The 57,671-nt window shown below is 72.6% G+C and carries 50 protein-coding genes (2 of these 50 cut by a window edge); 20 read left to right on the top strand and 30 right to left on the bottom strand.

Annotated features, from left to right (window positions below):
* A protein-coding gene (locus LV78_RS11405) for a S1 family peptidase (protein ID WP_253844891.1) crosses the window boundary here: on the bottom strand, positions 1–25 show its 5' portion. It extends 788 nt beyond the left edge of the window; only the first 25 of its 813 coding nucleotides appear in the window; it begins with the start codon at positions 23–25; the stop codon falls past the left edge of the window.
* Positions 26–196: 171 nt separating this feature from the next.
* Here LV78_RS11405 and LV78_RS11400 point away from each other — a divergent pair, with 171 nt between their 5' ends.
* On the top strand, positions 197–571 hold the full coding sequence (locus LV78_RS11400; protein WP_253844890.1) for an FKBP-type peptidyl-prolyl cis-trans isomerase: 375 nt from the start codon (positions 197–199) through the stop codon (positions 569–571).
* 67 nt (positions 572–638) lie between these two features.
* Here the strand turns inward: LV78_RS11400 and LV78_RS11395 are convergent, their stop codons facing one another.
* The gene (locus LV78_RS11395) at positions 639–1,022 is read right to left on the bottom strand and encodes a hypothetical protein (RefSeq protein ID WP_253844889.1); all 384 of its coding nucleotides are present in this window, start codon (positions 1,020–1,022) and stop codon (positions 639–641) included.
* Positions 1,023–1,388: 366 nt separating this feature from the next.
* On the opposite strand from LV78_RS11395, the gene LV78_RS11390 reads away from it, so the two are divergent.
* Together LV78_RS11390 and LV78_RS11385 are read left to right on the top strand one after the other, a co-directional pair.
* A complete protein-coding gene (locus LV78_RS11390) occupies positions 1,389–1,946 on the top strand; it encodes a YbaB/EbfC family nucleoid-associated protein (RefSeq protein WP_253844959.1) in 558 nt (185 codons plus the stop codon).
* 107 nt (positions 1,947–2,053) lie between these two features.
* The gene (locus tag LV78_RS11385) at positions 2,054–3,175 is read left to right on the top strand and encodes a hypothetical protein (protein WP_253844888.1); all 1,122 of its coding nucleotides are present in this window, start codon (positions 2,054–2,056) and stop codon (positions 3,173–3,175) included.
* Between the two features lie 96 nt (positions 3,176–3,271).
* Here LV78_RS11385 and LV78_RS11380 read toward each other — a convergent pair whose 3' ends face one another.
* Positions 3,272–4,465: a glycosyltransferase 87 family protein gene (locus LV78_RS11380; RefSeq protein ID WP_253844887.1), complete on the bottom strand. Its 1,194-nt coding sequence runs from the start codon at positions 4,463–4,465 to the stop codon at positions 3,272–3,274.
* Between the two features lie 192 nt (positions 4,466–4,657).
* Here LV78_RS11380 and LV78_RS11375 point away from each other — a divergent pair, with 192 nt between their 5' ends.
* Positions 4,658–5,242, top strand: coding sequence for a DNA-binding protein (locus LV78_RS11375; RefSeq protein ID WP_253844885.1), 585 nt, complete (start codon positions 4,658–4,660; stop codon positions 5,240–5,242).
* Positions 5,243–6,303: 1,061 nt separating this feature from the next.
* Positions 6,304–6,960, top strand: coding sequence for an RES family NAD+ phosphorylase (locus LV78_RS11370; protein WP_015804211.1), 657 nt, complete (start codon positions 6,304–6,306; stop codon positions 6,958–6,960).
* A gap of 302 nt (positions 6,961–7,262) precedes the next feature.
* Here LV78_RS11370 and LV78_RS11365 read toward each other — a convergent pair whose 3' ends face one another.
* From LV78_RS11365 to LV78_RS11345, 5 genes are all read right to left on the bottom strand, one after another.
* Positions 7,263–7,850: a GNAT family N-acetyltransferase gene (locus LV78_RS11365; protein ID WP_253844883.1), complete on the bottom strand. Its 588-nt coding sequence runs from the start codon at positions 7,848–7,850 to the stop codon at positions 7,263–7,265.
* 33 nt (positions 7,851–7,883) lie between these two features.
* Entirely contained in the window at positions 7,884–8,501 is a 618-nt protein-coding gene (locus tag LV78_RS11360) for a nucleotidyl cyclase domain-containing protein (RefSeq protein WP_253844881.1), read from the bottom strand.
* Positions 8,498–9,178, bottom strand: a complete 681-nt coding sequence (locus LV78_RS11355) for a Crp/Fnr family transcriptional regulator (protein WP_253844880.1) — start codon at positions 9,176–9,178, stop codon at positions 8,498–8,500. Before LV78_RS11355 ends, LV78_RS11360 begins: the two co-directional genes overlap by 4 nt.
* Positions 9,179–9,448: 270 nt before the next feature.
* Complete coding sequence (locus tag LV78_RS11350) at positions 9,449–11,353, bottom strand: S9 family peptidase (RefSeq protein ID WP_253844878.1); 1,905 nt, start codon at positions 11,351–11,353, stop codon at positions 9,449–9,451.
* 64 nt (positions 11,354–11,417) lie between these two features.
* On the bottom strand, positions 11,418–12,410 hold the full coding sequence (locus LV78_RS11345; RefSeq protein ID WP_253844876.1) for a TerC family protein: 993 nt from the start codon (positions 12,408–12,410) through the stop codon (positions 11,418–11,420).
* A gap of 382 nt (positions 12,411–12,792) precedes the next feature.
* Here LV78_RS11345 and LV78_RS11340 point away from each other — a divergent pair, with 382 nt between their 5' ends.
* Both LV78_RS11340 and LV78_RS11335 read left to right on the top strand, forming a co-directional pair.
* A complete protein-coding gene (locus LV78_RS11340) occupies positions 12,793–15,687 on the top strand; it encodes an alpha/beta fold hydrolase (protein ID WP_253844874.1) in 2,895 nt (964 codons plus the stop codon).
* Complete coding sequence (locus LV78_RS11335; RefSeq protein WP_253844872.1) at positions 15,684–16,655, top strand: ABC transporter permease; 972 nt, start codon at positions 15,684–15,686, stop codon at positions 16,653–16,655. Before LV78_RS11340 ends, LV78_RS11335 begins: the two co-directional genes overlap by 4 nt.
* A 65-nt stretch (positions 16,656–16,720) precedes the next feature.
* Here LV78_RS11335 and uvrB read toward each other — a convergent pair whose 3' ends face one another.
* Positions 16,721–18,892: an excinuclease ABC subunit UvrB gene (uvrB, locus tag LV78_RS11330; protein WP_308208702.1), complete on the bottom strand. Its 2,172-nt coding sequence runs from the start codon at positions 18,890–18,892 to the stop codon at positions 16,721–16,723.
* Positions 18,893–18,963: 71 nt separating this feature from the next.
* Entirely contained in the window at positions 18,964–20,283 is a 1,320-nt protein-coding gene (locus LV78_RS11325; protein WP_253844869.1) for a DUF5685 family protein, read from the bottom strand.
* 106 nt (positions 20,284–20,389) lie between these two features.
* On the opposite strand from LV78_RS11325, the gene LV78_RS11320 reads away from it, so the two are divergent.
* Positions 20,390–20,935, top strand: a complete 546-nt coding sequence (locus LV78_RS11320; RefSeq protein ID WP_253844867.1) for a ribonuclease FAU-1 family protein — start codon at positions 20,390–20,392, stop codon at positions 20,933–20,935.
* Between the two features lie 147 nt (positions 20,936–21,082).
* Positions 21,083–21,604: a ribonuclease FAU-1 family protein gene (locus LV78_RS11315; protein ID WP_253844865.1), complete on the top strand. Its 522-nt coding sequence runs from the start codon at positions 21,083–21,085 to the stop codon at positions 21,602–21,604.
* Here the strand turns inward: LV78_RS11315 and coaE are convergent.
* The 3 genes from coaE to rpsA form a co-directional block, all read right to left on the bottom strand.
* Positions 21,574–22,758, bottom strand: a complete 1,185-nt coding sequence (coaE, locus tag LV78_RS11310; RefSeq protein WP_253844863.1) for a dephospho-CoA kinase — start codon at positions 22,756–22,758, stop codon at positions 21,574–21,576. The two genes, LV78_RS11315 and coaE, sit on opposite strands and share 31 nt — an antisense overlap.
* Before the next feature lie 40 nt (positions 22,759–22,798).
* Entirely contained in the window at positions 22,799–23,419 is a 621-nt protein-coding gene (locus LV78_RS11305; protein WP_253844861.1) for a hypothetical protein, read from the bottom strand.
* 294 nt (positions 23,420–23,713) lie between these two features.
* A complete protein-coding gene (gene rpsA / locus LV78_RS11300; protein ID WP_253844859.1) occupies positions 23,714–25,201 on the bottom strand; it encodes a 30S ribosomal protein S1 in 1,488 nt (495 codons plus the stop codon).
* A gap of 191 nt (positions 25,202–25,392) precedes the next feature.
* Between rpsA and LV78_RS11295 the strand changes: the two genes are divergently transcribed.
* The 5 genes from LV78_RS11295 to LV78_RS11275 all read left to right on the top strand — a co-directional run bounded on the left by LV78_RS11295 (position 25,393) and on the right by LV78_RS11275 (position 30,964).
* Entirely contained in the window at positions 25,393–26,223 is an 831-nt protein-coding gene (locus tag LV78_RS11295) for a class I SAM-dependent methyltransferase (RefSeq protein WP_253844857.1), read from the top strand.
* Between the two features lie 10 nt (positions 26,224–26,233).
* Positions 26,234–27,160, top strand: a complete 927-nt coding sequence (locus LV78_RS11290) for a GNAT family N-acetyltransferase (RefSeq protein WP_253844855.1) — start codon at positions 26,234–26,236, stop codon at positions 27,158–27,160.
* Between the two features lie 680 nt (positions 27,161–27,840).
* The gene (locus LV78_RS11285) at positions 27,841–28,476 is read left to right on the top strand and encodes a hypothetical protein (protein ID WP_253844853.1); all 636 of its coding nucleotides are present in this window, start codon (positions 27,841–27,843) and stop codon (positions 28,474–28,476) included.
* Positions 28,473–30,368 carry a YhgE/Pip family protein gene (locus LV78_RS11280; RefSeq protein ID WP_253844851.1) on the top strand — a complete coding sequence of 632 codons (1,896 nt, stop codon included), beginning with the start codon at positions 28,473–28,475 and terminating at the stop codon, positions 30,366–30,368. Before LV78_RS11285 ends, LV78_RS11280 begins: the two co-directional genes overlap by 4 nt.
* A complete protein-coding gene (locus LV78_RS11275; RefSeq protein ID WP_253844850.1) occupies positions 30,365–30,964 on the top strand; it encodes a TetR/AcrR family transcriptional regulator in 600 nt (199 codons plus the stop codon). The genes LV78_RS11280 and LV78_RS11275 overlap by 4 nt, the downstream gene beginning before the upstream one ends.
* A gap of 45 nt (positions 30,965–31,009) precedes the next feature.
* Here the strand turns inward: LV78_RS11275 and LV78_RS11270 are convergent, their stop codons facing one another.
* From LV78_RS11270 to polA, 5 genes are all read right to left on the bottom strand, one after another.
* Complete coding sequence (locus LV78_RS11270; RefSeq protein WP_253844956.1) at positions 31,010–31,639, bottom strand: Rossmann-fold NAD(P)-binding domain-containing protein; 630 nt, start codon at positions 31,637–31,639, stop codon at positions 31,010–31,012.
* Positions 31,639–32,220: an AAA family ATPase gene (locus LV78_RS11265; RefSeq protein ID WP_253844848.1), complete on the bottom strand. Its 582-nt coding sequence runs from the start codon at positions 32,218–32,220 to the stop codon at positions 31,639–31,641. The genes LV78_RS11270 and LV78_RS11265 overlap by 1 nt, the downstream gene beginning before the upstream one ends.
* Positions 32,221–32,646: 426 nt before the next feature.
* Positions 32,647–33,900 carry a Gfo/Idh/MocA family oxidoreductase gene (locus LV78_RS11260; RefSeq protein ID WP_253844846.1) on the bottom strand — a complete coding sequence of 418 codons (1,254 nt, stop codon included), beginning with the start codon at positions 33,898–33,900 and terminating at the stop codon, positions 32,647–32,649.
* Between the two features lie 877 nt (positions 33,901–34,777).
* Positions 34,778–34,975, bottom strand: a complete 198-nt coding sequence (locus tag LV78_RS11255) for a hypothetical protein (protein ID WP_253844844.1) — start codon at positions 34,973–34,975, stop codon at positions 34,778–34,780.
* A gap of 116 nt (positions 34,976–35,091) precedes the next feature.
* Positions 35,092–37,758, bottom strand: a complete 2,667-nt coding sequence (gene polA, locus LV78_RS11250; protein WP_308208701.1) for a DNA polymerase I — start codon at positions 37,756–37,758, stop codon at positions 35,092–35,094.
* 56 nt (positions 37,759–37,814) lie between these two features.
* Here polA and LV78_RS11245 point away from each other — a divergent pair, with 56 nt between their 5' ends.
* Both LV78_RS11245 and LV78_RS11240 read left to right on the top strand, forming a co-directional pair.
* Entirely contained in the window at positions 37,815–38,225 is a 411-nt protein-coding gene (locus LV78_RS11245) for a PaaI family thioesterase (protein WP_253844842.1), read from the top strand.
* 4 nt (positions 38,226–38,229) lie between these two features.
* Entirely contained in the window at positions 38,230–38,751 is a 522-nt protein-coding gene (locus tag LV78_RS11240) for a DUF4352 domain-containing protein (RefSeq protein WP_253844840.1), read from the top strand.
* Positions 38,752–38,825: 74 nt separating this feature from the next.
* On the opposite strand, the gene LV78_RS11235 is transcribed toward LV78_RS11240, so the two are convergent.
* The 7 genes from LV78_RS11235 to LV78_RS11205 all read right to left on the bottom strand — a co-directional run bounded on the left by LV78_RS11235 (position 38,826) and on the right by LV78_RS11205 (position 46,277).
* Positions 38,826–39,530 carry an ABC transporter ATP-binding protein gene (locus tag LV78_RS11235; RefSeq protein ID WP_015804238.1) on the bottom strand — a complete coding sequence of 235 codons (705 nt, stop codon included), beginning with the start codon at positions 39,528–39,530 and terminating at the stop codon, positions 38,826–38,828.
* On the bottom strand, positions 39,520–40,260 hold the full coding sequence (locus tag LV78_RS11230; RefSeq protein WP_096498030.1) for an ABC transporter ATP-binding protein: 741 nt from the start codon (positions 40,258–40,260) through the stop codon (positions 39,520–39,522). The genes LV78_RS11235 and LV78_RS11230 overlap by 11 nt, the downstream gene beginning before the upstream one ends.
* Positions 40,261–40,292: 32 nt before the next feature.
* Positions 40,293–41,450, bottom strand: a complete 1,158-nt coding sequence (locus LV78_RS11225) for a branched-chain amino acid ABC transporter permease (RefSeq protein WP_015804240.1) — start codon at positions 41,448–41,450, stop codon at positions 40,293–40,295.
* Positions 41,447–42,409, bottom strand: a complete 963-nt coding sequence (locus tag LV78_RS11220; protein ID WP_253844838.1) for a branched-chain amino acid ABC transporter permease — start codon at positions 42,407–42,409, stop codon at positions 41,447–41,449. Before LV78_RS11220 ends, LV78_RS11225 begins: the two co-directional genes overlap by 4 nt.
* Before the next feature lie 125 nt (positions 42,410–42,534).
* Positions 42,535–43,713: a branched-chain amino acid ABC transporter substrate-binding protein gene (locus LV78_RS11215; RefSeq protein ID WP_253844836.1), complete on the bottom strand. Its 1,179-nt coding sequence runs from the start codon at positions 43,711–43,713 to the stop codon at positions 42,535–42,537.
* A gap of 313 nt (positions 43,714–44,026) precedes the next feature.
* Positions 44,027–44,629, bottom strand: a complete 603-nt coding sequence (locus tag LV78_RS11210; RefSeq protein ID WP_015804243.1) for an ANTAR domain-containing response regulator — start codon at positions 44,627–44,629, stop codon at positions 44,027–44,029.
* 676 nt (positions 44,630–45,305) lie between these two features.
* Positions 45,306–46,277, bottom strand: coding sequence for a hypothetical protein (locus tag LV78_RS11205; protein WP_253844834.1), 972 nt, complete (start codon positions 46,275–46,277; stop codon positions 45,306–45,308).
* A gap of 396 nt (positions 46,278–46,673) precedes the next feature.
* Here LV78_RS11205 and LV78_RS11200 point away from each other — a divergent pair, with 396 nt between their 5' ends.
* Positions 46,674–47,189, top strand: a complete 516-nt coding sequence (locus LV78_RS11200) for a DinB family protein (RefSeq protein WP_253844832.1) — start codon at positions 46,674–46,676, stop codon at positions 47,187–47,189.
* Positions 47,190–47,933: 744 nt separating this feature from the next.
* Here LV78_RS11200 and LV78_RS11195 read toward each other — a convergent pair.
* On the bottom strand, positions 47,934–49,217 hold the full coding sequence (locus tag LV78_RS11195; RefSeq protein WP_253844830.1) for a PI-PLC domain-containing protein: 1,284 nt from the start codon (positions 49,215–49,217) through the stop codon (positions 47,934–47,936).
* Positions 49,218–49,312: 95 nt separating this feature from the next.
* Here LV78_RS11195 and LV78_RS11190 point away from each other — a divergent pair, with 95 nt between their 5' ends.
* Positions 49,313–49,786, top strand: coding sequence for a CoA-binding protein (locus LV78_RS11190; RefSeq protein ID WP_253844829.1), 474 nt, complete (start codon positions 49,313–49,315; stop codon positions 49,784–49,786).
* Here LV78_RS11190 and LV78_RS11185 read toward each other — a convergent pair.
* Positions 49,764–50,144 (bottom strand): RidA family protein, encoded by a 381-nt coding sequence (locus LV78_RS11185; RefSeq protein ID WP_253844827.1) that lies wholly within the window; start codon positions 50,142–50,144, stop codon positions 49,764–49,766. The two genes, LV78_RS11190 and LV78_RS11185, sit on opposite strands and share 23 nt — an antisense overlap.
* 47 nt (positions 50,145–50,191) lie before the next feature.
* Here LV78_RS11185 and LV78_RS11180 point away from each other — a divergent pair, with 47 nt between their 5' ends.
* Both LV78_RS11180 and LV78_RS11175 read left to right on the top strand, forming a co-directional pair.
* A complete protein-coding gene (locus tag LV78_RS11180) occupies positions 50,192–50,986 on the top strand; it encodes an alpha/beta fold hydrolase (protein WP_253844825.1) in 795 nt (264 codons plus the stop codon).
* 806 nt (positions 50,987–51,792) lie between these two features.
* Positions 51,793–54,201: an NACHT domain-containing protein gene (locus LV78_RS11175; protein ID WP_253844823.1), complete on the top strand. Its 2,409-nt coding sequence runs from the start codon at positions 51,793–51,795 to the stop codon at positions 54,199–54,201.
* A 35-nt stretch (positions 54,202–54,236) separates the two neighbouring features.
* On the opposite strand, the gene LV78_RS11170 is transcribed toward LV78_RS11175, so the two are convergent.
* The 3 genes from LV78_RS11170 to LV78_RS11160 all read right to left on the bottom strand — a co-directional run.
* Positions 54,237–55,067 carry a pentapeptide repeat-containing protein gene (locus tag LV78_RS11170; RefSeq protein WP_253844821.1) on the bottom strand — a complete coding sequence of 277 codons (831 nt, stop codon included), beginning with the start codon at positions 55,065–55,067 and terminating at the stop codon, positions 54,237–54,239.
* A 383-nt stretch (positions 55,068–55,450) separates the two neighbouring features.
* Positions 55,451–57,271, bottom strand: a complete 1,821-nt coding sequence (gene recQ, locus LV78_RS11165) for a DNA helicase RecQ (protein WP_253844819.1) — start codon at positions 57,269–57,271, stop codon at positions 55,451–55,453.
* Between the two features lie 9 nt (positions 57,272–57,280).
* Positions 57,281–57,671, bottom strand: partial view of a phosphorothioated DNA-binding restriction endonuclease family protein gene (locus tag LV78_RS11160; RefSeq protein WP_253844817.1) — the 3' end only. 962 nt of this gene lie beyond the right edge of the window; 391 of the gene's 1,353 nt are visible here — the last part of the coding sequence; its start codon lies off the right edge, out of view; the stop codon is at positions 57,281–57,283.

Genomic DNA, 57,671 nt, shown 5'->3' with positions numbered 1-57,671 from the left:
AGCTCCGGGTTTCCGCCACGGTCATCTCCTTCAGGTGTGTGCTCTCCCCTCGGTGGGGTAGCACCAGGGCGCCGGGAGCCACACTGGTGGCACGAGGTGCAGTGGTTGTGGTCCGTTCGGCTCAGTTCACTCGAACGTGATTGACTCGCCCAAGCACTGCCCGAACAGCGAGCAGTTCGTCCTGAGGAGATTCCGCATGTCCCCCAACAAGCCCGTGGTCGAGCCGTACGAGGGTGCCGCGCCCGCGGACCTGGTGATCGAGGACATCACCGTCGGCGACGGTCCGGAGGCCCAGGCGGGCCAGCTGGTCCAGGTTCACTACGTCGGTGTCGCGCACTCCACCGGTGAGCAGTTCGACGCGTCCTGGGACCGCGGCGAGGCGTTCGTGTTCCCGCTGGGCGGCGGGCGCGTCATCGCGGGCTGGGACCGGGGCGTCGTGGGCATGAAGGTCGGCGGGCGTCGCAAGCTCGTCATCCCCGCGCACCTCGGCTACGGCGACCGCGGCGCGGGCGGTGCCATCAAGGGCGGCGAGACGCTGATCTTCGTGGTGGACCTGCTCGGCGTGCGCTGACCCCTGCGGCAGCAGAGCGGGAACCGGTTCCGGGAGGACGACGGCGCCGGACCGGTTCCCGCCGCAGCTAACCGAGCGAACCCGAGCCGAGCAAACCCGAGCCGAACGAGCACGAGAAGATCGAACAGGCCGGGCAGACCCGGCAGACCCGGCAGACCCGGAGCCTGACCAACCCGAGTAGCGCGAACAGCCCGGCCGACCCGAGCAAAGCGAACAGCCCGACCGACCCGAATAGCTCGGGCAGACCGAGCAGACCGAGCAGACCTGGCAGCGCGGGCAGACCTGGCAGCGCGGGCAGACCTGGCAGAGCGGGCAGGCCGAGCAGAGTGATCAGCCCGGCCAGTCCGAGCAGAGCAACCGGCCTGGTGGACCTGAATAGCGCGGACAGATCCAGCAGCCCGGCCAGCCTGAGCAGAGCAGCCAGCTCCAGTAGCCCGAGCAGCCCGACCAAGCTGGACAGGCGAGCAGCCCGAGCAGACCGAGCAGGGCGACCAGCCCGAGTAGCCCGGTGGCGCGAGAGCAAGCCGCGTGAGCCGGGCTGTGTGACGTCCGGCAGTGCCGTCTCCAGTTCCCAGGCCGTGCGGGGTCAGGTCACGCTGATTCCGCGGGCACCACCGCGCGTTCTCCCGGTCGGTCGTCACGCGCTCCGGGTGCGGGAACCCGAAGAGCCCGGCATCCGTGAGCGCGGGGTTCGCTCAGCGCGGAACCCCGAGCGCGAGGTCGGGCGTTCGGAGCGTGCACGAGCTCCGGAGGCCGATCCGGCACCGGGGAGCACTTCGGTGCGGCATGATGGCGTTGATCGAAGGGAGACGTGATCGTGCCCGAAGACATCGGCGGTTCCGAGCGCATGGTGGCCGACTGGGAGACCGGTCTCAAGCAGAAGGCCCAGCGCTACGAGGCGATGGCCGAGCGGGTGCAGGGCATGTCCGTGACCGAGACGTCCCGTGACGGGCACGTCCGGCTCACCATCGGTTCCAACGGCATCCTCACCGACCTGCAGATCGCCGAGCCCGCGCGTGAGCGGCGGATGGCCGAGGTGTCCGCGGAGATCATGCGGACGTTGCAGAAGGCCCAGTCGCGCATTCCGGAACTGCTCCAGCAGGCCATGGCGGAGACGATCGGCACTCAGGACCAGACGGCGAACACGCTGTTCCAGGAAGCCAAGAAGAACTTCCCGGCACCGCCCGCCGAGGAGCGCCCGCAGGCGCCGGTGCACCGGGAGATGAGCTTCGGCATCGAGGACGAGCGGGCCGCGCCGCCCACTCCGCCGCGACACGCCCAGCAGCCGCCCGTTCCGCCGCAGCCGCCGCAGCGCAGGCCGAGGCGGGACACCGAGGAGGACGACGACTTCGGGGGTCAGAGCTTCCTGCGGTGACCCGCCGAACTCCACCCCGTCAGGTCAAGTCCGCCGTCGTCCGTCACATCGGGCGATAGGATCTGCCGACCGTTGCGCCGGGGGGATCTTGAAGGGGTGTTCGTCGCATGACCGAGCCAGTCACACCGCTGGACGAGCAGGAGCAGCAGCAGCTCGTCCGGCAGATCGGGCGCGCGATGCTGCCCGCCCTGCCTCCGGACTGGCAGCGGGTGCGCACCGAGTACCGCGCTGCGGGCAGGCACATCGAGGTGGACATGGCGTTCACCGGTCCGGACGGGCAGCAGCGCCCGGTCCGGCCGCCGATCGACGTGGTGCAGCTGTTCGGCAGGCTGCGCGCGGGCATGTACGAGCAGGACCGGGGCACCTGGTTGAGCGCGGTCTACGAGATCGAGGCGCCGAGCGCGTTCGCCGTGGACTTCGACGCCGCCGAGGAGCCCCGCTGGCGCAACGCGCCGCCGATGATCGGGTTCCAGGACGAGCTGCGGACGTTCCCGCGCGCCGAGGAGCTGATCCCGGACTGGCTGCGGCAGCGCGCCGGTCTGCCGCCCAGGCAGGTGGAGCAGGCCCAGCCCGAGCAGGGGCAGGGCGTGCCGCAGGGGCAGGGCGGACCGCAGCAGGGCGGGGCACCACAAGGTGGGCCGCAGCAGGGTGGGCCGCAGACCCCGCCGCAGGGGTTTCCGCAGCAGGGGCCCGCGACGCCGGGGCAGGGCTTCCCCGGACCGCAGGGGCAGCCCGGTTTCGCGCCGGGGCAGCAGTTCGCCGGGCCGGGGCCGCAGGGACACGGGCAGCCCGGTCAGCCGTTCCCCGGACAGCAGGCGGCCGGCCAGCCCGGCGGGTTCGGTCAGCCGGGTGGTCAGCCGCAGGCGGACCTGCGCACGGCGCGCGTGTACGACGGTCGCGACCAGACCGGTCGCCCGGTGGTGCGCAGGCAGCCGGTGGACCCGCAGCTGCGCGAGCGGCTGCTGGCGTACCTGGAGTCGGCGCCCGTGGTGCTGTCCGCCCGTGACACGGACGTGGACGAGTTCGCGCCGTCCGACCGGGACGTTCCGCTGAACTTCCGCACCGACGGCACCTGGGTGTGGGCGGGCGCGGTGTCGCACTACCTGCGCAAGCACGGTGTTCCGCCGGAGCCCGCGCTGGTGTCGCACATCATCGGCCGGGGGTTCCAGCTGGCCGCGGTCGACGAGCGGACCCAGGACCGGGCCGTCGCGATGATCACCGGCCAGTGACGGCCGCCCGCTAGTCCTCGAACGGCGCGAGAACGAGAACAGCCGCCCACCGGTTCGCCGGTGGGCGGCTGTCGTCGTTCAGGGGAGCGGACCGGCTCAGCGGTCGGTGGCGGCCGGTTCGACGTCCGGAGCCAACTCCTCCACCGGAGCGGGCTTGCGGACCGCCAGGTACACCAGCGCCGCCACCGCGACCAGCACGTAGGAGTTGCCGACGAGCTGCTGCCACGCGTTCCAGCCGACCTCGACGCCCTTGTCGTGCGGCAGCAGCCACAGCGGGGCCCACACGAACAGGTCGGCGACCAGCACCAGCGTCACCCAACCGGCGACGGAGCGCTGGCCCACCAGCAGGACCAGACCGGGCACCACCCACACCCAGTGGTGCGTCCAGGACACCGGGGACGCCAGCAGCGCCGCGATCGACACGGCCAGCAGCGCGGACACGTCCTCGCGCGCGCGGCGCACCGCGATCCAGGCCAGCGCCGCGACGCCCAGCGACAGCAGCAGCCACGTCACGGACTCGGCGGTCCCGGTCAGGCCGAGGCGGTTGACCAGGCCGCGCAGCGACTGGTTGCCCGCGTAGCCGAGCTCGCCGATGCGCGCGGGGTCGAACAGGGTGTGGAACCAGTACTCCTTGGTGTCCTCGAACGCGACGACCGCGCCGACGAGTCCGAACCCGACGAACGACCCGATGGCGGTGAGGACCGGCTTCCACTTGCCGCGCGCCAGGAAGAACAGCACGAACACGGCGGGCGTCAGCTTGATCGCGGCGGCGAAGCCGATCAGCAGGCCCCTGGGCCAGCGGGTGCGCGGCAGCAGGCAGTCCAGCGCGGCCAGACCCATGATGACCAGGTTGATCTGGCCGAAGTCGAAGGTGGCCCACACCGGTTCCAGCACCAGCGCGCCGATGGAGACGATGACGCCGACCAGGAGCGCGCGGCGCGCGTCCCCGTAGACGTGCCAGGCGGAGACGACGCACACCGCCAGCAGCAGCACCAGGCCGAGCGTCGTCCACACCAGAACCGCGGCGGGCCACGGCACCAGCGCGAAGAGGCTGAAGATCGCGGCGGCCAGCGGCGGGTAGGTGAAGGGGAACGGCGGGCCGTCCAGGGGTTTGGGGAAGTCGTCCGCGTACAGGCGGAGGTCGCGCAGCCAGGCCTCGCCACCCGTGCGGTAGACCCGCAGGTCGAGCAGACCCTCGCTGGAGCGCTGGTGGACGAAGTAGAGCAGCGCGATCGCCGCCACCACCCACACGCCCAGCAGTCGCTTGTCCGGTCGTTCCACCACTGCCACGACACTTCCCCCTGACTGGTTTCCGCGAGGCATCGTAGTCAACGGGCGGATGAGGGACAGGTCACGACAGCAGGTAGCTCACCGCTACTGGACGTGCACCGAAAGTTGCTGTGCGTGCACGGTGAGTAGATGGGGGCGACCGTTCGAGCGACAGCGGCGCACAGAAGCGCACGCGCGGGATACTCTGTGCTCATGAGTCCAGCGCTGGAGACGGTCTTGGCGAAAGCCGGCCTTCACGTCACCCCCGACGCGTTCCTCGACCTCGTCGCGGACGCCGCGAAGCGGTTGGCGCCGCCCCACCCGGAGCCGGCGAGCTACCTGACGCCGGACGTGCGGGACGCGCTGCTGGACGTCGGCCTGGACCTGAGCCCGCACTCGCCGGACGACGACAAGCCGAGGGCGCGCAGCATCGTGGCGCACGCGGTGCTGCGCGACTCGGCGATCACCGTGTCCGACGCGGCGACCCAGCTGGGCGTGGACACGAGCCGCATCCGGCACCGCCTCGGCCTGGGCAGACTGGTCGGCTGGAAGGACCGGGGCAGCTGGCGGCTGCCCGCCTGGCAGTTCGCGGGCAACGGGGTGCTGCCGGGGTTGGAGGCGGTGCTCGCGTCGGTGCCGGAGGACCAGCCCGCGCTGGTGATCGCCGGGTTCATGACCACCGACCAGGAGGACCTCCTGGTCGAGGGCAGGCCGGCCAGCCCGCGCGACTGGCTCTTGGCGGGCGGGGAACCGGGCAAGGTCACCGCCCTGGCCGCCCAGCTCGGAACGCCGGTCTGACTTGGGCGGATCGGGACGAGTAGGAGCGCGAACGAGAAGGTGAGCGGGCTGGCAGGAGAGCGGACGGGAACGGCAGGAGGGATGAGGAGCAGCAGGGCTGGGCGGGAACGGATAGACCGAACGGATAGACCGGGCTGAGCAGGAGCACGCCGGGCAGGAGCAGGCGGGACAGGAACAGGCCGGGCAGAAGAGGGGCAGCCGACGCTCAGCGACAAGCCTGACCAGCGGCCCGACGAGCCGAACCAGCGGCCTGACCGGCAGCCTGACCAGCGGCGAACTGGCCGGATGGCAGGACGACCACCGGTAAGGCGGGCGGATAGACAGCCAAGCGGCGGGATGGTGTCGAGCTGGACGGTGTCGGGCGGGATGGGGTCGGGCTGGACGGCCCGACGGTGGGACGGGCACCGGCGGTACGAGCGGGCGGTGCTCGGAACGGTCGCTGACACGCCGGGTGTTCCGAACGCTCGGCAGCCCGAACCCCGGAACCCCAGTCATGCGGGCACTCGCTCGCCCGACTCCCGATCACCTGGCAGCCTGGCGGGCGGAAGTGCCGACCACCCGAGCCCACCACCAGCCGATCCGCCGACCAACCACTCCGTCGACCAGCCGATCCGCCGCCCCACTGCTCCGTCAACCCCGACCAGTCAGCCGTCCGAGCGCTCCGGATTCCGAGCACCGGTACCGATGCGCACCCGGCCGATCAGCCGACCGCCGAACCGCCCTGTCGCCCGAACAGCCAGCCGCACGATCACCCTGTTGTCCGAACACCTGGCCGACCGATCACGCGGACGACCGATCGCCCGACGGGGCACCCCCTGGGAACCTGGTCCTGAGGGAGCCGACCAGCGTCGGTCGGTCCGGTTGACGGGTGGTCGCGGGTGGTTCCGCAGCGGGTCCGACGGGGTTCACCCGGTGGGCCGAGCGGTGTTGGACCGATCACCCGGACACCCGATCGCCCGGCCGACCGACGACCTGGCAGCCTGGTCGCCCTGGAACCCGCCCACGACCGACATCCACCACCGACCGGCACGGTCCCCCGTCCCCCGAACACCTGGACCCGAATGTCTCGGCTTCCCCAGCCGCCCGCCCCCGCCGTGCTGCAGGCCAACCTGCGGCGCACCGAGGACGTCGTGGCGGTGCACCAGGCCACCCGGCTGGTGCGGATCTTCACCGCGAAGGGCCTGCACCCGCAGCGGTGGAACAGCTTCCGCTACACCGGCCCCCTGCCGCACGCGCGCTTCGACACCCAGCCGCCGGGACCCGGCGGTGAGCTGACGCACGACCAGGACCAGGGCGTGCTGTACTTCGGGCTCACCGTCCGGACCTGCGTCGCCGAGGTGTTCCAGGCGACGTCGGTGGTGGACCGGCGCACCCGCAGCCCGTTCCTGGTGGTGCTGCGCCCCAAGCGGACCCTGCGGCTGCTCGACCTGACCGGCCTGTGGCCGACCAGGGTCGGGGCGTCGCAGGAGATCAGCTCCGGACCAAAGGTGATCACCCAGGCCTGGGCGCGCACCATCCGCGCGGCGTACCCCGAGCTGGACGGCCTGTGGTACCGGTCGTCCATGGACGGCGGCAACGAGGCCGTGTGCCTGTGGGACCCACCGGGCGGCTCGGGACTGCCCGCATCGCCGGACGTCCTGCTGCCCCTGGAGCACCCCGGCCTCGACCTGCCGCTCGCCAGGGTCTGCGAGGAGCTGAACTACACCCTGCTGAACTGACCGCGGGCGAGCAGAGCTGACCAGGTCCACGAAAAGCGGACAGCGGCCCAAGTCCATGGACAGCGGACAGTCGTCTCGATCCCCGACCAGCAGGGCACGACCTGCCCCGGCACGACCAGGCTCTGGCACGACCAGGCTCTGGCGCGACCGGCTCTGACGCGACCGGCGCCGACCCGTCACCAGCACCGCCCTCGACCTGGGCGGTGCAACCCCGTTGGTCATGAAACTACCGGGTCGGAACGTGCCGGGGCACGCCCTCGTCGGCTACTCGACAGCGTGAAAATCCAGGTCGGAGACCCCGGTCACCGCCGCACCCCGTTGCCCCGCGCGGTCGGCGCCTGCCGCTCGCCCTTCGGCCTGCGCCGGGGCAGGAAGCGGGCGTACCGCACCTCGGGCAGCAGCTGCTCCGCCAGCTCGTACCGCTCCGAGGCCCCGTCGTGGCGCCACCCGTGCGACTCGTAGAACTCCCGCGACGGCGCGTTGTCCTCGAACACCCACAGCACCGCGTACCGGAACCCCTGGTCGGCCAGGTGCGCGACAGCCGCCTCGTGCACCGCGTGCCCGGCCCCAGTCCCCAGGAACCCAGGGTCGGCGTACATCGCGACCAGCTCGCCGGTCCTCAGGTCGGGGTGGGCGTCGCGCTCCTCGCGGACGGCGTCCACCGCGCTGTAGGCCCCGATCCGCCCGCTCGGCTCGACGGCGACGAACACCCGGCTCGGGTCGGGCAGCGCGAGCACCCTGACCCAGCCGGGGAGCCTGCTCTCGGGCAGCATCCGGTCGAGCACGGGGTCGGCGACGATCCCCCGGTAGGCACGCTGCCAGGACTCCACGTTGATCCTGGCGATCTCCGGCGCGTCGTCGGGCGACCCGGCCCGCACGGTCCACTGCATCCGCGCAGACTGCCCGACCGGTGGCGCGCGGCGCTAGGGATTGGGCGAAGCGCTGGGTCCGGCGGTGCAGACGTACCCCGCGTACCGGGTCTTCTTGGCCGTCACCCAGGTCCGCCGGAAGCGCCCTGGGTCCAGCTGGTGGAACCGGGTGCTGACGACGTCCCGGAACAGCCCGTCCGACACCACCAGCACGAGGTCCCCGTCGGCGGCGGCGAGGGCGCGGCGCACCACGGGGGCGTCGAGCAGACGGCACGTGCGGATCGGCGTCTCCCCCACCAGCCCGTACCGGCCGCCGGCGAGCGGTCCGCAGTGCATGGCCAGCCGCACCCGCAGCGGGGTGCCCGCGGCGCGCAGGGCGGCCAGCCCGTCGCGCAGCCGCTCGGTGAACCGGGCGACGACCCAGGCGGTGTCGGTGTCGGCGGGCAGCACGGCCAGCTCGCCGTCGCCGCGCACCTGCCGGTACCAGTCGGAGCGGTCGAGCCCGGACCGCCGGGCGGCGTGCTCCATGACCTCGTCCAGCAGCGACTGCGCCCGCCCCTGCTCGTACCCGGAGAGCTTGCTGTAGCCCTCGACGTCGACCGCGAGCACCAGCCGGTAGACGAGGCCGCCGAGCGAGAACGGCCGTTCGAGCGCCACGTCCACGACGGTCACGGCTTCTCCCCCGCCCCGCGACCGCGCGCGTTCCCCTCCGCGACCCGCGCGAGCCCGGCCCGGTCGAGCACCGTGAGGGACCGGTAGCCGAGCGTGATCAGCCCCCGGTCGCGCAGGACGCGCAGCTCCTTGCGGGTGGTGTCCTCCTCGGCCCCGACCAGGTCCGCGAGGTCCCCCTGGCTGAGCCCGAGGTCGAGCTCGACCTGGTTGCCCCGCCCGGCGAGGAAGGTGTCGGCCAGCTCGCCGAGGAGCCGGGCGAGCCGCACCAGCGTCGGGTACCCGGTGAAGTCGAGCCTGCGCCGGTCCGCCCACTTCAACGTCTGGATGATCATGCGGGTGAGGGCGAAGTGCGCGTCCGGCACGGCCCGCAGGTAGTCGCGGAACGCGGCGGCGCTGATCACCCGGCCGTGCCCCTGGACGCAGGAGGTGACCGTGGCGGACCGGCACGAGCCGTCCATCGCCGCGATCTCGCCGACCAGGTCGCCGCCGACCTTGATGCTGAACAGCGTCTCCCGCCCGTTCTCCTGCAGCCCGGTCGCCTTCACCAGCCCCCGGCACAGCAGCAGCACGTGGTCGGTCGCGTCGCCTTCGCGCATCAGCACCTCGCGGCGCTTGAACGATCGTTCGGTCCCCAGTTCGAGCAGTCCCGCCCGCGCGCGGGGCGGCAACATGCTCATGAAAGTCCCCGCGGGCCAGTCCCCTGGGCGGGGCGTCGGATTCGCCACGGTCCACCTCCTCCAGCTGCACGCACAGTCTGGGTCCGGAAGCGCCGGGGGAATTAGTGATTTCCCCGGAATGCGCCCAACGCACCGGCGGGCGGGGGTCGAACGGCCCGACGCCGAACGTGGCGCGCGGGAAGGGGCCGGTCCCGCGCGTGACCGGAAGGGTCGCACGCCGGACCGGCCCCGTGACCGGTGTTCTGCGGACTGGATCAGCCCAGGGCCGGATCAGCCCAGGTGGCGGGACCACCAGTCGAGGGCCGCCGCGAAGCGCTGCTGGCGGTGGCGGGGCTTGCCGGAGCGGGTGAGCTCGTGGCCCTCGCCGGGGAACAGCAGCATCTCGGCGGGGGCGCCGTTGCGCCGGAGCGCGACGTACATGCGCTGGGCCTGCTCGACCGGGCAGCGCCAGTCGTGCTCGGAGTGCACCACCAGGAACGGGATGCTGATCTGGTCCGCGTAGGTCAGCGGGCTCATCCGGCGCTGGGCCTCGGGGTCCGCGCCGCAGTAGGCGTCGGCGAAGTACCAGCCGATGTCCGAGGAGCCGGTGAACGAGTCCCAGGCGTTGACGGCGCGCTCGCTCCACGCCGCGCGGAAGCGGTGGCCGTGGTGGGCGGCCAGCCACGAGGTCATGAAGCCGCCGTAGGAGCCGCCCATGACGCCGACGCGCTCGGCGTCCAGGTCGGGGCGGGCGAGGGCCGCGTCGAGGGTCGACAGGACGTCGTCGACGTCGACGGTGCCGAACGCGCCGATGACCGACCGGCCGTGCGCCTGGCCGTACCCGGCGGAGCCGCGCGGGTTGGGCAGCACGACCGCGTAACCAGCGGCGGCGTACACCCTGGCCTCGTCGAAGAAGCCCCAGCCGTAGTACATGAACGGACCGCCGTGCACGGTCAGCACCACCGGGTGCGGGCCGTCGCCCTCGGGCAGCACGACCCAGCCGTGCACCGGGTAGCCGTCGGACGCGGCGCCGGTGATCTCCTCGACGCGCGCCTTCGGCAGGTCGGGGGCGAAGTCGGCGAGCAGGCCGCCGCCGACGCGCACGACGCGGGCCGGGCTCTCGGTGTCGGAGATCGCGGCCACGACCACGTCGCCGTCCGCCGCGAACGCCCTGACCTCGGCCTTCTCCCCGGCGAGCAGCTCGGTGCCCGCGAGGTCGACGCCGTCCGCGTCGAGCGGGACGCGGCGCAGCTCGACGGCGCCCCGGTTGCGGACCGCGACGAGCACGCCGTCGCCGGTCACCACGGGCGCGCCCGCGGCCTTCTCGCAGTCGACGGTCTCGACGTCGGTGAGCCTGCGCAGCTCGCCGCCGCGCGCCAGCCACAGGCCGAGGTTGCGGGCGACCGCGCTGCCGCCCTCGTTGTCCAGGCCGTAGAACAGGACGCCGCCGTCGGCCAGCGGCACCGGGTCGCCCGCCGCGCCGGGGGCGCGCACGAGCAGCTCGGGGGCCGCGCCGCCCTCGGCGGGCACGGTGTAGAGGTCGTCCTCGTGGGTCTCGGCGGCGTCGAGGTCGCGGGGCGCGGTGAACACCAGCCGCGCGCCGTCGGTGGTCCACGCGGGGGCGCCGAGGTCGTGGGAGCCGTCGGTCAGCTCGACCGGGTCGGCCCCGCTGACCAGCGCGTCCACCACGAACAAGCGGGGGCGGCGGTCGCCGGTGAAGCCGAGGTCGTCGACGCGGTAGTCGAGCCGGGTGATGTGGCGCGGGGCCTCGGCGTCGGGGCCGGGCTTGGTCCCGTCGACCTCGGAGCCGTAGCGGCCGGGCTCGGGCACGCGCGCGGTGTACGCGAGGCGGGTGGAGTCGGGCGACCAGACCGGGGCGCCCGCGCCGAGCGGGGCGTCGGTGACGCGGCGGGCGTCACCGCCGTCGGCGGGCATGACGTGCACCTGCGCGGGCTTGCCCGGCTCGGCGACGCGGAGGAACGCGACCCAGCGCCCGTCCGGGGAGATCCGGGGGGCCGAGTCGCGTTCCGCCCACGTCCACTGCCGCGCCCCGCTTCCGTCGAGCGGGAGGCGGTGCAGGGAACCTCGGTAGGTGTTGGCCTCCGCGTCGGGGCGGGCCGTGTTCACCAGGACGAGGTCGCCTCGCACCGAGAGGGAACCTGGCAGGTCGAGCAGTCGCAAGTCATCGGGGCGCACGGGTCAGGACGCTACCCCAAAGTTCTTAGCAAAGCTCACGACACTTGTTGACACTCACAGCGCGCTACCCCTCGACGGGCTGCTTGACCACCTCGGGGTGCCGCTTGACCTTGATGAGGCTGGCCACGGTCGTGATGACCAGGACGCCGACGATCACCGACAGCGACAGCCCGATGCCGATGGTCGGCACGCCGAACGGCTCGCCGCCGTTGAGGAACGGCAGCGAGTTGGTGTGCAGCGCCTCCAGGATCAGCTTCACGCCGATGAAACCGAGGATCACCGACAGGCCGATCGACAGGTAGACGAGCTTGGCGAGCAGACCGCCGAGCAGGAAGTACAGCTGGCGCAGGCCCATCAGCGCGAACGCGTTCGCGGTGAAGACCAGGAACGGCTCCTTGGTCAGGCCGAAGATCGCCGGGATCGAGTCGAGCGCGAACAGCAGGTCGGTGGAGCCGATGGCGATCATCACGATGAACATCGGCGTGACGTACCGCTTGCCGTCGATCCGGGTGAACGACTTGGAGCCGTGGTACTCGTCGGTGACCGGCAGGAACTTGCGCACCATGCGCAGCCCGGCGTTCTCCTTGAACTCCTCGTCCTCGTCCTCGCCTCGCGCCAGCTTGTAGCCGGTGTAGATGAGGAACGCGCCGAACAGGTAGAACACGGCGGAGAACCGCTCGATGAGCGCGGCGCCCGCCGCGATGAAGCCGCCCCGGAGCACGAGCGCCATCAGGATGCCGATCAGCAGCACCTTGTGCTGGTGGATCGCGGGCACCTTGAAGGTGGTCATGATGATCAGGAAGATGAAGAGGTTGTCGACGCTGAGCGAGTACTCGGTGATGTACCCGGCGAAGAACTCGCCCGCCGGGGTGCCACCCTCGAAGTACCAGATCCCGGCGCCGAACAGCACGGCCATCGCCACGTAGAAGACGACCCAGCGGCCCGCCTCGGCGAGGGAGACCTCGTGGGGGTGGCGGTCGACCACGAACAGGTCGATCGCGAGCAAGATCAGCAGACCCGCGATCGTGGCCAGCCACAACCACACGGGAACAGTCATGAGACACCCTCCGGCACATAGCGCGCACGCCAATGACCGGAGGTCTCCTCCGTCTGCGAAAAAACCGAGCGTCCGCAGACCGGCGGCACCGGGAGCCCGACGCTGGACTCCGTGCTGACGACACCGCCGTTTTAGGGAGTACTCCCCTCCACAATGCGGTAATCATCCACCACGGGCGCGCGAAAAAGCCAGCCGGGGTGAGGTGTGGCACCCACTGGCCGTTTCCGCACTCCGCGCGGTTTTCACCCGCTATGTCCGGATTGCTCGTTTCGCACCGTATCAGAACCGACCGTTCGGCGCACCCCCTCGGACCGCCCGGAGCTGAGACCCGCAGGCCAGGTCCGTCGCGTGCTCTCAGCTGACCGCCCTTAAGGTCGACGGGGTGGCCATCCCTTCCCGCCTTCGCGGCAGGTGGTCGCTCCCCGCGCTGGTCGTGCTCGTCGCCTTGATCGGTGGCGTTGTCGTCTGGACGCGCGGGGGCGACGACCCGCCGCAGGTGCACACCCGTGACGCGGTGATCGACGTCCCGGAGGCTCCCGGCAGCGACCGGGCCCTCCAGATCGACACCACCCTGTACCTGCCCGAGAAGACCCCGGCTCCGGCGATCCTGCTCCCGCACGGATTCGGCGGCAGCAAGAACAGCGTGGCCACCGAGGCGACCGAACTGGCCCAGCGCGGCTTCGTCGTGCTGACCTACTCGGCCCGCGGCTTCGGCCGCAGCACCGGGCAGATCTCGCTCAACTCGGTCGACCACGAGGTCAACGACGCCAGGCGGCTGCTCGACTGGCTCGCGACCCGCCAGGAGGTCATGACCGACGCCCCCGGCGACCCGAAGGTCGGCGTCACCGGCGGCTCCTACGGCGGCGCGCTGGCGCTGTCCCTCGCGGGCGTCGACCCGCGCGTGGACACCATCGCGCCCAGCATCACGTTCAACGACCTCGCCTCCGCCCTGCTGCCGAACCACGGCACCACCGGCGACGCGGTCGACACCCGCACCCCCACGCCCGGCCCGTCCGGTGACGCGGGCGTGTTCAAGCGCTCGTGGTCCGGCCTGTTCTTCTCCGCCGGTCTCGGCGGCGGGAACATGTCCGGCCCCACCCAGGAGGCCCCCGAGGCCGGTCAGGACGACGACGACCAGCAGGTCGGCGCTGCCGCGACCGCCGCACCCGAGGGCTCCGCGACCGAGCAGGGCGGCCAGGGCCAGCAGCCCGGTCAGGGCAGGGGCGCCGCCCCGCTCAACGGCACCTGCGGGCGCTTCGCCGCGGAGGTGTGCGCGGCGTACAACGAGATCGCCACGACCGGCACCGCGAGCCAGGCGTCCCTCGACGTGCTGCGCAGGGGCTCGCCCTCCGAGCTGACCGGCCGGATCACCCAGCCGACCATGATCGTGCAGGGCGAGCAGGACACCCTGTTCGGCCTCGACCAGGCCGACGCCAACGCCAGGCAGATCGCGGCGACCGGCGCCAAGGTCAAGGTCGTCTGGTACGCGGGCGGCCACGACGGCGGCTCCCCCGGCCCCGAGCTGCGCGGCCAGATCGCCGACTGGATGGACTTCCACCTGAACGGCGTGGGCGCCGACCCCGGCACCACGTTCCAGTACGCCGTGCAGGGCGCGTTCCGCAGCAGCGGCTCGGTCGCGCTGCGCGACGTCGTCGCCCCGGCCTACCCCGGTCTCGGCGGCCAGGCCTCGGTGAACCGGCAGGACGTGGCGCTGACCGGCCGCGAGCAGGCCGTGATCAACCCGGCGGGCGGCAACCCGGCGTCGGTGAGCAGCCTGCCGGGCCTCGGCACGGTGGTCAGCCGGTCCAGCTCGCTCTCCAGCAGGCTCACGATCGACATGCCCGGCCAGACGGCCGTGTTCAGCAGCGAGGCGCTGACCTCGCAGCTGCTGGTGACCGGCGCGTCCACGGTGCGGCTCAAGATCGCCGCCGTGCCCGGACAGGCCGTGCCCGATGGCGGCGCGGTGCTGTTCGCGAAGCTCTACGACGCCGACGCGAACGGCGGCAAGGTGCTGCCCGGCTCGGCCGTGGCCCCGTTCCGGGTGCCCGACCTGCCCGCCGACGGCACGCCCGTCGAGGTGTCCGTGTCGCTGCCCGGCGTGGTGCGCCCGGTGGAGAGCGGGCACCGGCTGCAGCTGGCCGTGTCGACCACCGACCAGTCGTTCGCCAACGCGCAGGAGCCCGCCGTCTACCGGATCGCGCTCGCCGACGGCGAGACCGGGAACGTGCGGGTGCCGGTGGTGACCGGCTCGAACAGGGTCAGCGAGGTGCCCACCGACGCGCTGTGGGGCATCGCGGGCGTGCTCGCGCTGTCCGCGATCGCGGCCGTCGTCGCGTGGTTCCGGCGCAGGCTGGCCACCGACCTCGACCCGGAGCTGGCCGAGGTCCCGCTGGTCATCAAGGGCCTGAAGAAGTCCTACCCCGGTGGCCTGACCGCCGTGAACGACCTGTCGTTCCGGGTGGAGCACGGCCAGGTGCTGGGCCTGCTCGGCCCCAACGGCGCGGGCAAGACCACGTCGCTGCGGATGCTGATGGGCCTGATCCAGCCGACCGAGGGCGAGATCAGGGTGTTCGGGCACAAGATCACGCCCGGCGCCCCGGTGCTCTCCCGCATCGGCTCGTTCGTGGAGGGCTCCGGCTTCCTGCCGCACCTGTCCGGCAAGGCCAACCTGGAGCTGTACTGGTCGGCGACCGGGAGGCCGCTGGAGCAGGCGCACTTCGACGAGGCGCTGGAGATCGCGGGCCTGGGGAAGGCGGTGCACCGCAAGGTGCGCACCTACAGCCAGGGCATGAGGCAGCGGCTCGCGATCGCCCAGGCGATGCTCGGGCTGCCGGACCTGCTGGTGCTGGACGAACCCGCCAACGGGCTCGACCCGCCCCAGATCCACGCCATGCGCGACGTGCTGCGGCGGTACGCGGCGGCCGGTCGCACGGTGCTGGTGTCCAGCCACCTGCTCGCCGAGGTCGAGCAGACGTGCAGCCACGTGGTGGTCATGCACAAGGGCGCCCTGGTCGCGGCGGGTCCGGTCGAGGAGATCGCGACCGGCAGCGGCGAGGCCACCTTCCGGGTCGACCGGCCCGAGGAGGCGGCCGAGGTCCTGCGGTCCCTGGACGGGGTGCTGGAGGTCCACGTCGACGGCGGGCAGGTGCACGCGGCGCTGAACGGCACCCCGCGCGCCGAGGCGCTGCAGGCGCTGGTGGCGGCCGGGGTCGCGGTCGACCAGGTCGGGCCGCGCAGGCGGCTGGAGGACGCGTTCCTGGAGTTGGTGGGCGAATGAGCGACGACAAGGCGGTGCGCCCGGCCACGTCGGGCGGGAACCCGCAGGACAACGGGGTGCACACCGACCCGCACGGGGCGGGCGACCTGGCCGAGGCGGTCCGGTCCGAGCGGCCGGGCGTCGAGGTGGACGGGTCGCGGACCGGCTACCGGGCCTCGCGGACGCTGCCGATCCGGGTCGAGCTGATCAGGCAGCTGCTGCGGCGGCGGACCCAGCTGGTGCTCGGGTTCCTGGTGCTGCTGCCGGTCATCCTGGTGGTGGCGTTCGAGCTGGGCGAGGACGCGCCGAACCGGCGGTCCGGCGGGTTCGTCGACCTGGCCACGGCGAGCGGGGTGAACTTCGTCGTCCTGACGCTGTTCGTCAGCTCCAGCTTCCTGCTGCCGATGATCGTGGCCCTGTTCTTCGGGGACACGATCGCCAGCGAGGCGTCCTGGTCCAGCCTGAAGTACCTGCTGGCCGCGCCGATCCCCCGGCACCGGCTGCTGCGGCGCAAGGCCGCGGCCTCCGGCATCCTGTCGGTGCTGTCGCTGCTGCTGCTCCCCGGCACGGCGCTGCTGGTCGGCGTGGTCTGGTACGGGGCGGGCGAGCTGGTCAGCCCCACCGGTGAGGCCGCCCCGTTCGCGGACGGCGTGCTCGGCGTGTTCCTGGCGGTCTGCTACATCTCGGTGCAGCTGTTCTGGGTCGCCGGGCTGGCGCTGTACCTGTCGGTGTCCACGGACGCGCCGCTGGGCGCGGTCGGCGGGGCGGTGCTGGCGTCGATCCTGTCGCAGATCCTGGACCAGATCACGGCGCTGGAGGACCTGCGGAACTACCTGCCGACGCACTACGCGCTGGCGTGGATGGACCTGCTGTCCACCGACATCGACTGGTCGCAGATGGCCAAGGGGGTGTTCTCCGCGCTGGCCTACGGGGCGCTGTTCTCGTTCCTGGCGGCGCGGAAGTTCAGCACCAAGGACATCACCAGCTGATCGCGTGACGCGCGGGGGCCCGTCGGGATTCGTCCCGGCGGGCCCCTCGTCGTTCGCGGGTCGGGCTACTTCAGGCCCGCCGCGTCCATGCCGCGCAGCTCCTTCTTCAGGTCCGCGATCTCGTCGCGGAGCCTGCCCGCCAGCTCGAACTGGAGCTCGCGGGCCGCGTTCATCATCTGGTCGGTGAGCTGCTGGACCAGGTCGGCCAGCTCCGCGCGCGCCATCGAGCCGACGTCGCGGCCCGCCAGCACGCCCGACGAGCCCGCCTTGCCCGGCTCGCCCGCCGCCCGCTTGCCGCGCGTGGCGTTGCGGCCGGAGCCGCCGGGGGCCACGTCGTCCTCGGCCTCGGCGTAGACCTGCTCCAGGATGTCGGTGATCTTCTTGCGGAGCGGCTGCGGGTCGATGCCCCGCTCCTCGTTGTAGGCCACCTGCTTCGCGCGCCTGCGGTTGGTCTCCTCGATCGCGTTGCGCATCGAGTCCGTCACCCGGTCGGCGTACATGTGGACCTCGCCCGAGACGTTGCGGGCGGCGCGGCCGATGGTCTGGACGAGGCTGGTCGTGGAGCGAAGGAAGCCCTCCTTGTCCGCGTCCAGGATCGCCACCAGGGACACTTCGGGCAGGTCGAGGCCCTCGCGGAGCAGGTTGATGCCCACCAGCACGTCGTAGTCGCCGAGCCGGAGCTGGCGCAGCAGCTCGACCCGGCGCAGGGTGTCGATGTCCGAGTGCAGGTAGCGGACCCGGATGCCCAGTTCGAGCAGGTAGTCGGTGAGGTCCTCGGCCATCTTCTTGGTCAGCGTGGTGACCAGGACCCGCTCGTCGCGCTCGGCCCGCGCCCTGATCTCGTGCACCAGGTCGTCGATCTGGCCCTCGGTCGGCTTGACCACCACCTGCGGGTCCACCAGGCCGGTGGGGCGGATGACCTGCTCCACGAACTCGCCGCCCGCCTGGCCCAGCTCGTAGTTGCCGGGCGTGGCCGACAGGTAGATCGTCTGGCCGACCCGGTCCGCGAACTCCTCCCAGGTCAGCGGGCGGTTGTCCAGCGCGCTGGGCAGGCGGAAGCCGTGGTCGACCAGGTTGCGCTTGCGGGAGGCGTCGCCCTCGTACATGGCGCCGATCTGCGGCACCGTCACGTGCGACTCGTCGATGACCAGCAGGAAGTCGTCCGGGAAGTAGTCGATCAGGGTGGCGGGGGCGCTGCCCGCGTCGCGGCCGTCGATGTGCCGCGAGTAGTTCTCGATGCCGGAGCAGAAGCCGACCTGGCGCATCATCTCGATGTCGTAGGTGGTGCGCATCCGCAGCCGCTGGGCCTCCAGGAGCTTGCCCTGGCGCTCCAGGTCGGCGAGGCGGTGCTCCAGCTCCACCTCGATGGACCTGATCGCCTGCTCCATGCGCTCCGGACCCGCCGCGTAGTGGGTGGCGGGGAAGATGCGCAGCTCCTGCACCTCCTTGACCACGTCGCCGGTCAGCGGGTGCAGGTAGTACAGGCGGTCGACCTCGTCGCCGAAGAACTCGACCCGGATGGCCAGCTCCTCGTACGAGGGGATGATCTCGACCGTGTCGCCCCTGACCCGGAAGGTGCCCCGGTTGAACGCGATGTCGTTGCGGGCGTACTGCACGTCGACCAGCGCGCGCAGCAGCACGTCCCGGTCGATCTCGCCGCCGACCCGCAGCGGGATGGAGCGGTCCAGGTAGGCCTGGGGGGTGCCGAGGCCGTAGATGCACGACACCGAGGCGACCACGATGACGTCGCGCCTGGTCAGCAGGCTCATCGTGGCGGAGTGGCGGAGCCGCTCGACGTCCTCGTTGATCGAGGAGTCCTTCTCGATGTAGGTGTCGCTCTGCGGGATGTACGCCTCGGGCTGGTAGTAGTCGTAGTAGCTGACGAAGTACTCGACCGCGTTCTCCGGGAACAGGTCCCGCAGCTCGTTGGCCAGCTGGGCGGCCAGCGTCTTGTTGGGCGCCATCACCAGCGTGGGCCGCTGCACCTTCTCCACCAGCCACGCCGTGGTCGCCGACTTGCCGGTGCCGGTCGCGCCCAGCAGCACCACGTCCCGCTCGCCACCGCGCAGCCTGCGCTCCAGCTCCGCGATGGCCGCGGGCTGGTCACCGGACGGCGTGAACTCGCTGACCACGCGGAACTCGCCCGCCGAGCGGGGGATGTCGCTGACGGGGCGGTGCGCCGAGTGCGCCTTGACCGGGGTTTCCGGGGCCTGGGTGTCCGAGGGGGTGGTAGCCACGAGCCAAAGGTACGCCGGGGGACCGACAGTTCCCGGTCCCCCGGCGCGCGCGTCCGGGTCGGTCGTGCGGGTCAGTCGCAGGAGCAGCAGTCGCAGCAGTCGCAACCGCCCTTCTTGCAGTCCGCGTGGCACCGGCAGCAGCCGGAGCACCACTCCAGGCAGTCGCCGCCGCCGCACCCGTCCGAGCAACCGTTGCGCGGCTTGCCGCTCCACGGGCCGGGCATGGGCTCGCGGCAGCAGGTCTGGCAGGTCCCGCACTGGTAGAGGACGGCCAGGCAGCCGGGGAGCAGGCCCCGGCTGGTGGGCGGCTCGGTCAGCTTGGGCCACGCCCACAGGAAGCTGCCGGGTTCCGGGGGCACCCCGCCGCCGCCCTCGCCACCGCCACCGCCGGGCGGCTCGTCCGGCGGGTCGGTCGGCGGCTGGTCGCCGGGGCTGTCGTGACCGGGGCTGTCGTGACCGGGCGGCGCGGGCGCGTGCGCGACGGGGGCGTGCTCGCCGTAGCCGGGCAGGCCGGGGCGCGGGTGCTCGTGACCCCCGTGCCCGTGCTCGTCGCCGAACGCCCGCCCCACCGCGCGCCGCAGCTCGTGCACCAGCAGGGCGTGCACCAGCGCGCCGTCGGTCAGCTCGACCTCGCGCAGCGCTAGCTCGACGCCGAGCACCGCGTCGTCGCACAGCCGCCGCGCCTCGGCGGGGCTGACGCCGGTGGCGAGCAGCGGGTTCCACGCGCCCGCCTTGCGGTCACGCGCGACGTCCTCCACGGCGTCCACCAGGTGCGCGACCCGGCCGAAGAGCCTGCCGACCTCGCGCAGCGGCTCGGCGTTGCCCGGCCGGCCGGACAGCAGCGCGGTCTGCGCGAGCGCGGCCCCGGCTGCCTCCTCGGTCGGCGCGGTCACCAGCAGCACCGAGGAGCCGAGTCCGGCTGCGGCCTCCACCTCCTGCTGGCGCAGCACGGCCGAGACCAGCACGGAGGTGTCGAACCCGAGGTCGGCCCCGGTCTCGGCGGCCTGGGCCGCCCAGCGGCGCGCCACCACCCGGCCGACACCGCGCCCGCCCGCGCGGCCGAACGCCCCGTCGCCGTCCACGACGTGGTCGGCGACCTTGGCGGAGGCCAGGACGAGGGAGACGGAGGCGGCCAGCCGGGCGGAGGGGCCGGTGGCGACGCGGGCGGACCGCATCCCGCGCAGCGCGCACGGCCCCGCGTCGCGGTGGGAGCCGCCGGACTGGGCCTCCACGAGCGCGGAGACGACGAGCCCGTCGTAGTTGGTGACCAGCCGGGCGAGGTGCCCGTGGTCGTCGCGCAGCGCCAGGCACAGGCCGCAGAGGTGGGCGATCCAGGCGTCGCCGAGGTGCTGACCGAGCCGGTGGCGGCACGGTCGGAGGATGCCGAACATAAGGGGTGAGGGTAGGCCGGTCGAGCGGGCACTGAGAGTAAAACTCTCACCCGAACAGGTGACAATTACGGACTACCGAACCGCACTTGTGCATAGTCTTCAAATTGTGACCCTGAGCGCGGCAGGTCAGACCACCGGAACCCACGTCCACCCGCCGAAGATCGAGTACTTCGACCTGGACGCGAAGTCCAACACCGACCCGAAGGGCTACCTGCGCGGGGTCGAGGAGTACCGCCTGGCGCCCGCGGGCCTGTACATGTCCCGCCCGGTGCCCGGCCACCCCGATCTGTCGCACTTCGAGTCCTGGCTGCTGCCCCGGCACGGCCTGCGCGTCACCCGCCAGTCCTGGCACCCCGGCCGCGAGCGCGACTACGACTTCTACGTCGACGTCGTGGAGATCACCTCCAGCGGCTCGGTGTGGAAGACCGTCGACCTCTACCTCGACCTGCTGGTGCGCACCGGCCGCGACGTCGTGGTGCTGGACACCGACGAGCTGCTGGCCGCCGTCGCGAGCGGCAGGCTGGAGGCCGAGCGGGCCCGGTGGGCGCTGGAGACGACCTACACGGCGGTCGCGGGCGCGGCGGCGCACGGCAACGACCTGATCCGCTGGTTGGCCGAGCAGGGCACCACCACGACCTGGCGACGCCGGTAGGGGTCCGGCGATACCGAGAGTCGTCGACGGCCCACAACAGCCCCCGATTCCCCGTCACCCGTCCGTGATCATCCGCACGACATAACGTGATGTAACGAATCGGTTCGCACGGTTACCGGGTGCATACCCACGACTACCCTCGGGTCGGTGGGAACGGTCATCACGCCTCAGCTCGTCGACGTCGTCGACACCGTCAGCGCAGTCCGGAACTACTCATCGGGTGCTTCCCGCAGGCTGACGACGTGCCAGGTGGAGGACTGGGGTCTGCGCCTGGAGTGCCCCACTCCGGAGGACCCCTTCACCGACTCCGAGATCACCTGGCTCATGCCCGACCTGGGGCTGCGCCTCACCAGGCAACGCCCCCGCTCTCCGCACTCCGACTCCTCCAGCGTGCTCACCGCCGTCCGCGTGGTCCGCGACGGCCGCACCTGGCGCACCACCGACCTGCTGCTCGGCCTGGAGGTCCCCGGCGGGACGACGGCGCGGATCGTCCGCTCGGAGGACTTCGCCGCGGCGATCTCCGGCGGCGTGATCAGCCCGGCGGACGCCGACCTCGCGCTGCACACCGTGCACCGCACCCTGGAGCAGGTCAGCCTGCACCGGCACGACCTGTCCCAGTGGCTGGTGCACCGGGGCATCTACGACCGCTGGTCGCCCGCCGCCCGGTAGAACTCGGCGACCCGCGAGACCGCTTCCTCCATCCACGGCTCCTTGGCCTGCGCGTAGGCCAGGGAGCCGTCGTGGTTCTCGAACTCGGGCATCAGCCCGAGCTTGACCCGCGCGTACTCCTCGCGCGCCGCGACGTCCGCGCGCAGCCAGTCCCGGAACCGCAGCGCCCACACCCAGTTCGGCGCGCCCATCACCCGGACGTGCAAGTTCACCCGACGGCCGGGGTCGGCCGAGGAGTGCACGCGCTTGTCCCACAGCTCCGGGTCCTGGTCGGCCCCGCGCGGGGCGTCGGTGAGGCCGGGGACGTTCGGGAAGCCCGCGTTCAGCAGCGCGCCCGCGAGCTCGTCCGCCTCGGCCATGCTCGCCACGCCCAGCTGGAAGTCCAGGACGTCCTTGGCGACCAGGCCGGGCACGGCGGTGGACCCGATGTGCTCCAGCGGCCGGTCCCCCACGGCGGTGCGCAGCCGGGCGGCGATCCGCGCGGCCTGCGCGGGCCAGGTCGGGTCCGGGTCCACCACCTTCGGCGGCCCGGAGGCGTGCCTGCGCAGCCGCAGGTTCGCCGCGTAGGGCACCAGCCGGTCCGCCCACAGCGCGTCCACCTCGGCGAGCACCTGGTCCGGGCTGCCGGTGTTGTCCAGCCACACGTCCGCCACGGCCCGCCGGGCGTCGTCACCGGCCTGGGCGGCCACGCGGGCGCGGGCGTCGGCCTCGGGCATGTCCCGCGCCCCGACCAGCCGCGACACCCGCTGCTCCACGTCGGCGTGCGCGATCACCACGAGGTGGTAGGCGGGCGCGAGGCCGTTCTCCACCAGCAGCGGCACGTCGTGCACGATGATCGCGTCCTCGGGCGCGGACGCGATCAGCTCGGCGGTCCGCGCGGCGACCTTCGGGTGCACGATGGCGTTGAGCCTGGCGCGCGCGGCGTCGTCGGTGAACACCCGGCCCGCCAGCGCGGCCCGGTCCAGGGTCCCGGCCGAGGTCAGCACGTCCGCCCCGAACTGCTCGGCGATCTCCCGCAGGCCGTCCGTCCCCGGCTCCACGACCTGCCTGGCCAGCTGGTCGGCGTCGATGACCACCGCCCCGTGCTCGGCCAGCCTGCCCGCGACCGTCGACTTGCCCGACCCGATCCCGCCCGAGAGCCCCACGCGCAACATGGGTCCGATCTTGCCCGATCAGGGCGCGGCGGACACCCGCTCAGCCTTCCTCGGGGGTCATCGACCGGGCGGCCAGCGCGGTCAGCACGGCCTTGACCTGGTCCTCCGGCACGGCGTCCTTCTTGGCGCGCGCCACGAACGTGGACTTGCCGAACGAGCCGACGACCAGGTTCTCGTCCTTCGCCAGGACCAGCGCCGCCTTCTGCTTGCCGACCTCGACCTCGCTCACCGAGGCGCCGTCGCCCCGGTAGGCGTCCAGGCTCTCGGTGACGCGGGTGGTCGCGGCGGCCTCGTCGGCGTAGGTGGACAGGCCGATGACGATCGGCGCGGTCGCGATGCCCTTGTTCTCGCCGACGCCGTAGTAGCAGTCGAGCTTGGCGGTGCGGCCCACCCCCGGCTCCGGGATGCCGATGATCTGCACGGTCGAGCCGCCGAGGTCGCGGCCGATCCGCTCGTTGAGGACGTCGGCGGGCACGACCAGCTCGCAGTCGTCGGGCAGCGGGCGGTCCACCATCACCGGCACGCGGGTCGTGGTCGTCGGGACGGTGATGGTCGGGATCGCCGGGTCCACGATCGGCTTCTCCACGACGCGGGCGCACGACGCGCACCCCAGGACAGCACCGGCCACCAGCCCCACGACCACCACGCGCGCACCCGCCACAGCAGGGAACCTAGCGCAAGACGGTTGCGGCGCAGCCCCGAGCGGCACGGGGTGTGAGCACCCCTACCAGCGGACGGCGACCAGCGGCGGGAAAGCGCAGGCCGGGCGGTGTGGCAGGGCTGCGGGACGGTGGGCGCGCCACTGCGGGACGTGACACTTTCGAGAACGCCGCGAGTCCGCGCCGAGTCCTGGCGGGCCCGGCGGAACCCCAGGGAACGGGGAAGGCCCCGCACCACCGGAGTGGTGCGGGGCCTTCGCCACGGCCTAGCTGGAGGGACGCGCGGGCGCGTCGTCTCACATGCCGCCCGACAGCTTCTCGCGGAGCGCCGCGAGCTGCTCGTCGCTGGCCAGCGTGCCACCGGCCTGAGCCGGAGCGCCACCCGACGACGCGGCCGGGGCGTCGCCACCGGACGAGTAGTTGGTCTCGCCCGCGGCCTCTTCCTCGGCAGCGGCGGCCTTGGCAACCTGCTTCATGTGGGCCTCGTAGCGCGTGTGGGCCTCGGCGTACTGCCGCTCCCACTCCTCGCGCTGCTTGTCGAAGCCTTCCTGCCAGTCCTGGGTCTCCGGGTCGAAGCCCTCGGGGTAGATGTAGTTCCCCTGGTCGTCGTACTCGGCGGCCATGCCGTACTGGGTCGGGTCGAACTCGGAGTCGACCGTGAAGCCCTCGTTGGCCTGCTTGAGCGACAGCGAGATCCGGCGGCGGTCCAGGTCGATGTCGATGACCTTGACCATGACGTCGTCGCCGACCTGCACGACCTGCTCCGGGATCTCCACGTGGCGCTCGGCCAGCTCGGAGATGTGGACCAGGCCCTCGATGCCCTCGTCCACGCGGACGAACGCACCGAACGGAACCAGCTTGGTGACCTTGCCCGGCACGATCTGACCGATCGCGTGGGTGCGGGCGAACTGGCGCCACGGGTCTTCCTGGGTCGCCTTCAGCGACAGGGAGACGCGCTCGCGCTCCATGTCGACGTCCAGGACCTCGACCGTGACCTCCTGGCCGACCTCGACGACCTCGGAGGGGTGGTCGATGTGCTTCCAGGAGAGCTCGGAGACGTGCACGAGGCCGTCCACGCCACCCAGGTCCACGAAGGCGCCGAAGTTGACGATGGAGGACACGACGCCCTTGCGGACCTGGCCCTTCTGCAGCTGGTTGAGGAACTCGCTGCGGACCTCGGACTGCGTCTGCTCCAGCCAGGCGCGGCGGGACAGGACCACGTTGTTGCGGTTCTTGTCCAGCTCGATGATCTTGGCTTCGAGCTCGCGGCCGACGTAGGGCTGGAGGTCGCGGACGCGGCGCATCTCGACGAGCGAGGCCGGGAGGAAGCCCCGGAGGCCGATGTCCAGGATGAGGCCGCCCTTGACGACCTCGATGACGGTGCCCTTGACGGGCTCGTCCTTCTCCTTGAGGGCCTCGATGGTGCCCCAGGCGCGCTCGTACTGGGCGCGCTTCTTCGACAGGATCAGACGCCCCTCCTTGTCCTCCTTCTGGAGAACAAGGGCCTCAACCTCGTCGCCGACCTTGACGACCTCGTTGGGGTCCACGTCGTGCTTGATCGACAACTCGCGCGAGGGGATGACGCCCTCGGTCTTGTAGCCGATGTCGAGCAGGACCTCGTCCCGGTCGACCTTGACGATCGTGCCCTCGACGATATCGCCATCGTTGAAGTACTTGATGGTCTTGTCGATAGCGGCGAGGAAGTCCTCCTCCGTCCCGATATCGTTGATAGCGACCTGCTTCGGCGCGACGGCAGCCGGGACAGTGGTGGTGTCGGTGGACATTAGGTAGGTGGCTCCGGTACGGATTGGGGTTGTCTGACCTGCGGGTGGAACGCTGTCGCATCGGGCACGCCCGACCGCGGAGACCGACTCCCAGAGTGTTCACCGATCACGGGCAGCGCGAACCCACTACGCGCCGGTATCGTACGCGGCCCCGAGACCAGCGGGCAAATGGTCCCCCGAGAAGGAGCAGTGTGTCCGACCAGCACGCGAGCGCGGAGCGCGCGCTCGGCACCACCGGAGTGGCCCAGCGGTTCGCCGACGCGGAGGAGTCCCGCTCCGCCAATCGGCTCTGGTGGGACGCCGACGCGGACGACTACCACGCCGAGCACGGCGATTTCCTGGGGGCCGCGGACTTCGTCTGGTGCCCCGAAGGAGTGCGCGAATCCGAGGCTCATTACCTCGGTCAGGTGACCGGCAAGCGGGTGTTGGAGATCGGCTGCGGGTCGGCCCCGTGCTCCCGGTGGCTGGCCGCGCAGGGCGCCGAGCCGGTCGGGCTGGACATCTCGGCCGGGATGCTGCGGCACGCGGTGGAGGCGGCCGGGCGGACCGGGATCGCGGTGCCGCTGGTGCAGGCGAGCGCCGACCAGCTGCCGTTCGCGGACGCGAGCTTCGACGTGGCCTGCTCGGCGTTCGGCGCGGTGCCGTTCGTGGCCGACGTGGCGTCGGTGTTCGGCGAGGTGGCCCGCGTGCTGCGGCCGGGCGCCCCGTGGGTGTTCGCGGTGAACCACCCGATGAGGTGGATCTTCCCGGACGACCCCGGTCCGGCCGGGCTGACCGTGACCCACTCGTACTTCGACCGCACGCCGTACGTCGAGGTGGACGACGACGGGCGCGCCACGTACGTGGAGCACCACCGGACGCTGGGCGACTACGTGCGGGCGCTGGTGGCCTCCGGGTTCGAGCTGGTCGACGTGGTGGAGCCGGAGTGGCCCGCCGGGCACACCAGGACGTGGGGGCAGTGGAGCCCGCTGCGGGGCAGGCTGTTCCCGGGCACCGTGATCTTGCGGACGCGCAGGACGTAACCTGCGGGGCATGACGGTCGCGCGGGGGCTGGCGGAAGCGCAGAGCGCGCGGCTGGCCGGTATCGACCCGGTGCTGCCCCCGATGATCGCGCCGCTGGACGGGGACGTGGTCACGGCCGCGCTCCCCGACGGGACGCGGGTCGCGGGGGTGCTCCAGCAGCAGGTGCACGAGCGGAACTCGCCCGCGCGGCTGTGGTCGGCCACCGAGGTGTGGGAGCTGACGCCGCTGCTGGGCGGCGCGGGACCGGCGGGCATGGACGCGCTGATGCGGGCGTGGCGCAGGCGGATGGAGCTGGTCGGACCGGCCGAGCGGGACTCGGCGTGCGTGCTGACCTGGCCGAGCCGGGACGTCGAGTCGGGCTCGGTGCTGATGGACCACGGGATGGTGCCGCTGTCGGTGGTGGCGGTGCGCCGGGGGCCCGCGCCGACCTCGCGGAACGGGTCGCTGGTGATCCGGCGGGCCAAGCCGTCGGACCTGGAGGCGGTGCTGGAGCTGGCGATGGCCGAGCTGCGGTACTCGTCGATGGTGGGGTCGACGGTGAACCGGCCGGAGGCGGTCGCGCTCAAGCGGCGGGCGCTGGCCGAGCGGCTGGCCGCCGGTGGACCGACCTGGCTGGCCGAGCGGGACGGGGTCGCGGTCGGGCTGGCCGAGTGCGCGATGGTGATCTCGGAGCCGGGCAACTCGGCGTCGTCCCGGCTGCCACCGGGGCGGTGGGGGTACGTGAACTGCGTGTCGGTGCTGCCGGGTGCGCGCGGGTCCGGGGTCGGGCAGCAGCTGATGGCGCACGTGCACCGCGAGCTGCACCGGATGGGCGCGGTGGGCACGTACCTCTACTACAACCCGCCGAACCCGCTGTCCTCGGTGTTCTGGCCGCGCCAGGGGTACCGGCCGCTGTGGACGATGTGGGAGGTCCGCCCCGCCGGGGCGCTGCGCTGAGCGCTCACCCGTTCGGGATGGGGGCGCGGAGGGCGGGCGGCGCCTAACCTGGAGGCGGCGGGGCTGTCGGAGCGCTGCCGCACGCCCTCGTTCTGCGGGTGAGCGGTCCGTTCACCCTGCGACGGGGGACCGCTCCCCCGGTTCCGCACCCCGCGCCCCACGCTGTTCGCCAAACCGGTCCCGCGCCTCTGCGCTCATCCCCACGCGCTCAGCACCCCCGTGCCTCGCCCCCGCGTCTCGCGCTTTGCGCCCCGAGTCTTCGTGCCCCACGTCTCCGCGCCCCGGCACCTCTCACACGTCCCGCGCGCCCGGAGCCGCTCGCGCTTCCCTCCCCGTCGCGTCACCCACGTCATCGCGCCACCCGCGTCGGACAGGTCTGGCGGGCTGACCGCATCGGTCAGGTCGGGCAGGTCCGGCGGACTGGCCGCGTCGGGCGCGTCTGGTGGCTGGGCGCGTCCGGCGGGATGGCCGCGTCACGCGCGCCGAGCCCTGTCGCTTTCGCCGGTTTTCCGGGGTTTCCGCACGTCCGGGCGGTTTCGCGCACACGCTCGGTCATCCCTCAGGAACCCTGCGCACCCGCCGTAGACCCCGGTGGCAGATCACACCCGTCCGATTTGCCGGCGCCCCCTCCCCGGTCGCACTATTTGAACTGACCGGTCAGTTCAAATAGGAGGTCCCCGGTGCGGATCAACGCCCGGCGCGTCGGCGTCACCGGCGCCCACGGCCCACTGCTGCGCCCCACCAGCCTCGCCATCACCCCCGGCGAGCCGCTGCTGGTGGCGGGTGATCCCGGTGACGGCCACACCGCGCTGGCGCTGGTCGTCTCCGGTCGGATGAAGCCGAGCACCGGTGAGGTCGACGTGCCCGCCCGCGAGCTGCGCGCCAGGGTCGCCCTGGTCGACTCGCCCGACGTGACCTCGCCCGAGCCGGGGCTGTCGCTGGCCGCCGTCGTCGGCGAGGAGCTCGCGGTCAACCGGAAGCCGAGCGGGCGCAAGGCCGTGCACGACTGGCTCGCCGCCCAGCACGCCGACCACTGGGCCGCCGCCCGCTTCGAGAACGTCCCGGCCGCCGTGCGCTGCGCGCTGCTGCTGGAGCTGGCCGCCGAGCGCCCCGGCGTGGACACCCTCGTCCTGGACTCCCCCGACCGGCACCACCCCGACCCGGCCGCCTGGTGGGCGCTGGCGCGCGAGCGCGCGACCCCGGAGCGGTCCGTCGTGGTGCTGTGCACGACCGCCTCCGCCGCGCTGCTGGGCGTGCCCGCCGCGCGCCTCGGCGCCGACAACTCCCCCCAGACCCAGTCGGAGAACGAGCTGTGACCTCCCTGCGCATGGCGCTGAACGAGCTGCGCCGCGTCACCTCGGGCAGGCTGCCCAAGCTGGCCGTGGTGGCGCTCGCCCTGGTGCCGCTGCTGTACGCGTCGATGTACCTGTACGCCAACAAGGACCCGTACTCGCACCTGGACAACCTGCCCGCCGCGCTGGTCGTCGCCGACCAGGGCTCCGACGACGGCTCCGGCAACACCGAGAACGCCGGGCGCGAGGTCGCCGACGAGCTGCTGCGCGGCCACAAGTTCGACTGGCGCGAGGTGGGCGAGGGCGACGCGGAGCGGGGCGTGCGCGACGGCGAGTACGCGTTCGCGCTGACCCTGCCCGAGGACTTCTCGCAGGCGCTGACCTCGTCCGGCAGGTTCACCCCGCGCCAGGGCGTGCTCGTGCTCACCACCAACGACGCGAACAACTACCTGGGCAGCACGATCGCGAACCAGGTGGTCTCCGAGGTGCGCCGCTCGGTGTCGGCGAAGGTCGGCACGCAGGCCGCCGACCGGTTCCTGCTGGGCTTCTCGACCGTGCGGGAGAAGACCGAGCAGGCCGCGAAGGGCGCGACCGAGCTGGCCGACGGGCAGCGGACCGCGCTGGACGGCGCCCAGAAGCTCGCCGACGGCACCGGGACCCTGGCGAGCGGCGCGGCCGAGCTGGCGAGCGGCACCGGGAAGCTGCGCAGCAGCACCGCCGACCTGCCGCGCTCGGCGCAGCAGCTCGCGGACGGGGCCAAGCAGGTCTCGGACGGCACGGAGCAGGCAGCCACGACCGCCGAGCAGTACGCCGCCGAGGCGCGGACCCTCGCCGCGGACCTCGACAAGGTCGACGCCGACCTGGTGGCGCGGCTGCGCGAGCGCGGGTTCACCGACGAGCAGGTGCAGCAGGTCCAGACCGCGCTGGGAACCGTGCGCGCGCCCGCCGCCGACGCGAACGCCAAGGTCCAGGACACCGCCGGTCAGCTGCGGACCCTGGCGAACGGCGCGAAGAAGGTCTCCGACGGGGCCGCGAAGCTCGCCTCCAGCACGCCCGCCCTGACCGGCGCGATCGGCGAGCTGGACGAGGGCGCCAAGCAGCTCTCCGGCGGCGCGGGCCAGGTGCGGGACGGCGCCGGGTCGCTGCGCGAGGGCGAGCGGAAGCTCCTGGACGGGACCGAGCAGCTCAAGTCCGGGCTGACCGAGGGCGCCGAGCAGATCCCGCACCCGGACGACCCGACGCGCGAGTCCACCGCGGGCACCATCGGCGACCCGGTGACCGTGCGCGGGGTCAGCCAGACCTCGGCGGGCAGCTACGGCGCGGGCCTCGCCCCGTTCTTCCTCAGCCTGGCCACCTGGATCGGCGCGTTCGTGCTGTTCCTGCTGCTGCGCCCGCTGTCGCGGCGCGGGCTGGCGTCCGGTCAGGCGGCGGTGCGGGTGGCGCTCGGCGGGTGGCTGCCCGGCGCGCTGCTGGGGATGGCGCAGGTCGTGGTCATGTACTCGGTGGTGACGCTGGTCGTGGACATCCGGCCCAGCCACCCGGTGGGGGCGCTGCTGTTCCTGCTCATGGCGTCGGTGACGTTCGTCGGCGTGCTGCACGCGCTCAACGCGCTGCTCGGCGCGGTCGGCAAGTTCCTGGGGCTGGTGATGCTGATCCTGCAGCTGGTCAGCGCGGGCGGCACGTTCCCGTGGCAGACCATCCCCGAGCCGCTGCACCCGCTGCACCACGGGCTGCCGATGAGCTACGCCGTGGACGGGCTGCGGCACCTGATGTACGGCGGCGAGCTGGGACCGGTGTGGTCGGACGCGGCGGTGCTGGGCTGCTACCTGGTGGGGGCGCTTGCCCTGTCGACGTTCGCCGCGTACAAGCAGCGGGTGTGGACGCCGTCTCGCCTCAAGCCGGAACTCGTGCTGTGACCGCCGCCCCGCCGGGCAGGCCCCGACCTCGCCGCACGGCGGCGACCAAGCAGAAGCTGTTCGACGCGGCGCTGCGGCTGGTCGGGGAGCGCGGCGCGGCGGGCGTGACCGTGGACGAGATCGCCGCCGGGGCCGGGGTCGCCAAGGGCACCGTGTACTACAACTTCGGCAGCAAGGACGCGCTGGTGGACGCCATGCTGCGGCACGGCGTCGACCTGCTGGCGCAGCGGCTGCGGGTGTCCGAGGAAGCCGATCCGCCCGAGGCGGTGGCCGCGCTGGTCGAGGGGATGCTGGGGTTCTTCGGCGAGTACCCGGCGTTCGCGCAGCTGCTGGTGAGCGAGCTGTGGCGCACGCCGGGGCAGTGGCACGGGACGCTCAGCCTGCTGCGGGACGACATCGTGTCGATCGTGCGGGCGCAGGTGCAGCGGCTGGCCGACCTGGGGCGGTTGCCCGACGGGGTGCAGGTGGGGACGGCGTCGGCGGCGCTGTTCGGCACGCTGCTGGTGGTGGCGCTGGACTGGCAGGTGTTCCAGCCGGAGCGGGAGCTGGCCGAGGTCAGGGACTCGGTGCTGGCGCTGGTGCGCGGGCTGACCTGAGGTGGTGGGCCCCGCGACCGGTCACGGGGCCCACCACCGCTCCCGCTAGTACCGGACTTCCCAGGTGTCGACCTCGCCGACCTGGCGCACCGAGGGCGGGTCGCCCGCGAGCGCCCGGTGGACCGCCTCCATCACGCCGCTCGCGGTCTGCTCGTGGCTGAGCCAGCGGGTCCGACCGTCCCGCCGCACGAACCCGAGCACGACCTGCTGCGTCGGGTGGCCGGGCAGCACCGGCTCCGGCAGCCCCCCGGTGGGGCTGACCGCGCTGATGTCGTGCACCTCCACCACCGGCGCGCCCGCGTCCAGCAGGGGCGCGACCGCGTTCAGCACCGGCACCCGGTAGCTGTCGTGCACCCACGCCACCAGCAGCCCGGCCGGTCGCAGCAGCGCGTCGTTCACCAGGCCGGCGAGCTCCTGCGGGCGCGACCAGTCGGCCGCGACCTGCACGACGGACCCGCCCGTCCCGGCGCCCGCGCCCACCGCCGCGGTGCGCGGCGTCGGCACGTGCCCGCGCCGCCGCACCGCCTCCCGCACCGCCTGGCCCGGTGTCAGCCGCGCCCGCCGCGACGGCAGCACAACCTGCCAACCCTGCTCGACCAGCTCGTCCGAGCACCCCTTGAGCATCCCGGTCCCGCCCAGCACCAGCGCGCTCCCGATGCCGACCGCCCGCTCCATCACCGAACCGACTCCTCCCCGCGCCCCGCCGCGGGCCGCGGTGGCCCCGAGCGCCACCCGTCGACCTCGCGCTGACCGCGCGACCGCACCGCCACCGGGGCCGGTTCGCCGCTGGCGCGGAGGACGTCGACGTGGTGGCGGGTGCGGCCGTGCGACTTCCACGTCCAGAGAACCACGTGTTCCCAATCCGTGAACACCGTGTAAAGGGGTGGTTTCGCGTCTCCGCTGCACCGGATCCCGCCGCGCGCCTTGGGGTGGGCGGGCCCGCGCGCGGACGTGGCACGCGGGCGGGCGGACCGGAGGGGCAGGTCGACGCGGGCGGTGCGGACCGGTCGGGCGGCGCGGTACTGCCGCTCGACGACCGGGCCGGGGCGGGCGGGCAGCGCGCGGCGGGCGGCCGCGGGGGTGCTCCGGGAGCGCAGGCCGGGACATCCGGAGCGACAGCCCGGCACGGGGCGCGGGAGGGCGGCCGACTCGTCGATCCGGTCGGACGGGGTGGTGCGCCCGGAGCCGGGAGCGCCTGCGACCGGCGCGCGACGCGGGGTCAGCGGCGACTCGTCCGAGGGTCCCAGCAGCGACACCCGCGCAGGCTACCTCCGGGAAGGGCGCGGAACGGGGAGGCGGAACGGGGCGGTTCGCACGACACCCGTTGGGGGCAAGGGTTTCCTGGGGACGGGGAATCGGGGGTGATGGGGTTGAGCGGGACGGGCAGGTCGACGGGTGACGCGACCGGGGCGAGTGGGGCGACGGGTGGGCGGAGGCAGGGGGATGCGGGGATCAGGTCGGCGGGGGCGGTGAAGCGCGACGGACTCCGGGGAAGCGCCGTTCGGAGAGCGCCATTTCGGGAAGCGCCAGCCGGAGAACGCTGTCCGGGACTACCGGTCGCGCGGCGGTCCAGGACTACCGGTCGCGCAGCGGTCCGGGACTACCGGTCGCGCAGCGGTCCAGCGCTGCCGGTCGCGCGGCGATCCAGGGTTACCGGTCACGTGAGGGTTCAGGGCTGCCGGTCACGTGGCGGTCCGGGGTCGGAGCAGGTCGGCGACCGCGACCGGTTGGCCGGTCTCCAGGCTGCGGTTCGCGGCGAACCCGGTGAGCAGCGAGCGGATCCCGTCGGCGTGGTCGGCGCGGCGGCCGAGCGGGTCCGGGGTCGGGGGGCCGTAGAGCTGGGCGGTCATCCGCTCGTCGGCCAGGTGGTGGCCGCCGCCGTGCTCGGTCGGCACCTCGATCGCCCGGCCGAACAGCGGCTGCGCGGTCAGCCGCACCCAGCCCGGTTCGCCCGCCGCGTGCTGGCCGCTCACCCAGGAGCTCTCGACCACCTCCAGCTCCAGCCTGCCCGCGTCGCCGTTGAGCACCACCCGGTAGCCCTCCTTCGGCGAGTACGCGGTCAGGTGGTAGGTCATGCTCGCCCCGGTGTCGTACCGGACCAGGACGGCCAGGTCGTCCTCGATGGTGACTCCGGGGGCGAACGGGTTCTGATCGCGCCGGTAGCCGTCCTCGGCCTCGGCGTCCAGGTACAGCTCGCGCAGCCGGTCGTCCTCGGTCAGGCGCAGCGCGAACGGGTCGCCTTCGGCCTCGGGCGAGCCGTGCACGCGCGCGTAGTCGCGGTGCCGCCCGTGCCGCCTGCCGCTGTCCTCGCCGTAGAAGAACAGCGCGCCCTGGGCGTACGCGGTGACCGGCGTGGCGCCGAGCCACCAGTTGACCAGGTCGAAGTGGTGGGTGGACTTGTGCACGAGCAGCCCTCCGGAGGAGGACTTGTCGCGGTGCCAGCGCCGGAAGTAGTCGGCCCCGTGCCGCACGTCCAGGAACCACTCGAAGTGCACCGACCCGACCCGCCCGACCACCCCGCCCGCGAGCAGCTCGGCGACCCGCTCGTGCACCGGGTGGTACCGGTAGTTGAACGCGACGTCGACCCGCCGCCCGGTCCGCGCCACCGCCTCCGCGACCGCCGCGGCGCCCTCGGGATCGGTGGTCATGGGCTTCTCGGTGATCACGTCGCACCCCGCTTCGAGCGCGGCCACGACGTAGTGCGCGTGGTACCGGTCGACGGTGGTGACCACGGCGACGTCGGCCGACTGCTCGGCGAGCATGGTGGTGAAGTCGTCGGCCCGGTACGCGGGAACGGGCGCGGCGAGCAACCGGTTGTGCGCGGCGATCCGCGCGGAGTTCGGATCGGCGAGCCCGACGAGCCGCCCGTACCGCTCGACGGCCGCGACGTGCACCCGAGCCCGAGCCCCGGTCCCGACCACCGCGTACCGCCGCATCAGCCACCCCTCCCGCACACGCACCACGGACCCCGCGCAGCACAGACCCCACACGCCGCCGATCACACGCGCCACCGGCCCAACACGCCGCTGACCTCGCACACCACCGACCCCCGCGCACCAGCACCAGCACCAGCACCAGCGAGGCTGCTCCAACCGGCCCAGCATTGGGGAAAGCGCTTTCCAGCACGGTAGCGGCGAACCCGCGCGGGTGACCAGGCCCAACGTGCGGCTTTCCCGCAGCGCTGAACCGCCGCCCACGTTGATCAACCCCGCCGAACAGCACCCGGCACGACCACCGAGCACCACCTGATACCCCGCGCGCCCCGCCGAAGACCAAGCACGCCGAGCACTCCGACACCGGGTCCCGAACACCGACAGCAGCAGGCACCGACCATCGAGCGCCTGCCAACGGGCGCCAACTGCCAGGAGCCGGGTAGCAGGAACCTGGCATCAGGTGGCTGGTCACCGAGCCATGACCCACCTGACACCGGGCAGCTGGACGCAGGGCAGCCCGATGCCAGGCACTCGCAGCCGAGCACTCGCGGTCGGGCACTCGCGGTCGGGCACTCGCAGCCAGGCACTCGCGGTCAGGCACTCGCGGTCAGGCACTCGCGGTCAGGCACTCGCGGTCGGACACCCCAGCTCCGGGCAGCTCGGCGCCCGGACCACGTCACCCGCGCGTCCGCCAGCCAGTCGGGCGGCAGGAGGGCAGGGCGGAGCCACCAGGGTCGCCGCTCGGCACCCGGTTCAGCACTCCCCCGCGACGCTGCGCGACCACGCGGGCGGCCGTTCGGGTCACCGGCCCCGATTCCCAGCCGCCGGGCACACCGCCCCGCGACACCCCGCCCGGACGCCGTTCCGCGTCACGCGACCATCAAGCCGCCCTGCGGCACACGACCGCCCAGCCGCCCCGCACGCCCCGGTCAGCACGCCATCCCAGCCGCCACGCGGACGCGCTCGACCACCGCGCCTGCCGACGACCCGACAGGCACGCCGTCCCGACCGCCGCGCGGGCGCGCTCGACCACCGCGCCTGCCAGCGACGCGCTGACCGCGCTCAACCCCGCCGCCACACGGGCACGCTCGACCACCGCGCCCGTCCCGCAGCGCGGCACCCACGACGAACCCCGCCCCACCACCCGGCGGCGGCGCCACGCGCCCGCCGCCGGGAAACCTCACCCGCGCGCCGTCAGTGCGCGGCCTCGTCCCACGAGCGCCCGACGCCCACCGAGACCTCCAGCGGCACCGAGAGCTGGAACGCGTTGCCCATGTGCTCGCGCACCAGCGACTCCACCGCCGCGCGCTCGCCGTCCGCGACCTCCAGCACGAGTTCGTCGTGCACCTGGAGCAGCATCCGCGACCTCAGGTCCGAGGCCTCCAGGGCCTTGAACACCCCGAGCATCGCCACCTTGATGATGTCCGCCGCCGACCCCTGGATCGGCGCGTTGAGCGCCATCCGCTCGGCCATCTCGCGCCGCTGCCGGTTGTCGCTGTTCAGGTCGGGCAGGTACCGCCGCCGACCCAGGATGGTCTCGGTGTACCCGTTCTTCCGAGCCACCTCCACGATGGACTGGAGGTACTCGCGCACCCCGCCGAACCGCGAGAAGTACGCCTCCATCTGCTCCCTGGCCTCGGCGGCCGGGATGCGCAGCTGCTGCGCCAGCCCGTACTCGGACAGCCCGTACGCCAACCCGTACGACATCGCCTTGACCCGCCGCCGCTGCTCGGCCGTCACCTCGCCGGTCGGCACCGCGAACGCCTTGGACGCCACGAACGTGTGCAGGTCCTCGCCGCTGCGGAAGGCCTCGATCAGGCCCTCGTCGCCGGACAGGTGCGCCATGATCCGCATCTCGATCTGGCTGTAGTCCGCGGTCATCAGCTCCGCGTACCCCGGCCCGACCACGAACCCCTCGCGGATGCGCCTGCCCTCGTCCGTGCGGATCGGGATGTTCTGCAGGTTCGGGTCGGTGGACGACAGCCGCCCGGTGGCCGCGATGGTCTGGTGGAACGTGGTGTGGATGCGCCCGTCGTCGGCGACCGCCTTGAGCAGTCCGTCGACCGTCGTCTTGAGCCTGGTCACGTCCCGGTGCGCGAGCAGGTGCTGGAGGAACGGGTGCTGGGTGGTCTCGAACAGGCTCTGCAGCGCGTCCGCGTCGGTGGTGTACCCGGTCTTGGTCTTCTTCGTCTTCGGCATCCCCAGCTCGTCGAACAGCACCACCTGGAGCTGCTTGGGCGACCCGAGGTTGATCTCCTTGCCGATGACCGAGTACGCGTCCTGCGCGGCCTGCTTCACGCCCGCCGCGAAGTGCGCCTCCAACCCGGTCAGGTGCTCGTCGTCGACGGCGATGCCGATGCCCTCGATCTCGGCGAGCAGCGACAGCAGCGGCAGCTCGAGGTCGGCCAGCAGCCCCTCCTGGCCGGTGCGGTGCAGCTCGGTGTCGAGCACGTCGGCCAGCTCGGCGACGGCGGACGCGCGCACGATGGCCGCCGTGGCCGCCTTGCCGCTCTCGTCCTCCTCCTCGTCGAGCAGCGACAGCTGCCCACCGCCCGGCTCCTCGGCGCGCAGCTCGCGCTGCAGGTGCCGCAGCACCAGGTCGTCGAGCGAGAACGAGCGCTGGCCGGGCCGCACCAGGTACGCGGCGAGCGCGGTGTCGCTGGTCAGCCCGCCGAGCCGCAGCCCGCGCGCGCGGAGCCGGTGCAGCAGCGGCTTGGCGTCGTGCACGGCCTTGGGCGCGTCGGACGCCAGCCAGTCGGCGAGCGCGGTCTCGTCGTCGGGGTTCAGCGCGGCCAGCCGCACGTACCCGCCCTCGCCGCCCGCGGCGAACGCCAGCCCCTCGATCTCGCCGTCGGACTCGCGCGCGGCCACGCCGACGCGCACGCCCGCGCGCGCCAGCAGCCACGCGCCCAGCCCGCCCTCGGCGATCTCGCCGCCGCTGACCTCGAAGCCCTCCTCGGCCTCGGGCTCGGCGGTCGACAGCGTCGCGAACAGCCGGTCCCGCAGCACCCGGAACTCCAGCTGGTCGAACAGCTGGTGCACCGCGTCCCGGTCCCACGTGCGCGCGACCAGGTCCTCGGGCCCGAGCGGCAGCTCGACGTCCCGCACCAGCTCGGTGAGCTGCCGGTTCAGCAGGATGTTGGCCAGGTTCGCGCGCAGCGACTCGCCGACCTTGCCCTTGACCTGGTCGACCCCCTCGACCAGCCCGCTCAGGTCGCCGAACTGGCCGAGCAGCTTCACGATCGTCTTCGGCCCGACGCCGGGCGTGTTGGGCAGGTTGTCCGAGGAGTCGCCCCGGATCGCCGCGTAGTCGGCGTACAGCGACGGCGGCACGCCCTGCTTCTCCAGCACCAGCTCCGGCGTGTACCTGGCCAGCTCGGACACGCCCTTCACCGGGTACAGCACGGTGATGTCGTCGTTGACCAGCTGCAGGGCGTCCCGGTCGCCGGTGCAGATGAGGACCTTCTGACCGAGCGCCGTGGCCTGGGTGGCGAGGGTGGCGATGAGGTCGTCGGCCTCGAAGTTCTCCTTGGACAGGAACGGGATCGCGAGGGCGCGCAGCACGTCCTGGATGAGGCTGACCTGGCTGCGGAACTCGTCCGGGGTCTCGCTGCGGCCAGCCTTGTACTCGGGGTACGCCTCGGTGCGGAAGGTGCGGCGGGAGACGTCGAACGCGACGGCGATGTGCGTCGGCTTCTCGTCGCGCAGCAGGTTGATGAGCATGGACGTGAAGCCGTAGACCGCGTTGGTCGTCTGGCCGGTGGCGGTCTGGAAGTTCTCCGCTGGCAGCGCGAAGAACGCCCGGTAGGCCATGGAGTGACCGTCGACCAGGAGCAGGCGGGAGGCTTCTGAGGTGCTCACGCGGGCGAGTCTAGGGTGAGGGTCCGACAGCGCCGAACCGAGTGGAGCCGCCCGACATGACGACCCCCGACCAGCTCCCCGGCCTGAACCAGGCGTTCGCCGACGAGCAGCTCATGACCCGGATGGGCATCGAGATCACCCGGTGGGACGCGGACGAGATGGTCGGCACGATGCCGGTCAAGGGCAACCGCCAGCCGTACGGGCTGCTGCACGGCGGCGCGAACGCGGTGCTCGCGGAGACGCTGGGCTCGATCGCCGCGGCGACCCACGCGGCCCCCGACCGGGTGGCGGTCGGGCTGGAGCTGTCCTGCACGCACCACCGGTCCGCGCGCGAGGGCCTGGTGACGGGCGTGTGCAAGCCGGTGCACCGGGGGCGCAGCACGGCGACCTACGAGATCGTGATCAGCGACGAGGACGGCAAGCGGCTGTGCACGGCGCGGCTGACCTGCTTCCTCAAGGCGCTCTGACCCCGTGCGGGCCGCGCTGCCGCTGTTGGTCGCGCTGCTGGCGGGGTGCGCGGCGAGCGCGCCGGAACCGCCGCCGCCCGCCTACCGGGTCCCGGTGGAGGCGCCGCGACCGGACGAGGTGGTGCTGGACGTGCCGACCACCTCGGACGGTGACACCGCTTTCACCCTGCTGGGGCTGACGACCGGGCTTGACGTGGTCATCGGCAGCCACGCGGAGTGGCGGGCGAAAGGCAGGTTCGCGCGGGTGCGGATGATCGTGGTGAACACCGGCCGCAGCAGCGTCCTGTTCGACGCGCGCAGGCACGCGCTGGTGGACGAGCGCGGCGGCGAGCACCCGCAGGACGCCCAGGCCATGACGATCAAGCGGCAACCGGAGCGGGTCGACCTCGGCGCGGGCGTGCGGCTGGAGTACGACGCGTACTTCGACCTGCCGCAGGACGCGCGGCCGGTGGCGCTGCGCGCGTTCGGCGGGCCCACGCTCACCGATCTGCAGGATCTGGAGGGCACCGAGATCCGGTTCGGGTGACCCGGCGAAGGCCGAGGGCCCGACCACCGCGCGCCCAGCGGGTGGTCGGGCCCTCGTCCGGACCTAAGCTGGTCTCAGTGACCGCCGAGGTAGGCGGCGCGGACCTGCGGGTCGTCGAGCAGGTCCTTGCCCGGCGCGCTCTTCACCACGCGCCCGGTCTCCAGCACGTAGGCGCGGTGCGAGATCTTCAGCGCCTGCTGGGCGTTCTGCTCGACCAGCAGCACGGTCGTGCCGTCGGCGTTGATCTCCTGGATGATCTTGAAGATCTCCGCGATCAGCATCGGCGCCAGACCCATGGACGGCTCGTCCAGCAGCAGCACCCTGGGGTTCGTCATCAGCGCGCGGCCGATGGCGATCATCTGCTGCTCGCCGCCGGACATCGTGCCCGCGAACTGGGTCTTGCGCTCGGCGAGCCGGGGGAACCGGCCGTACACCTTCTCCAGGTCGGCGGAGAACTCGCCCTTCCTGGTGTAGGCGCCCATCAGGAGGTTCTCCTGCACCGTCATGCCGGGGAACACGCCCCGGCCCTCGGGCGACTGGCCGATGCCGAGGCGCACCCTGCGGTGGCCCTGCATCTTGGAGATGTCCTCGCCCTCGAACAGCACCTTGCCGCTGGTCAGCGGGCGCAGTCCGGAGATCGTCTTGAGCGTGGTCGTCTTGCCCGCGCCGTTGGCGCCGATCAGCGAGACGATCTCACCCTCGTTGACGTCGAGGGTGATGCCCTTGAGCGCCGCGATCTTGCCGTAGTGGACGTTGATGTCCTGGACCTCAAGAAGCATCTTCGGACACCCCCAGGTACGCCTCGATCACCTTAGGGTTGTTCTGCACCTCTTGCGGGAGTCCTTCCGCGATCAGCTGGCCGAAGTCCAGCACCGCGACGCGGTCGCTGACCTCCATCACCAGGCTCATGTCGTGCTCGATCAGCAGGACGGTGCGGCCGTCGTCGCGGATCTTGCGGATCAGCTCCTGGAGCGACTTCTTCTCCGCCGGGTTCATGCCCGCGGCGGGCTCGTCGAGCAGCAGCAGCTTCGGGTCGGTCGCGAGCGCGCGGGCGATCTCCAGCCTGCGCTGGTCGCCGTAGGGCAGGTTCTTCGCCGTCTCCGTGGACCGCGCGGAGATGCCCACGAAGTCGAGCAGCTCCCGCGCCAGCTCGCGTCCGCGCTTCTCCTCCTTGCGGTGCCAGGGCAGGTTGAACGTCGCGCCGATCGCACCGGTCTTGTGGTGCGCGTCCGCGCCCACCATCACGTTCTCCAGCGCCGACATGTTGTGGAACAGCCGGATGTTCTGGAACGTGCGGGCGACGCCCTGCTTGGTGATCTTGAAGCGCTTGGTGCCGTTGAGCTTCTCGCCGTTGAACAGCACCTGCCCCTCGGTGGGCTGGTAGACGCCGGTGACGACGTTGAACACCGTGGTCTTGCCCGCGCCGTTGGGACCGATGAGCGCGAAGATCTCGCCCTCGTTGATCTGGAAGTCCGCTCCGCGCAGCGCGACGACGCCGCCGAAGCGCATCACCACGTTGTCGAGCTTGAGGACAGGGGTGCTCACTTGACCGCCTCCGTGGACGCGTCGGTGTCCGGCCCGGCGACTTCGGCGCCGAGCGCGCCCATGCCACCGGTCCCCTCGTGCAGTTCGGCTTTCCTGCGCCGCGACGGGAGCAGGCCCTCGGGGCGCAGACCCATCATCAGCACGAGCACGCCGCCGAACAGCAGGATGCGGTACTCGGACGGGTCACGGCCGAGCAGGTCCTCCAGCCAGTTGACCTCGCGGAACCGCTCGGGCAGCCAGGCGATGACGAACGCGCCGAGCATGACGCCGGGCAGGTTGCCCGAGCCGCCCAGCACGACCGCGGCCAGGATCGTCGCGGACAGGATGAACGGGAAGGTGTTCGGCTCGATGAACACCGCCTTGCCCGCGTGCAGACCGCCCGCGAGACCACCGATCATCGCGCCGATGGCGAAGGCCAGCAGCTTGAACTTGAACGTCGGCACGCCCATCAGCTCGGCGGCGTCCTCGTCCTCGCGGATCGCGGCCCACGCGCGGCCGACGCGGCTCTTCTGCAGCCGCACCGAGAAGACGATGACGACGGCGATCGCCGCGACCATCAGGTAGTAGTACGGCGCGGGGTCGAGCCGGAACTCCAGGCCGAGCATGTCCGGCGGGTGCGGGATGTTCGTGATGCCGCGCGCGCCGCCGATCTCGTCGGTGTTGTTCGCGGTGATCCGGACGATCTCGCCGAAGCCGAGCGTGACGATGGCCAGGTAGTCGCCGCGCAGGCGCAGCGTCGGGGCGCCGAGGACGACGCCGGAGACGGCGGCCAGGCCGATGCCGATCACGATGGTGGCCCAGTAGTTCCAGCCGTACTGGGTGCCGAAGTAGGCCACCGAGTAGCCGCCCATCGCGAAGAACGCGACGAAGCCGAGGTCGAGCAGGCCCGCTTGGCCCACCACGATGTTCAGGCCGACGGCCAGCAGGATGTACACGCCGACCGGGTAGATCAGCACGGTCGTCCAGTCCGCGCCGGGCGACATGAACGAGCCGATCCACGGGGCGGGCAGGATCAGGGCGAAGCCGATCGCGGCGAGGTAGACCAGGTAGCGCTGCCAGGTCTTGGCGTGCTCCCACCAGTCCCTCAGGCCGTCGAACAGCGCGCCGACGCGCCTCAACGGGTTCGAGTTGCCAGACACAGCGTTGCCTTTCATGCGCGGGCCTTCTGGAGGGATTCGCCGAGGATGCCCGTCGGGCGGAACATCAGGACGACCACCAGGACGGTGAACGCGATGACGTCCTTCCACTCGGACCCGAGGAAGATGGCGCCCCAGTTCTCGATGAGGCCGAGCGTGATGCCGCCGAGCAGCGCACCGCGCAGGTTGCCGATGCCGCCGAGGACCGCGGCGGTGAACGCCTTGATGCCCAGCACGAAGCCGACGTTGTAGACGGTGTTCTCGTACTCCATCAGGTACAGCGCGCCCGCGACACCGGCCATGGTGCCGCCGAGCAGGAACGTGATGCGCACGATGGTGTCGATGTTGACGCCCATCAGCACGGCGGCCTCGGGGTCCTGCGCCGTGGCGCGGATGCCGCGACCGATCTTGGTCTGGTTCACCAGGCGGTCGAGCGCGACCATCATGACGACGGCGGCGACGATCACGATGACGTGGTCGGTGCGCACGTCGGCGTTGCCGATGGTGAAGAGGGTCTCGCGGTCGACGATGCGAGCCGCGGACTGCTGGTTGCGCCCCGGCTTGCCGGTCAGCCACGGGATGACGACGAGCGCGAACAGCTCCTGCAGGAACAGCGAGGCGCCGATCGCGGAGATGAGCGCGGTGAGGCGGGTGGCGCCCTTGCGGCGCAGCGGCCGGTAGGCCACGAACTCCAGGAGCACCGCGGCGCCGCCGGAGATGGCGCCGGACACCAGGATGAGCAGCACCATCACGCCGATGAGGGCGACGCCCGTCAGCGGGGTGGCGGGCGCGATCGCCGTGATCGTCACGAGCGACGCCATGGTGCCGATCATGAAGATCTCGGAGTGCGCGAAGTTGATCAAGCGAAGGACGCCGTAGACCATCGTGTAGCCCAGGGCGACGAGCGCGTAGATGGAGCCGATAACCAGTCCACCCACCGTGCTGGGTAGGAACTGGTTGGTCAAATCTTCAAGCATGACTGGTCTGCCTCACGAGACGGGGCGGGGAGGGAAAACGTCGCAGTGCACGAGGGGAGCGGCGCCGTCGCGGTGCGACGACTGCCCGCTCCCCAGCGCTTCCTTGCCTGTGACCGTCCGGGAGATCAGCCCTCGAGCTTGGCCTCGTCGGCCGCGCCCAGCAGCTTCAGCACGCCACCCTTGACCTGGTAGATGAAGATGGCGTTGTTCTCGGGCTCGCCGTTCGCCTTGAACTTGATCGGCTTGGAGACGCCCTCGAAGTTCGCGGTCTTCAGGTAGTCGTTGATCTTCTCCGAGGTGGTGTTGCCCGCCTCGATCGCCTTGATGTACGCGGTCGCGGCGTCGTAGCCCTCGGTCGCGTAGATGGCCGGGTCGGCGTTGGTGGCCTTCTTGTAGTTGTCGTAGAAGGTCTTCAGCGGACCGGTCACGTCGGCCGACGGGATGTTGCACGGGCAGGCGAGGATCGCGCCCTCGGCGGCCTGGGCGCCCGCGGCGGAGACGAGCTGCGCGTCGAGCGAGCCGTCACCGGAGGCGAACGGCGCGGTGACGTTGCTGTCGCGCAGCTGCTTGAGCAGACGACCGGCCTGCGCGTAGTAGCCGCCGTAGACGATCACGTCGGGGTTGGCCGAGGCGACCTTGGTGACCACGGACGAGTAGTCCGAGGCGTCCTTGGAGAAGCGGTCCTTCTCGACCGCGACGCCCGCGCCCTCGAACGCCTTCGCGACGGCGTCCGCCAGACCGGTGCTGTACTCCTGGTCGTCGGAGAGCACGAACGCCTTCTTCGGGCTCTTCGCCTTCACCAGGAAGTCCGCGATGCCGGGGCCCTGGTCGTCGTCGTTCGCCACGACGCGGTGCCAGAACGACCAGCCGTTGGCGGCCAGGCCGGGGTTGGTGGCGGAGGGGGAGATGCTGGGGATCTTGTTCTGGTCCAGCACACCGCCGATCGCCTTGGACTCGCCGGAGAAGGCCGGGCCGATCAGGGCCGAGATCTTGTCCGAACCGACGGCCTTCGTGATGAGCGAGGTGGCCTGCTCGGGCTTGCCCTGGCTGTCGTACTCGACGAGTTCGATCTTCACCTTGGGGTTCTTGGCGTTGTACTCGTCGACCGCCAGCTTCGCCCCGTTGCGCGGCGGGATCACGATCGCCGAGTTCTCACCGGTGAGGTCACCCATGAACCCGATCTTGACCGTGTCGCCGTCGCCACTGCCCGTGCTGCTGCCGCCGCCGCCGCCCGCGCATGCCGCGAGCACCAGCGAGGACGCCGCTGCGAGCGCCAGCACTCGGCCGAGTCGTGCTCCTGACACCGGAATACCTCCCATGACACCAACCACAACCGTTCCGCCGAGAAGCGGAGGACCCCCGACACATGGGGGCGTGGAGTTAGGGCAGGAACGTAGCTTCAGTTGCGTTCCGTGAACAGGTGGCCTGCCTGCTCTGTGTCCACATCGTGACGGTAGTCACCGAAAAATTCACGCGCGTTAACAACGTCAAGTTCGGATCAAATAGCGAGTGGTCACCTAGGTATTGCAGAGGGTAACCGACAATGGACATGCGAGAACCCCGGAGTTACCCGTTCAGGTAACGCCGGGGTCTGCGGAGTGGATCAGTCCGGCAGGCTCAGCCGAAGTTTTCGATGACGGCCTCTGCCACGGCCTTCATGGTGGTGCGGCGGTCCATGGCGGTGCGCTGGACCCAGCGGAAGGCCTCGGGCTCGCTCAGGTTCTGCTTGGTCATCAGCAGGCCCTTGGCGCGCTCCACGACCTTGCGGGTCTCCAGGCGCTCGTTGAGGCCCGCGACCTCCAGCTCCAGCGCCTGCAGCTCGGAGAACCGGCTCATGGCCAGCTCGATCGCGGGCACCAGGTCGCGCTTGGCGAAGGGCTTGACCAGGTAGGCCATGGCGCCCGCGTCGCGGGCCCGCTCGACCAGGTCGCGCTGACTGAAGGCGGTCAGTATGACGACGGGGGCCACCCGCTCGCCCGCGATGACCGACGCGGCCTCGATGCCGTCGACCTTGGGCATCTTCACGTCGAGGATGACCAGGTCGGGGCGCAGCTCCTTGGCCAGCGTGATCGCCTCGTCGCCGTCGGCGGCCTGACCGGCCACCTCGTAGCCCTCCTCGCGGAGCATCTCGACCAGGTCGAGCCGGATCAGGGCCTCGTCCTCGGCCACGAGCACGCGGCGCGGCGCGGCCTGGGACTGGGCCTCGGCAGCCTGGGTCACCGGGGTCCTCCTGACGCTGTGTGCTGAGGTCCGACGCGGATGCGACGGGCGAAGGGCGAGTCTACCGGTGGCGGGACCGGAGCACGTGGGGACCGGTCCGTGATCACCGACACCGCTCCCGGAGGGCTCTCCGGAGAAGTTAACCCGCCGGTAACACGCCGATCCCGCCCGGCGGCCGTTCGCGGGCGCGCACGAACCGGGACGGGGCGCCGGACGCACGCGCCCCACCCCGTCCGGACGACCCCGCGCCGCCCCTCGGCGCAGCGGGCGGTCGTGCGACCGGGCGGACGGGCGGGGCGGTCGCGCATCGACCACCCCACCGGGCGACCTCCGGTCACCCCTCCGCACCGCGCGCGGCCCGCTCCGGGAGCGGTCCGCGCACCCGCACAACGCTCGGGGCCGCCCGCCGGGTTCCCGCTCCCCCGCCGACCCCACAAACGATTGCCCCGGACACCCCTCAAGGAACCCGGAACCGGGCCGCGGCGCTCACCGAACGTGTCCGCGAACCCACTGGTCACCGAACGTGCCGCTCACCGGGCGTGGTCAACCGGCCGGGTCCGGTCCGACCTCTCGCGCGCATTCCGCAAACGAAAGCGCGCCCCCGTTCGTGAGTCGGCCAAACGTTTTCCCTTCCGGGTGAACTCGTGGGCGGGCAATTCCCCTCGGAGTTCTCCCGTCAAATGTCATCGCCCGGCCTGCGGGTGGACCAACCGGTCACACCGGGGGGCCACTGCATGGCGGCCAGCGCCTCCTCGTTCGCCGGATCAGGGCCCTGGACCACCCGCACGTGGAGGCTCCACCAGCCGTCGGAGAGCGTTGCGCTCTCGGCCGACTCCGGCGTGGCCACCAGTCCGGGAACTCCCACCACCGGGTGAACGAGCCGCTGCACGACGGCGGGCAGCGCGGGGCCCATCGGCCACTCCAGCCACCACTGGTCGTCCCGCGTCATGGTGCGCGTCCACGGCGCGGGGGCCAGCAGCGCGGGCCTGCGCAGGACGGAGGAGGCCAGGCCGGAGCGGCGGGGGAACTCGGCCAGGTGCGCGCGCTCGGCCTCGTGCAGGTCGCCGTCGGCGAAGCGGCGGGACAGGTCGCGGTCGCGCAGGAGGGTGTGGACGTAGGTCATGCCCTCCCGCCACCGGGCCTCGTCCACGCCCGCCAGCACCACGGTGGCCGGGACGCCGGGGGTGAGGAGCTCGATCGAGCGCGGGTGCCTGCGGACGCGCAGGCCGGGGACCCCGGAGACGCTGCCGTCCGCTTCCAGCCTGGGGAGCAGCTCGTGCAGGAGCGGGCCGAGCGCGTGCTCGGCCAGGTGCAGGCGCAGGCCGTGCGGGGTGGGTTCGGCGGCGCGGAAGGCGTGCGCCGGGCGCAGCATGCTCGCGGGCGGGCGCAGCTGGAGGTGCGTCCCCGCGTCCGAGCCTGCCTGGAGGACGGCGCACTCCAGCTCGCGCTGCTCGCGGGAGGCCGCTTCCGGGATCAGCAGGCCTCGGGCGTCGCCCGCGCCGTTGAGGGCGTCGACCAGGCGCTCGCGCTCCGGTTCGGGCAGGTCGGACAGGACGGCCCGCACGGCGGGCACAGCCTGGGAGGTGTTCTCGCCGGTCTCGGCCCTGCGCAGGGCGACGAGGCGGTCGGTCAACGACGTCTTGGACATGCCGGTCCTCGTTCCCGCCGCCCGGCTCGGCGAACAAGGACGCGGTGGCGTCGCTTCTGGGGGTGGATCGGGATGCGGTTCCGGGAGGGGGGCGCCTGAGCCCTGCGGCGGATCTGCCGCCCTCTGCCGGGGAGCGGCTCCAGCCCGGCGCCCCACCCGGACGCCCGGTTCGAGGGTACCAGCGGTCCCGGCGCGGTCAGCGGGGTTTTCCGGGCGCCGCGCCGGGGTGGCCGGTGGCGGCGGTTGTGCGGGCGGCCTGCTTTGTCGGTGCCGGTTTCTGTCGGTGCCGGTCGCTACAGTTCACGGCGCGGGGTTCACCGAGGTCCCATGTGGACGCTCGGCCGTCGTGCTGCCTTCGCGCGCGCACCGGTGCGCTCGGGTGGTTGGGTTCCCGGCATGGATGGTGACGAACGGGTCTGGCCGCCTGCGGCGGCGGACGACGAGCTGCGGCTGGCCGTGGAGTTCCTGGACTTCCTGCGCCTCACGGTGGTGGGCAAGGTCGACGGGTTGTCGCGCGACCTGGCGGTGCGCGCGCCGCTGCCGACCTCGTCGGTGGTGAGCCCGCTGGGCGTGGTGAAGCACCTGGTGGCGGTCGAGCGCTGGTGGGTGTCGATCATCGCGGGCGGGAGCGACGTGCCGGAGCTGTGGGGCGCGGACGCCGACGCCTCGTGGCTGGTCGCCGACGGGGACTCGGTGGAGTCCGTGCTGGCCGCCTACCGGGACGAGTGGGCGCGCGGCGCGCGGGCGCTGGAGGGCCTGCGCCCAGGGGATCGGGTGCGGGGAGCGGAGCAGGACGACCTGCCGGGTCGCACGGTGCGCTGGGTGCTGTCCCACGTGGCGCAGGAAACCGCGCGACACGTGGGCCACCTCGACCTGCTCAGGGAACTCGCGGACGGGGCCAAGGGCGAGTGACCGGGCTCGGTCGCGCTCACCGGGAGCACGACCGAGCCCGGTGCGGACGGAGGCACGCCCCGCGTCGTGTGGGACGCGGGGCCGTTGAGCGCGCCGTCGAAGCGGCTGGGGTGGGCACCGTCGAAGCGGCATGGGCGAGTGCCACCGAAGCGGTACGGAGCAGGTGCCTCCGAAGCGGCGGGGGACGGGTGCCGCCGAAGCGACATGGGCGAGTGCCGTCGAAGCGGCACGGGTCAGGTGCCTCAGAAGCGGCGCGGGACGGGTGCCGCCGGGCGGTCGGGCTGTGCGTGGCGCACCCGTTGTCCGTCGGGCGACTCGGCACGGACCGCTCGGCGCTACCTGGCACTGCTGGGCACTGCTTGGCACCGCCGAGTGCTGGGCAGCACCAGCCGGTGCCGGGCAGTGCTCGATGCCGAGCGGCGACGAGCAGTGCCGCTCGGCGCTGCTCGACACCACCTGGCGCCTCCCGGCACCACCCGAGGTCGGGTGGTGCCGGGTAGTGCGGTCCGTTCGCAGGTAGTGCGGACCGTTCACGGGCAGTGCGGACCGTTCGCAAGTAGTGCGGACCGTTCGCAGGCGCTGCTCCCCGTTCCGAGCAGTGTCACCCGGTGCTGTTCAGGGCTACCAGTTCCGCGTGGTGCACCCCGGTTCTAGGTGGTGTTCGCCCAGAACCGGTCGGGCAACCCGCGCCTCGCGCCCCGCAACCCACGCACCGCACCCCGCGCACCGGCGGTCAAGCCAGCCTCAGCGCGCCGCCGCCTGGAAGCGGTCGCGGGACAGTTCCGCCACCGCCGACAGCGCGTTGCCCAGGTGGTAGTGGTCCACCGCCAGGTAGTTCGGGGTCTTGCGGGCCGCCGGTTCGCAGAAGCGGCGGGCGCGGTCGGCCAGCTTGGTGTTGTCCGAGGTCGCCGTCCCGGTGAAGGGCACGTCGCGGAAGTGGTTCATCACGAACAGCGGCGTGAAGCCCGGTTCGGTGCGGGTCAGCGGGGTCGACCAGCGGCTGTAGCAGGACCAGTCCGAGGTGCCCACGCCCGCGCCCATGGACCAGTAGTTCTCCACCGTCCAGTCCGGCTGGAACATGACGCCCAGCGAGTCCCGGCCCGGCTCGTCGCTGAAGATCAGCAGCCGCTTGCCCGAGGCGCGCAGCGCGTCCAGGGTCGGCCACCCGTTCTGCCGCACGCCAGCCTGGTCGGGTCGGAACAGCACGTTCGCCAGGCCGGGCACCTTCGCCAGCTCGGCGCGCAGGACGTCCACCGAGACGTAGTCCTCCAGGAACACCGTCACGACCTCGTTCGGGTTGCGCCCCAGGAAGTCCACGAGCCTGCGCAGGTCCACGTTCAGCGCGACCGGACCGCTGACCAGCGTGCAGCTGTTGTGGCACAGGATCGCGCCGTCCGGGGTCTGGTGGATGTCCAGCTGGAACGCGCGCACCCCGTCCGCCAGCTGCTGCACGATGCCGCGCGCCTGGTTGGGCGCGAGGTTGATGAACGGCGGCGCGAACCCGCCGTCCACGCCGTTCGCGTAGGCGTTGTGCGCGGTCAGGAAGGTGACCTGGTCCAGCCTGCGGCTGCCGTCCTGCGGGACGGCGACGCGCGTCGGGCTCACCGGGGTCAGGTACCAGGTGTCGCGGCGGGTCCCCACGCGCGCCTGCTCGCCCTCGGTGGTCAGGTAGCGGTTCTGGCCGGGGACCTTCAGCACGCGGGACGCGCCGTCCGCGACGACCTCCCAGCGGGCGTCCGCGCTGTCGCAGGCCAGCAGGACGGCCTGGTCGCCGGAGCGGCCGAGGCAGCGACCGCCCTCCTGGAGGGTGTCGCCGACGACGTTCCACTGCTGGCGGTCCTCGTTGCCCTTCGGGCGGCGCAGCGGGACCGGGCTGGCGGACGCCGAGGCGTTCAGGCCGTTCGTGGCGCTCTGGAGGTAGTGGAGGCCGGATTCGGCGGCCACCGCCTGGGGGGACGGGGTCACGAGGGCGGTGGCGGGGAGGGCCGCGACCAGCAGGGCGGTCACGGCGAGCGCGGGCAGGCGCATGGGGGCAGGGGTCCTCTCCGAAACCCCGGCGCCGAGGTGGGCCGGGGATCGTCTCGGTCGGTCCGGTCGGCCTCGGGCAGGCCTATCGTGGAAGCATGGCCGAACAGGAGTCCGCTGAGAAGAACCCGACTGCGGGGAGCACGAGCGCGGCCGGGGACGACGTCACCGCGACGATCCGCCGCGTGCTCGCCGACTGCCGGGTGTGGGCGGTGGTCGGGCTGGGCGACAACCCGGAGCGCCCCGCCCACGGGGTCGCGCGGTTCCTCCAGCAGCAGGGCAAGAAGATCGTGCCGGTGCACCCCTCGGCCGCGACCGTGCTCGGGGAGCGGGGGTACGCGTCGCTGGCCGACATCCCGTTCCCGGTGGACTGCGTGGACGTGTTCCGCCGGTCCGAGGTCGCGGGCGAGACCGCCGACGAGGCCGTCGCGATCGGCGCGAAGGCGGTGTGGTTCCAGCTGGGCGTGGTGGACCGGGCCGCGTACGAGCGGACCACGGCGGCCGGGCTGGACATGGTGATGGACCACTGCCCGGCCATCGAGTGGGCCGCTAACGGGCCTTCCGGGCGGTGACCTCGATCTCGATGCGCATCCTCGGGTCGGCCAGGCCGCAGCTGAGCATCGTGGCAGCGGGCCTGGTCTCCCCGAACGCGGCGCGCAGCGCGGGCCAGCACGGCTCGAAGTCCGCGGTGTCGGGCAGGTAGTAGCGGACGCGGACCACGTCGGCGAACGTGGCCCCGGCCTGCGCGAGCGCGTCCGCGATGTTGCGCAGCGCCTGCTCGGCCTGCGCCACGACGTCGTCCGCGATGGTCATCGTCGAGTAGTCGAACCCGGTGGTGCCGGAGACGTGCACCCACTCGCCGTCGACGACCGCGCGGGCGTACCCGATGCTCTCCTCGAACGTGGAACCGGACAGGATGGCGCGTCTCATGGCGCGACCCTAGCGGTGCTCCGCCTGCTGATCGCTAGCCTGCGCCCATGCCGACCGAGCAGCTGAACGGGACCACCGTCCGGTACGACGTGACCGGGGAGGGTGAGCTGGCCGTCCTGGTGATGGGCACGGGTGCGTCCGGGAAGGTGTGGCACGCGCACCAGGTGCCCGCGCTGGTGGCCGCCGGGTTCCGGGTGGCCACGCCCGACAACCGGGGCGTCTTCCCGGCCGACGCGCGCGGGTTCACCGTCGACGACCTGGTGGGGGACGTGGCCGCGCTGGTCGAGCGGCTGGGCGGCCCGGCGCGGGTGGTCGGGACGTCGCTGGGCGCGCGGGTGGCGCAGGAGCTGGCGCTGGCCCGGCCGGACCTGGTGCGCTCGCTGGTGCTGCTGGCCACGGCGGGCAGGGCGGACCCGCTGCAGCTGGCCCTGGCGCGCGGCGAGCGGGAGCTGTTCGACCGGGGCGTGAACCCGCCCCCGGCGCACCGGGCGGCGGTGTCGGCGCTGTCGAACCTGTCCCCCGCGACGCTGCGGGACCCCGCCGTGGCGCGGGACTGGTTGGACCTGCTGGAGTTCACCGAGCAGGGGGTGGACGCCGGGGTCAGGGCGCAGCTGGAGCTGGCGGAGTTCGAGCCCCGGCTGGCCGCCTACCGGGGGATCACCGCGCCGACGCTGGTGGTGGGCTTCGCGGACGACCGCCTGGTGCCGCCGCACCTGTGCCGCGAGGTGGCCGACGCGATCCCCGGCGCGCGGTACGCGGAGGTGGCGGACGCGGGGCACTACGGGTACCTGGAGCGGCCGGACGAGGTGAACCGGTTGGTGGTGGAGTTCCTGCGGGGCTGAGGTTCCGCGGTTCCAGCGCACGGCTCGGGGGTGGACCGGCGGCCGGGGTGGGCGGACAACCTGGCCTCGGCGCACGGTCCGGGTGACGGCCGGTCGCGTTGCCCGCGCGCGGCCCGGCTGGTTCCGGCGCAACGGTGACCGGGGTCCGGTTCGCGACGCGCCCCGGCACGCGGCCCGGCTGACGGCTGCGGCACCGGCCGATGGCGATCCCCGCGTGCGGCTCGACTCGTTCCGGCGCAACGGTGACCGGGGTCCGGTTGGCGACGCGCCCCGGCACGCGGTCCGGCTGACGGCTGCGGCACCGGCCGGTCGCGCTCCCCGCGCACGGCTCGGGCGGTTCCGGGCAGTGGTGGGCGGAGGACTGCGCCCCTGAGCGCGGTCTGGCTGGTGGCCTGGCTGGCCCGCGACGACCGGAGCCCCGCCCTCGCGCGCGGCCCCGGCGGTTCCCCGGCGCATTCGCCCCGCTGATGGCCCGTGCACCGCGCGGGGTGCTCCGTTGTGCCGCCGGGTGCTCGGCGGAACGCCGCGCGGTCCGCGCCGGGTGCGTCCGACCGGGTGCTCGCGCGCGTCCGGCGGGCTCCGTCCCGATGGGTCCGCACGGCGGCCCGTCGACGCCTCCCGGTGGTGGGCGACCGATCGGGCTGCTCGATCCGCGCGTGGCGGAATTCCTGGTCAGCACGGGTGGAAAACGCTTCCCGCAACCCGTTCGTGATCATCCTGACAGGTCCGCCCCTACAAGCACCGCGACTCCTACCCGGGAGCGCTCCCCGAGCACTACCGTCGTGCGGAGCCGCCGAGAGGACCGCATGGATTCCCGCCAGCTCGCCCGAACCGCGCGCACCGCCGCCCTGTCGACCGTGGGCGCCGTGGTGCTCCTGGTGCTCGTGCCGACCGCCTTCAACGCGGCCACCGGCGGGTCCGCGCCCAGGGTGCTCGGGCCACTCGCGCCGTGGTTGTGGCCCGCGCTCGCCGGGTTGTGCGCGGTCGCGGGCGTGCTGGTGGCGTGGGAGCCGCTGGCCGAGCGGTGGCGGCAGCGCAGGCCGCACCACCCGGCCAACCGGGAGGCCGCGCTGGAGCGGGTGGAGCGGTTCGTGCGCGCGGAGCGGGAGCGGGCGCTGGCCGCGCAGGTGCGGTTGAAACTTGGGGTCGCGCCGAAGGTCGGGCCGTCGCTGCCGACGAGGATGCGCGCGCCGCTGGTCGTGGTCGGTGAGGCCGGGGCGGGCAAGACGACGTTGCTGCTGGAACTGGCCGAGGCGCTGCTCGAACGGGCGCGCGACGACGGCGCAAGACCCCTGCCCGTGGTCGTGGACCTGGCGACCTGGCGGGGGGATACTGGTTTCACCGAGTGGCTCCTTGCGCGGGTCGAGTCGCGCTACCGGATCAGCCCTCGGTTGGGTCGGGTGTGGTTGGAGGATCGGCGGTTCGCGCTGCTGTTCGACGGGCTGGACGAGCTGTCCGCCGCCGAGCGGGCGCGGTGCCTGGCCGAGGTGTCCGCTCTCGGGGTGGCGCAGTTCGCGCTGTGCAGCCGGGACGCGGATCTCCCCGGCCTGCCCGAGCACGAGGTGGTGCGGGTCGAGCCTGTGCGGCGCGGGGACGTGCAGGCGCTGCTCGCCGCGTGCGGGCCGCGCGTGGCGGGGTTGCGCGACGAGTTGGAGAAGCAGCCGGACCTGTGGACCGAGCTGCGGACCCCGCTCGCCCTTGGACTGCTGGTGCTCGCGCGCCGGGCCGGGCGGGTCGACTACCGGCGGGGCGTGCTGGACACCTACGTGGCCGAGGCGGTGTCGCGGGTGCCGAGGGCGGAGCGGTTGCTGCGGGCGCTGCGGTTCCAGGCGCGCGTGGCGGCGGCGCCGCAGCACCGGGACCTGGTGGCGCGCGGCAGGCTGCCGCACCGGACGGGGTGGCTGGGGTTCGTGGGGCCGGACGTGGTCCGGCGCTTGTTCGCGCGCGTGGCGCCGGGCGCGCTGGCGGGCGCGCTGGCGGCGGCTTGCCTGGTCGTGGGCGTCGCGGTCGGCGTGCTGCCTGCGGTGGTCCTGGCGCTGGGGTCGGCCGCGCTGCCCTGGGGTCGGTTCCCGGTGGGACGCGGGTCGGCGGGACGCGGTCGAGGTCGGCGGTCGGGTCGCGGGCAGGTGCGGGACCGGGGTGAGCTGCTGCGCGGTTTTCGCTGGGCGGCAACGGGGTTCGTGGTGGGCGCGGTGGTCACCGGGGTGTTCGCCGCTGGTGGTGGGCTGCTGGTCTGGTTGATCACGCCGTGGCCGTGGGCGCTGCGGTACGGGCTGGTGGTGGCGGTGGCGTTCGGGTTGGCGCTGGCGCTGCTGCGCGACCTGTACTGGGCGATCGCGTGCGCCCTCGTGCCCGCGTCGGTGATGGTGCTGACCGGGCCGAGCGAATCCCTGCTGGTGGCCTTGGGTTCCGCGCTGGCCGCCGCTGCGGTCGTCGGGGTGTTCCTGGGCGGGGTCGAGGAGGTCTGGGCCGGGCTGCCTGCGGACTGGGAGCGGGTGGACCGGGTCCCCGGCGGAGTCGTGCCCGGTGAGGTGGTGGGCGGCGCGGCGAGTGGTGACGTGTCGGCTGACAGCGTCGCGGTTGGCGGCACGGCACCTGGCAGCGCGTCGCCTGCCGACAGTGCTTCGCCTGCTGGCAGCGCTTCGTCTGCTGGCAGCGCTTCGGCGGAGGACGCGTCACCCGACACCACATCGCTTGGTGGCACGTCGTCCGGTGACATCGGCGCGGAGGAGCTCGAACGGTCGAGTTTCCGTGCTGGCACGGGTTTCGGGGTCGCGGTGAGCGGTGCGCACCGGTGGCTTCCCGGTGCGGGAGCGCTGGGGGTCGTGGGTGCGCTGGGGGCGGGCGCGGTGGTTGATCCGGGGGTGGCGCTGGCGCCGTCGGTCGGGGTGCTGGTCGGGTTGCTGGTGCTGCCACTGGTGGTGCGGCCGGTCGACCGGATCGCCGAGCTGCTGGCCAAGCCGCTCGCGCTGGACGAGTTGCCGCTGGGGCGCGGGGCGTTGGCGCAGACCGCTCGGGACCGGTTGCTGCTGGTCGGTGACCAGCGGTTCCCGCACGCCGTGGTGCGCGACCACCTCGCCGCGTGCGACCCGGTCGACTTGGCCGAGCTGGCGCGGCAGGTCCGGCCCGGTGGGGCTTCCGCTGGGTCCGGTGGGGCTTCCGCTGGGTCCGGTGGGGCTTCCGCTGGGTCCGGTGGGGCTTCCGCTGGGAGGTGAGCGCCTGGGATCTGCGGACGTTCAGCGGCGGACGTTCAGCGGCGGGCGGGTTCCACGGGCCAGTGCGGGGAGTGCGCCAGGGGCGGGGTGAGGGTGGTGGTGCGGTCGCCTCGGGCCGCGTCCAGTTGGGACTGGACCAGGAACAGGGCGCCTCGCAGGTCGGTTCCGCGCAGGTCCGCGCCTCGCAGGTCGGCTCCGATGAGGTCCGCGCCGCGCAGGTCGGCCCGGCGCAGGTCGGCGCCGATCAGCAGGGCTCCGCGCAGCGACGCGCCGCGCAGGTCGGCTCCGGCGAACGAGCGGCCGATCAGGTCCGCGCCCCGGTGGTCCGGTCTGCGGGACGCGGGGGCTCGGAGCGACTCGCTGGCGCGCAGCAGGAGGCTGTTCACCGCGCGGCGGCGGGCTTCCGGGTCGGTGCGCCGCAGGACGTCCGGGCCCTGGGCCAGCAGGGTCTCCAGGTCCGCGCGGGCCTCGACCACCTCCGCGCGCAGGCTGCCCTCGGGGAGTCGCGCGGCGGCTTCGACCAGGTAGTTCAGGACCTCGTGCAGGGTCCGCACCACCGGGAACACCTCGAACAGCCGACCGGCGACCTCGGGGTCGGTCCAGTCGCGGCCGTTGAACACGACCTGCGTCACGTGCTGGCCCGCGCCGAAGCAGTCGTAGACCGTGCAACCGGTGAAACCGGTGGTGCGCAGGCTGGTGTGGATGCCGCAGCGGAAGTCCGGGCGCAGGTTGGGGCACGGGGTGCGGGCCGGTTTGGTGATCGCGAAGTCCGAGGACGCCGCGAACTCGGGCACCACGCAGCACAGGCCCGCGCAGCGCGAGCAGTCGGCGCGCAGCGGTCGCCACTCCCGGAGCGGTTCGAGCACCAGGTCGACCGGGGCCGCTCGACCTCGGTCCGCCGGGGAACGGCCCGGCGCGGGGTTGGCGGAACCGGCTGGCGCGGGCTTGGAACCACCCGTGCGGGAGCGGTTCGCGCCCGCGCCCCGGCCTGTTCCGGACCTCCGCGCGCCCTTGCCCGCGTTCGTCCCCGAACCGCCCGCGCGTGCAGCGGTGAAACCACCGGCGCTCGTTCGGTCGCCCCCGGATCGGCCGGTGTTCGCGGCGCCGCGCGTGCCCGAACCACCCGTCCCCGAGCCGCCCGTGCCCGAACCGCCCGCTGCCCCGGCGCCGCCAGCACCGCTCGACTTCCCGCGCGCGCCTTTCCGCCGCCCGCCGCCGGTCTTCCCGCCTTCGGCGCGTCCCCCGGTGGTCACGGGTTCAGGGTGTCGATGATCTGCTGGCCGTACTTGGCGAGCTTGTTCTCACCGACCCCGCTGATGCCGCCCAGCGCGTCCAGCGTGCTCGGCGCGGTGCTCGCGATCTGGCGCAGCGTCGCGTCGTGGAAGATCACGTACGCGGGCACGCCCTGCTCCTTCGCCGTGGCCGCGCGCCAGGCCCGCAGGCTCTCGAACACCTCCTCCTGCTCCGGCGAGAGCTCCAGCTGGTCCGCGCGCTGCTTGCCGCCGCCGCGCGCCGTGCGGACCTTCTCCACCCGCTCCGGCTGGCGGCGCATCAGCACCTTGCGGCCCTGGAACAGGACCTCGTCGCTGCCCGGCGTGGTGGTCAGCGTCGAGTACTCGCCCTCCACCGCCAGCAGCCCCTGCGCGAGCAGCTGCCGCACGACCGCGCGCCACCCGCTCTCGTTCAGCTCCTCGCCGATGCCGAACACCGACAGCGAGTCGTGGTCGAACTGGATGACCTTCGCCGTCTTGCGGCCGAGCAGGATGTCGATGATCTGGCCCGCGCCGAACTTCTGCCTGCGCTCGCGCTTGAGCCGGACGATCGTGGACAGCACCTTCTGCGCGGGCACCGTGCCGTCCCAGGTCTCCGGCGGGGCGAGGCAGGTGTCGCAGTTGCCGCACGGCTCGCCGCTCTGGCCGAAGTACTCCAGCAGCCGCGCGCGGCGGCAGTCGACGGCCTCGCACAGCGACAGCATCGCGTCCAGGTGCTGCGCCTGGCGGCGGCGGTGCTCCTGGTCGCCCTGCGAGTCCTCGATCATCTTGCGCTGCTGCACCACGTCCTGCAGCCCGTACGCGAGCCACGCCGTGGACGGCTGCCCGTCGCGGCCCGCGCGGCCGGTCTCCTGGTAGTAGCCCTCGACGGACTTCGGCAGGTCCAGGTGCGCGACGAACCGGACGTCCGGCTTGTCGATGCCCATGCCGAACGCGATGGTCGCCACCATGACGAGCCCGTCCTCGCGCAGGAACCGCGACTGGTTGGCCGCGCGCGTGCCCGCGTCCAAGCCCGCGTGGTACGGCAGGGCCGCGATCCCGTTGTCCACCAGGAACTCCGCGGTCTTCTCCGTGGAGTTGCGGGACAGGCAGTAGACGATGCCGGAGTCGCCCGCGTGCTCGTCGCGCAGGAGCTTGAGGAGTTGCTTCTTCGGCTCGTTCTTGGGGACGATCCGGTACTGGATGTTGGGGCGGTCGAAGCTGGCGACGAAGTGCTTGGCGTCCTCAAGGCCGAGCCGGGTGGCGATCTCGGCGTGGGTGGCCTTGGTGGCGGTCGCGGTGAGGGCGATGCGCGGGACGTCCGGCCAGCGCTCCTTGAGGTGCGACAGGGCCAGGTAGTCGGGGCGGAAGTCGTGGCCCCACTGGGCGACGCAGTGCGCCTCGTCGATCGCGAACAGCGCGACGTCGCCGCGCTCCAGCAGGCGGGTCGTGGCGTCGAGGCGGAGGCGCTCGGGGGCGAGGTAGAGCAGGTCCAGCTCGCCCGCGAGGAACTCGGACTCCACGAGCTGGCGCTCGTCGGGAAACTGGGTGGAGTTGAGGAAGCCCGCGCGCACGCCGACGTCGCGCAGGGCGTCGACCTGGTCCTGCATGAGCGCGATCAGCGGCGAGATGACGACCCCGACACCGGACCTGACCAGGGAGGGGATCTGGTAGCAGAGCGACTTGCCGCCGCCGGTGGGCATGAGGACGAGCGCGTCACCGCCACCGATGACGTGCTCGACGATCTCGCCCTGGTCACCGCGGAAAGACTCGTACCCGAAGACCCTCCGCAGGACCTCACCCGCGTCGCTGGAAGCCATTGGGCAAGGCTAGCCGACGGGTCTGACAGGGGGCCGGAAGACGGTGGTGGAGTGCCACTGAAAGTAGTTCTTCGATTCCGGGGTGTGCGCTGGGACTTGGCGGCCTGCTAGTTCGGTCAGGCGGGCGCGCAGGGCGGGGTGGGGGGTGTCGGCGACCTGGATCCGGCCGTCGGGGGCGACGGTGAGGTGGCCGAGCTCGTAGAGGTGGTCGCAGCCCAGGGCGCAGGCGAGCATGGCGACGTTGGCGAGGTCGAGCGCTTCGACGTAGTCGCACTCGGTGCGGAACTTGATGTGCGCGGCGACCAGCGACCGCGCCGGGTACTCCTCGCCGCAGAGGGCGCACGGGGCGCTGTCGCGGCCGTCGAGGAGCAGGTCCCGCAGCGCGGCCTGCTCGACGCGG

Origin of the sequence: Actinosynnema pretiosum (assembly GCF_024171695.1) — a bacterium.
GTDB lineage: Bacteria > Actinomycetota > Actinomycetes > Mycobacteriales > Pseudonocardiaceae > Actinosynnema > Actinosynnema pretiosum.
Note: the sequence above shows the minus strand (reverse complement) of the source record. Positions and strands in the feature narration are given on the sequence as shown.

Excerpts from the sequence above, each read along its gene's own strand:
- LV78_RS11230 (WP_096498030.1), bottom strand. The coding sequence starts at position 40,260 with ATGCGCTTCGGCGGCGTCGTCGCGCTGCGCGGAGCGGACTTCCAGATC.
- LV78_RS11355 (WP_253844880.1), bottom strand. The coding sequence starts at position 9,178 with ATGAGCATGTTGCCGCCCCGCGCGCGGGCGGGACTGCTCGAACTGGGG.
- LV78_RS11200 (WP_253844832.1), top strand. The coding sequence starts at position 46,674 with ATGGATGGTGACGAACGGGTCTGGCCGCCTGCGGCGGCGGACGACGAG.
- LV78_RS11385 (WP_253844888.1), top strand. The coding sequence starts at position 2,054 with ATGACCGAGCCAGTCACACCGCTGGACGAGCAGGAGCAGCAGCAGCTC.
- LV78_RS11400 (WP_253844890.1), top strand. The coding sequence starts at position 197 with ATGTCCCCCAACAAGCCCGTGGTCGAGCCGTACGAGGGTGCCGCGCCC.
- LV78_RS11220 (WP_253844838.1), bottom strand. The coding sequence starts at position 42,409 with ATGCTTGAAGATTTGACCAACCAGTTCCTACCCAGCACGGTGGGTGGA.
- LV78_RS11345 (WP_253844876.1), bottom strand. The coding sequence starts at position 12,410 with ATGACTGTTCCCGTGTGGTTGTGGCTGGCCACGATCGCGGGTCTGCTG.
- LV78_RS11185 (WP_253844827.1), bottom strand. The coding sequence starts at position 50,144 with ATGAGACGCGCCATCCTGTCCGGTTCCACGTTCGAGGAGAGCATCGGG.
- LV78_RS11175 (WP_253844823.1), top strand. The coding sequence starts at position 51,793 with ATGGATTCCCGCCAGCTCGCCCGAACCGCGCGCACCGCCGCCCTGTCG.
- LV78_RS11225 (WP_015804240.1), bottom strand. The coding sequence starts at position 41,450 with ATGAAAGGCAACGCTGTGTCTGGCAACTCGAACCCGTTGAGGCGCGTC.
- LV78_RS11270 (WP_253844956.1), bottom strand. The coding sequence starts at position 31,639 with ATGGAGCGGGCGGTCGGCATCGGGAGCGCGCTGGTGCTGGGCGGGACC.
- LV78_RS11205 (WP_253844834.1), bottom strand. The coding sequence starts at position 46,277 with ATGTCCAAGACGTCGTTGACCGACCGCCTCGTCGCCCTGCGCAGGGCC.
- LV78_RS11245 (WP_253844842.1), top strand. The coding sequence starts at position 37,815 with ATGACGACCCCCGACCAGCTCCCCGGCCTGAACCAGGCGTTCGCCGAC.
- LV78_RS11375 (WP_253844885.1), top strand. The coding sequence starts at position 4,658 with ATGAGTCCAGCGCTGGAGACGGTCTTGGCGAAAGCCGGCCTTCACGTC.
- coaE (WP_253844863.1), bottom strand. The coding sequence starts at position 22,758 with ATGTTGCGCGTGGGGCTCTCGGGCGGGATCGGGTCGGGCAAGTCGACG.
- LV78_RS11195 (WP_253844830.1), bottom strand. The coding sequence starts at position 49,217 with ATGCGCCTGCCCGCGCTCGCCGTGACCGCCCTGCTGGTCGCGGCCCTC.
- rpsA (WP_253844859.1), bottom strand. The coding sequence starts at position 25,201 with ATGTCCACCGACACCACCACTGTCCCGGCTGCCGTCGCGCCGAAGCAG.
- LV78_RS11290 (WP_253844855.1), top strand. The coding sequence starts at position 26,234 with ATGACGGTCGCGCGGGGGCTGGCGGAAGCGCAGAGCGCGCGGCTGGCC.
- LV78_RS11370 (WP_015804211.1), top strand. The coding sequence starts at position 6,304 with ATGTCTCGGCTTCCCCAGCCGCCCGCCCCCGCCGTGCTGCAGGCCAAC.
- LV78_RS11325 (WP_253844869.1), bottom strand. The coding sequence starts at position 20,283 with ATGTTCGGCATCCTCCGACCGTGCCGCCACCGGCTCGGTCAGCACCTC.
- LV78_RS11260 (WP_253844846.1), bottom strand. The coding sequence starts at position 33,900 with ATGCGGCGGTACGCGGTGGTCGGGACCGGGGCTCGGGCTCGGGTGCAC.
- LV78_RS11335 (WP_253844872.1), top strand. The coding sequence starts at position 15,684 with ATGAGCGACGACAAGGCGGTGCGCCCGGCCACGTCGGGCGGGAACCCG.
- LV78_RS11365 (WP_253844883.1), bottom strand. The coding sequence starts at position 7,850 with ATGCAGTGGACCGTGCGGGCCGGGTCGCCCGACGACGCGCCGGAGATC.
- LV78_RS11180 (WP_253844825.1), top strand. The coding sequence starts at position 50,192 with ATGCCGACCGAGCAGCTGAACGGGACCACCGTCCGGTACGACGTGACC.
- recQ (WP_253844819.1), bottom strand. The coding sequence starts at position 57,271 with ATGGCTTCCAGCGACGCGGGTGAGGTCCTGCGGAGGGTCTTCGGGTAC.
- LV78_RS11190 (WP_253844829.1), top strand. The coding sequence starts at position 49,313 with ATGGCCGAACAGGAGTCCGCTGAGAAGAACCCGACTGCGGGGAGCACG.
- LV78_RS11235 (WP_015804238.1), bottom strand. The coding sequence starts at position 39,530 with ATGCTTCTTGAGGTCCAGGACATCAACGTCCACTACGGCAAGATCGCG.